Here is a 57671-nt window from a genome sequence, read left to right as displayed (position 1 = left end):
AGATCCGGTCAAAGAAGGAGCAGGTCGAGCGTGCAGAACAGCAGTCCACTAGTCGTCGTCGGAGTGTGCGTACCGGAGCGGCAGTCGTACGCCGCCCGTCTCGCACGCGAGACCGGTGGCCATCTGATTCCCCTGGTGGAGCGGACGCCGCCGCAAGGGCGACAGCCGATCCCGCTCTCGCCGGAACATCCCGCAGCGGCCCGGATGCCGTCGAGCATCGTGGCGGACGTCGCGAGCGAGCTGGATCTGCCGCACGTCAGCCTGGCCAACGATCCGCGTTCCTCTGTCATCTGCGTCGTCGACACCTTGCATCTGGCGCACGACCTCCGCGACGGCGAGCCGCTTATGAAAGCCGTCGGCGACGGCGACGACCGGGGCGACTTCGGTTCCCGAGCGCGCCGCGCGGTGTCTTATCTCGAGGCGGCGACGCTGATCTGCTTTGTGAATTGGGAGTCGACCCCCACCGCCGAGCTTTCGCTCCTCATGGCACTCGCCTCGCACCTCAATCCCGCGGCACGCGTCCGGCTCTCTCGAGGGCCCGCGGAGGACATCCGCGCGCTGTGCGCATCTTCGCCGCAGTCGCCGCCGTTGCTCGAGCGGGCGGGATGGGTGCACTCCCTCAACGATGAGCACGACCCCCATATGACCGACTCCCGGGTGACGACGCTGCGCTACGAGCAACCGCGCCCGTTCCATCCCGGCCGGCTCACCACGACGCTGAACGACATTGATTCCGGGCGGCTCGGCACCGCGCTCCGGTCAGCCGGGTTCTGCCGCCTCGCCACGCGCGCCGGCATCCTCGCGCGCTGGGATCAGGTCGGCTCGGCGATCTGGATCGATCCCCTCTCAGCTGACCTCGAGGCCGCGACCACCGCGCAGGATCTCGCGTTCACCGGACTCGACCTCGACCGACACGGGATCCGCGCAGCCTTCGACGCCGCAGCCGTGACCGACGAAGAGCTCACGGCGGGCCCCGCAGCCTGGCGGCGATTCGCGGATCCCCTCCCCGCCTGGCCCGTGAACGTCGAGGAGCTGCCGTGAGCGAGCACGGTCTCCATCCGCGAACCTGGGATGACCAGGCCGCCGGTCTGGAGCGGTCGGGACAGGTGTCGTCGCCGTGGGTCGCCGACGCGGTCGCCTGGGTGACGTCGAAGCTTCAACGACCCCCGGAGCTCGTCATCGATGCCGGATGCGGGGCCGGTTTCGCTGCGCGCGCGTTCGCGCACGCCGCGCCGTCCACTCAAGTCCTTGCAGTCGATCAGAACGAGAAGATCCTGGAGACGGCGCGCCGCCTGACAGCTCGCGCACGGCTGGACGACCGTGTGCGCACGGTGCAAGCCGATCTCGAAGAGGGTCTGTCCGCCCTCGGCCCGGCCGACATCGTCTGGGCGAGCGCCGTGATTCATCACCTGCCGGATCCCGTGCGGGGACTGGCCCGGGTCGGCGAAGCCTTGGCCGACGACGGCGTTTTTGCCGTAGCCGAGGGCGGCCTGCCCATGCGCGTGCTTCCGGGCGGATATGGCGTCGGGCGCCCGAGTTTCCTGTCGCGTCTCGAGGCGACCCTCAGCGATTACTTCGTCCGCGAATGGTCGCTCGGCGACGCCGCGATCGGCGGTGGGAAGGACTGGAGGTGGATGCTTGCCGAGGCCGGGCTCACACCGCTCGCGAGCAAGACCTTCCTCCTCGACTGGCCAGCGCCCGTGGAGGACCGCGTCCGCGACCACATCCGCGAGCATTACCTTGACATCCGTTCCATGATCGGCGGGCTGTTGGACGACGACGATCGCAGCGCCCTGGACGTGCTGCTGGACGGCGACGACGCTCGGAGCCTCGCCCGCAGGGATGACCTCTTCCTACTCTCTGCCCATACCGTGCATCTGGCGACGCTCGCGCGGTGACAGGTCAGGAGGGGCCGATGCGCCCATCCACGAGAGGAACGTTGTGCTCGGCATCGCCGATCACGGCGGGATCGTGCGAGACGCAGACCACGGCGACGCCGCGCGCGGCCTCTTCGCGCAATACCGTTCTGATTCGGAGGCTGCTGGCGGAGTCGAGGCCGGTCGTCGGCTCGTCGAGTAGCAGCAGGTCAGCGCCTCGCGCCAGCCCCTGGGCGAGCAAGGCTCGCTGCTGTTGGCCGCCGGAGAGGGAGGCGAACGGGTGCCTGGCCAGCGCTCGGATGTCGAGTCGGTCCATCGACTGCTCGACGACCGCGCGGGCCGCGGCATCCATCCGGCGCCACATCCCGAGGTGGCCCCACGCCCCAACGCTCACGACGTCTTTCACCGACACCGGAAGACCCGGAGGGATCGCGGCACGCTGCGGGACGAAGGCGATGCTACCTCTGACCGTACGCTCGCCGCCGTGCTCTCGCGTGCCCGCCAGCACCTCGAGCAGCGTCGACTTGCCCGCGCCGTTCGGCCCGGTGATGACGGCCATCGTCCCTGAAGCGAACTCGACTCGGACACCGGAGAGCGCCGCCCGCCCATCGAAAGCGACGTCGATGCCTGTCAGTTGCGCGATCATGCCGCACTTCGTTCGGGAGGAGGTCATGAGCCCAGCTTATGAGTTTGATAATCGTTCTCAAAAACGTCTAGGCTCGCAAACCGTGAGCATCCATTCGACCGGCGTCCTCGGCCCGTTCGCCCTCGACTTCCTGCAGCGCGGGATGCTCGGCGGCGCACTGGTGGCCATCCTGTGCGCCATCGTCGGTACGTGGGTCGTGATCCGCGGGATGGCGTTCCTCGGGGAGGCGCTGGCTCATGGCATGCTTCCGGGCGTCGCGCTGGCGACCGTTCTCTCGCTGCCGGTCCTTGTCGGCGGCGCCACCAGCGCTGTCGCCATGAGCGTGGGTATCGGTGCGCTGCAACGACGCGCGCGCCTGTCGTACGACACCAGCATCGGCCTCTTGTTCGTGTCGATGCTGGCGCTGGGCGTCATCATCATCTCCCACTCGGGCAGCTTCGCCACCGACGCGACCGCCATCCTGTTCGGCGACATCCTGGCGATCAGTCAGAGCGACCTCGTGCTGCTCGCCGTCGCCGCCGCCACCGGATTGATCGTCGCCGTGCTCTTCCACCGCTCGTTCGTCGCCCTCTCCCTCGACGCCCGCATCGCCGCCGTTCTCGGTCTGCGCCCGCGGATCGCGCAGCCCGTGCTCGTCGGACTCGTCACCCTCGCCGTCGTGGCCTCCTATCAGGCGGTCGGATCGATGCTCGTCGTCGGCCTGCTGCTCGCACCGGCGGTCGCCGCCGGGCACTGGACCACCCGCATCCCCACGCGGATGGCACTCGCCGCCGTCTTCGGCGTGGTCGCGGTGTTCCTCGGCCTCCTCGCCTCCTGGTACGCCGCGACGGCCGCCGGAGCTTCGGTGGCGGCATCCGCCATCCTGCTCACCTGCCTCTCATGGGCAGCGCGCCAGGCCGTCCACTCTCTCGGGACGCGGACGCGACCCGTCTGAACCCGTCGTCGCGACGAAGCGACCTCCCGCACGACACACGACAAGGAAGGATCCCGTGCGCTCTCGCATCGCCCTCTTCGCCCTCACCGGCACACTCGCCGTCTCCCTGGCCGCCTGCGGCACCGCGTCCACCGAACCGACGGCGCCGAGCGGCCCGGCCGACGACGGACACGGCGCGGTCGCCGGCGCGGAAGAAGTCGCCGAACCGCAGCTCGGACTCACCTCGATCGACGCGCAGGGGCTCGTCACCCACCTAGACCTGCTCGACGAGAGCGTCACCGACATCGGCGAGATCCCGGCACCTACGGCCATGACGACCGACGGACGCTATCTCTTCGCCCAAACCGACGACGGCATCGAGATCGTCGACAGCGGCGTGTGGACCTGGGATCACGTCGACCACTTCCACTACTACCGGGCGGCGCCCACGTTGCTCGGCTCCGTCGCGGGAGAAGGCGACGCCGCGATCGCGACGACCAATCTGTCGACCACCGGCGGCACCGGCCTGTCGTTCGCCGGTTCCGGCGATGCCGTGCTGCTCGACACCCAGGCCCTGTCGAAGGGCGAGATCACCGAGTTGTTCCGCATCGAACGCCAACCCCACGCCGGGCTCGTGGTCCCGGTCGGCTCCTTCGCCCTCGTCACCGAGGGATCCGACGGTGTCGGCTCCTCGGTCGTCGGCTACACGGCCGACGGTGAGGCGGTGGGCCTCGAGGAGCCCTGCGCCGCTCCGGCCGGCACCATCACGACCCGGGTCGGCGCCGTGATCGGCTGCGAGGACGGCGCGCTCCTCGCGCGCGTCGACGACGACGAGAAACTGCACGTCGAACGGATCCCCTACCCGGCCGGAACGACCGCACCCGCCGCGACCTCGTTCGACAACCGCGAGGGGCGCCCCACGGTCGCCGGCCTCGCAGGCCCTGCCGGCTCCGAGGGGATCTGGCTCTTGGACACGCGCGAGCGTGCCTGGACCCTTCATCCCTCGCCCGCTCCCCTCGAGCACGTGACCGCGGTCGACGATGAGGACGGCCACCTGCTCGCGCTCGCTCAGGACGGCCGCGTGCTCGTGCTCGACGAGACCGGGGCGTTGCTGGCGGAGACCGCGCCGCTCGTGGCCGAGACCCTGGCCGCGGGTGGGTCGCCCACCCTCATCGCCGATCAGCACCGTGCGTACCTCAGCGCACCGACCGAGCAGCGGCTCTACGAGATCGACTATGCGGATGCCGCGCGCATCGCTCGTACCTTCGACACCACCACCGAACCGGCGTTCGTCGCCGAGACAGGACGCTGACATGCGCGCCGCACGCCTCCTCGGCATCCTCGCCCTCACCGGACTCACGGCGGCCGGTCTCACCGCCTGCTCCACCCCGGAGGACTCGCGCCCGACGGTCGTGGTCTCGACGAACATCCTCGGTGACGTCGTGGACGAACTCGTCGGCGAACAGGCGCAGGTGGTGACGCTGATGAAGCCCAACGCCGACCCGCATTCCTTCGAGATCTCAGCGCAGGAAGCCTCGACACTGCGCGGGGCGGACCTCATCGTCTCGAACGGCCTCGGCCTCGAGGAGGGGCTGCAGCAGCACCTCGACGCTGCAGCCGCCGACGACGTGCCGATGTTTGTGGCCGGCGACGCCATCGACGTGCTCGACTACAGCGAGGGCGATGCGGAGGGGATGCCGGACTCCCACTTCTGGACGGACCCGGAGCGGATGATCGACGTCGTCGACGCGATCGCGCCGGTGCTCGCCGACATCGACGGTATCGACGCCGACGCACTGGATGCGACCGTCGACGCGTATCGCGACGAGCTGCAGGCACTGGATGCCGAGATGAGCGAGGCATTCGCCGGGATCCCGGAGGACCGCCGCGCACTGGTCACCAATCACCACGTCTTCGGTTACCTCGCTCAGCGCTTCGGCTTCGACATCATCGGCGCGGTGATCCCGGGCGGGACGACCCTGGCCGCGCCCTCGGCATCCGATCTCGCCGACCTGGTCGACGCGATCGAGGAGACCGGCGTGCCCGCGATCTTCGCGGAGTCGTCGTCGCCTGACCGCCTCGTCCAGGCCCTCGCAAGTGAGGCGAAGGTGCAGGTCGAGGTCATCGAGCTGTACACCGAATCGCTCACCGGCCCCGACGAGGGCGCCCCCGACTACCTGACCATGATGCACGTCAACACCGAACGCATCACCACCGGTCTCACGCCGTGAGACCCCACCACAGAGAAAGAGGCATGCACATGCGAACCTCCCCCCTGCGTCGCGCGTTGATCGGCGTCGTCGCGATCGGCGCGGTCGTCACCCTGGCGTCCTGCGCTGCCGGCGGCGACTCGACCGCCCCGGCGTCCAGCCCCGACAGCAGCACGTCCGACACGGCGGGCGCCCGCGTCGCGATCTCCTATGAGGGCGGCATCCTCGTCCTCGACGGCGAGACGCTCGACACTGTCGCCGACTTCGACTCCGAGCCGTTCACCCGCCTCAACCCCGCCGGCGACGACCGCCACGTGATGGTCACGATGAGCGAGGGCTTCCAGGTGCTCGACACGGCCGCCGGAACCTCTGACGAGCCCGAGCTCACCGACACGATCTTCGAGGCCGACACCCCGGGTCACGTCGTGCGGCACGCCGACAAGACCGTCCTCTACGCCGACGGCACCAGCGACACCACGATCTTCGACACCGCCGACCTGGCGAATGCGGACGGTCTGCCCAAGGTCGAGACCATCCCCGGCGTCGAGGCGCACCACGGCGTCTCGGTCGTACTCGAGGACGGCACCTTCCTCACCACGCTCGGCAACGCCGACGGCCGCAACAGCATTGTGGCGAAGGATGCCGAAGGCACCGAGATCGCATCGTCGGACCAGTGCCCCGGCGTGCACGGTGAAGGCACCGCGAAGGACGAGGTCGTCGTCTTCGGCTGCGAGAACGGCGCGCTGGTCTACCACGACGGCGAGATCACCAAGCTCGACGCTCCCGACCAGCCCTACGGCCGCATGGGCAACGCCTACGTCAGCGAGACCAGCCCCATCATCGTCGGCGACTACAAGAACGACGTCGACGCGGAGGGCTACCTGCTCAGCGCCGTCACGCTCATCGACACCGAGACCCAGACGCTCGAGGTCGTCGACCTCCCCGAGAGCGTCGAGTACACCTTCCGTGACGTCGTGCGCGGCCCGGACGACCTCGCCTACATCCTCAGCACCGACGGCTCGATCCACGTGCTCGACCCCGAGACCGGTCAGATCACCGACAGCTTCCCCGTCGTCGAGGCATGGGAGGGCCCGGCCGAGTGGCAGGACGCCCACCCCGCCATCGTCGTCGCCGGGAACATCGCCTACGTCACCGAGCCCGCAGCGAACAGCGTGCACGCGGTCGACCTGACGACCGGAAAGGTGCTCGCGAGCACCGAGCTCAACGTGACGCCGAACGAGATCGCCCCCGCAGCAGGCTGATCGCAACGCGTCGGAACCAAGTAAACGGGCGAGGCGATTTGAACTGCCTCGCCCGTTTTGGGAGATGAGCCCCCGCCAAAAACGATCGTTTCCGGCAGGCCAGGCGCGCACCTCTCTGACATCGTGGTTGCGGGCTGCGCCATTCGGAACTGTGGCCTCTGGGGCGCGGTTCACCCTAGGCTTCGAGGTACCAGGGAGCCAGGGGGACAAACTTATGTCGCAATTCGATCTCAGCAAGGTTGCCGTCGACGCGTACCTGTACGCGTACCCGCTCGTGACGATGGAGTTCACGCGGCGCCAGATGACGAACGTCCCGGATGCGAATACTGCGTTGTTGCGGGCACCGGCGAACCAGTTCGCGCACGCCCGGGAGTACCCCGCAGCAGAATCCAAGGACGTCGTGCGTTTCAACTTCGATACGCTCTACTCGTTCGCGTGGCTCGATCTCCGAGACGGCCCTGTGATTCTCCACACGCCCGATGCGCCTGACCGGTACTACCTCACGCCCATGCTCGACATGTGGACGGACATCTTCGCCGTTCCTGGCAGCCGAAACACCCTCGGTGAAGCCCGCGACTTCCTCATCGCGCCGCCCGCGTGGAGCGGCGAAGTCCCCAGCGGACTCGACCTGATAGTCGCACCGACGCCGCACGTCTGGGTCATGGGTCGCACACAGAGCAACGGCCCCGACGATTTCGCGGAAGTCCACCGCATCCAGGACCAGTACCGCATCACCCGTATGGACGCGTACGGCCAAGAATCAGGCACGCCTTCTGCGGCACCCGTCGACCCGAGCGTGGATGATGTGACACCGCCACTGGACCAGGTGAACGCGCTCAGCAGCGTCGATTTCTTCACACTCTTTGCCGAGTTGCTGAAAGAGAACCCGCCGCACGCTAACGATTACCCGATCCTGCACCGGATGCGCGCCATCGGAATCGTGCCAGGCGAGGACTTCAACCCTGCGGTGCTGAACGATGCTGCTACTGCCGCCGTCTCGGCAGCCCGAGACACGGCCCTGCACGATCTCGTGAAAGCAATGACCGAAGCCAGCATCGGCATCGTGCGAAACGGGTGGAACTGGGAGCAGTCGTTCGGAACGTACGGCACCTCGTATCGCGTGCGCGCTCTTGTCGCAATGGCCGGGCTCGGAGCAAACCTCCCCGAGGACGCGATCTACCCCAACGCCTTCGTCGACGCCGACGGTCAACCGTTCACCGGGGAGCACAACTACGTGCTCCACTTCGACGCCGGCCAACAGCCGGGCGTGGATGCCTTCTGGTCCCTCACGATGTACGACGGCGAAGGCTTCCAGGTCCCGAACCGACTCAACCGCTTCGTGATTCGCGACCGAGACCCATTGATCGTCAACCCTGACGGTTCACTCGACATCTACATTCAGCACGCATCTCCAGGGACCGAGCGCGAAGCGAACTGGCTACCCGCACCACAGGGAGCGTTCGCCCCGATGCTTCGGCTCTACTCGCCCACCACCGAAACCCTTGCCGGAGACTTCACCCCGCCGAAGATCATCAAGAGATAGGCCAACCGAACTACCGTACGGCGCCCGGCCAACGCCGGTTCACGAGCCGACCGAAAACCCCCGCCGTATCGGGATTCCGGTGAACGTTAACGGACCCCGTTCCGGGACGCCAGACCGGATCACGCCGGAAACGATCGTTTCTGCGGGGTGTCTTCGCCACCCGCTGATAGGTCAGGATTCAACTCACCGTCGTCCGTTGGACTGGTCGCGGCGGTGTAGATCGGGGAGGGCGGAGGCGACGGTGCTGCTCCGCCATCCGGGAGCGTTGCCGTCCCCCGGGGGTGTCAGTAGCTGAGGCTGGGTTGCAGGATTCCGCCGACGAGTAGCGTGAAGATCAGTCCTCCGAACGCTGCGGTGAGCACGATCGACCAGGCCACGGCAATCCATCGGCGTGGGAATGGACGGAACGACATCACCAGCCGCCACACGGCAGGGAAAATGCCGAGAGCCGCGATGACGAGCAGAACCTGACCTGCACGGATGACGGGAGAATCTGGTGCCGGGCCATCCGTCAGCAGGGCACTCGCCACCGCAGACCAAGGCAGCACCGACACCGCCAGACCCAGGACCGCCACCCACGTAAACCAGCCCGCACGACGCCACGCACGTGAGCGACCGTCGTGCTGCTTGCGGAGCCGGCGGACGAGAGCGGCGACAGGATGCGCGATCAGGTGTGAGAGCAGGATCAGCAGGGAGAGCGCGGCGACGATCGGGAGCGCTGCCCGCTCCCCCGGCATTGGCTGCAGCGTAAACGCCGGGTCGAATCCGATCGCAACGACCTCACCATCCTGGTGATCGACTGCGATGATCCGTTCACCGTCGTTCGCGACGTATGGAGGGGCAGCAGACAGCGGCGGGTCGGGCAGTTTGTGGAGCCCGTCACCCGATCGGGGGACACCTGGGGGACACCTGGCCGCCAAGAAGTGGCAATCACGCCCTATCTACCTGGGACCTCCAGAAAGAAGAAATCCCCGCCTGAGCGGGGATTTTCAATGCGGAGACGAGGGGATTTGAACCCCTGGTCCCCGTGAGGGGACTCCACCTTAGCAGGGTGGTGCACTCGGCCGGACTATGCGACGTCTCCGTGGATCCGACCCGAAGATCGGATGCACTCAGCCATCATAACGGGTTCGGCGAGCAGTCTCGAACCGGGGTGCGGTTCCCGTTCCCGCCGACGCGCACCCGCCCTGAGACGGGATGCGCCCCGGCGCTGGGATACTGGCCGCACATCGTGGACGACGCGTCCACGACACCGGAGTGGAGTCGACATGCCCCTGACAGAAGCGGTGGACGAGCAACGCGCCACAGGCCGGCTCGGCCGCCGGTGGGATGACCGCGCTCTCGGGTACGGGATCGTCCTCGTCCTGCTCATCGTGTCGTACGGCCTGTGCGCGATACAGCCCAGCACCGACCCGAGCCCCTGGGCCTTCCTCCCCATGCTCGCGACGGTCGCCATGGTCTTCCATGTGACCAGGGCCCGACCGATGGTGCAGCGGGTCTCCTGGATCGTGCTCTCCGTCGCCGGGGTCGCTGCCGTCGTCGCCGATCTGTTCGGACTCGAGGGCCCGTTGCTCGCCATCCCGCTCTAGGCCGCGTCGATGATCGCGCTCCTCGTCGCCCCCTGGGTGGTCATCGCCCACCAGGTGACCCGTCGCGGCCTGAATCTGGAGGCACTGCTGGCCGCGATCACCGCCTACATCCTCGTCGGCATGTTCTTCGCCTTCGTGTACAACCTGATGTCGCAGATCTCGGCGGATCCGCTGTTCGGCGAGGAGAGCCTCGACTCGCTCGGCAATCAGCTGTTCTTCTCCTTCACGGCGCTCACGACGACCGGTTACGGAAATCTCGTGCCGGTCGGCACCGGCGGCCAGGCGGTGGCGATCGCCGAGGGCATCACGGGTCAGCTCTTCCTCATCACGGCGGTCGCGCGGATCATGCGCGGCGCGAGCGCGAAGCGCGCCACGACCAGCGACGCCTGAGGGGCGTCGACCCGCTCCGGGCACCCTCGCCCGAAAGGGGTGATGGGCGACTCTCGTGACCCGTCGCCCGCTGGCACGATGAGCGGTGCGACGCCGCCCGCACCCGACCCCGGGGATCCGCCCCGGTCATCCGGATCCCGCGCCGTCATCGAGCGGGTGCGAGGTGCGACATGGCCAGTGACCGAAACGCCGACGAGCGCGACGACTTCGCCGCGCCGGATGAGGTGGCGCCGGAGTTCGCCCTCAGACGCAACCGTGGCCGCGACGCACGCACTCGCGCCCCCCGCTCGCGGCAGGGGTCGTGGCGTCCGGGGGCGGATCGCCCCGACCCGGTTGCGCTCCTGGAGGGACAGGCCACGACCCGCGACCTCGACATCGTGCCCCTGCGATATGAGCGGATGTCCGCCTCGCCGTTCGCCTTCTTCCGCGGCTCCGCGCTGCTCATGGCATCGGATCTCGCCGCCTCCGCACACACCGGCATCACCGTGCAGCTGTGCGGCGACGCGCATCTGTCGAACTTCGGCCTGTTCGGCACCCCCGAGCGCCGGCTGATCTTCGACATGAACGACTTCGACGAGACGTTCCCCGGGCCGTTCGAGTGGGACCTGAAGCGACTGGCGACGAGTTTCGCGGTGGCCGGACGCCATCGCGGATTCGCGGACGACGAGATCGCGGCCTGCGTCCGCGCCTCGGTCGTCGGGTACCGCAAGGCCATGCGGCGGGCGGCCGACTCCCCCGTCCTCGACGCCTGGTACGACCGGTTCGACGCCGACAGTGCACGGCGACGCATCCGGGCGGAGCGAGACCGACGACGAGCGGACGACGAGACGGTTGCGCGACTCGATGCGGCCGTGAAGAAGGCCCGCAAGCGCCACCGGATGCGCTCATTCGCGAAGCTGGTGCACGTCGTGGACGGGCAGCTGAGGATCATCGCGAACCCGCCGCTGGTGACCCCGGTCGAAGATCTCCTCCCCGAAGCCGTCGCGCAGCTCGACGAGGTCGGCATCATGCACGAACTCCTCGCCGCGTACCAGGACACGCTCCCGGGCGACCGGCACCCGATCTCCGAGTACCGCTACCGGCACATGGCCAGGACGGTCGGCGGGATCGGCAGCGTCGGCACGCGCGCCTGGGTCATCCTGCTCAGCGGGAGGAACGACAGGGATCCGCTGCTCCTGCAGGCGAAGACCGCGCAGCCGTCGGTGCTCGAACGTTTCCTCGGCCCGGGCGCGCACGACACCGAGGGCGAGCGGGTCGTGCGCGGTCAGCGGCTCATGCAGGCGGTCAGCGACCTCTTCCTCGGCTGGCAGCGGGTGACCGGCGCCGACGGTATCACGCGGGATTTCTACGTGCGCCAACTGCACGACTGGAAGGGCGATGTCGATCCGGAGACGATGACTCCGGGCGGGGCTGCGCTCTACGCGCGCATCTGCGGCGAGACCCTCGCACGCGGGCACGCCCGAAGCGGGGATCGTCTCGAGGTGGCCGGCTACCTCGGCCGGGGCCGGGCGTTCGAAGAGGCGATCTGCGCCTTCGCCGACACCTACGCCGATCAGAACGATGAGGACTACGCGGCCTTCCTCGCAGCCCGCGCCTCCGGACGCCTGCCGACGGTGACCTCCTGGGAGCCGGGCCGGTGAGCGCGTCGGCACGGGCAGCGAAAGCCCGGACCGATGATCGACGCCCCGATCTGCTGTTCAGCGGGGCATCGGGGTATGCGGTCGTCGCTGCGCTGGTCGTGGTCTCGTATGCGCTGTGCGCCGCTCAGCGTGGCACGAATCCGAGCCCGTGGGCGTTTCTGGTCACGCTCATGACGGTCGCCGTCGTCTTCCGGGTCACGGCCGCGCCGCGCACGGTCCAGCATGTGGCGTGGATCATCCTGTCAGCCGCAGGGGTGGCCACCATCGTCACGACACTTCTCGGTGCGAGCGGGCATGTGCTCGACATCGTGTTCTCCGCGGCGACGATGTTCGCACTGCTCGTGTCCCCCATCGCGATCATCGGGCACCAGGTGAAGCGACGCGGGCTCAACGTCGAGGCCTTGCTGGCGGCGATCACCGCCTACGTCCTCGTGGGCCTCTTCTTCACGTTCGTCTTCAATCTGCTCTCGCTCGCCTCCTCCTCCCCCGTGTTCGGCGACGCTGGCGAGGACTCGCTCGCCAACCAACTCTTCTTCTCGTTCACCACCCTCACGACCACCGGCTACGGCAACCTCGTTCCGGCGAACGCGACATCGCAGGCTGTCGCGGTCGCGGAGGCGATCACCGGTCAGCTGTTCCTCATCACCGCCGTCGCGCGCATCATGCGCGGCGCCGGCGCGAACATCACCACCCCCGTCGCGTCCGCTGCGCGCTCGAAGGAGACGTCATGAAGAAGTGGGGCGTCATCGCGGTCCTCGGGTCCGCGCAGTTCGTGATGGTGCTCGACGGCACCGTGATGAACGTGTCGATCTCGACCGTCGTGTCCGATCTCGACACCACCGTCGCGGCGATGCAGGGTGCCATCACCTTCTACACCCTGACGATGGCCGCGTTCATGCTGCTGGGCGCGAAACTCGGCGATGTGTGGGGCCGCCGCAGGGCATTCGTGATCGGGTCGTGCGTGTATGCGCTGGGCTCGCTGATCACCGCGCTGAGTCCGAACGTGCAGTTCCTCTTCCTCGGCTGGTCGATCATCGAGGGGCTGGGCGCCGTGCTGGTGATCCCGGCTATCGCAGCACTCGTCGCGGACAACTACCGCGGTCGGGAGCGGATCACGGCCTTCGCGATCATCGGCGCCGTGTCCGGCGCGGCCGTCGCGGCAGGGCCTCTGATCGGCGGCTTCGTGACGACGTACCTCGACTGGCGCTACGTCTTCGTGGCCGAGGTCTTCATCATGATCGGCGTCGTGCTGTGCGCACGGATCGTCACCGACCCGACGCCGAGACAGACCGTGCCGATCGACATCCTCAGCGTCGCGCTCTCCTCGATCGGACTCGTGGCCGTCGTGTTCGGAATGCTGCAGAGCAAGATCTGGGGGTGGGTCCTGCCCCTCAATCCTCCTGAGATCGGCGGCGTCTCCATCGCCCCGCTCGGTATCTCCCCCGCCGCCTGGCTCATCGTGTTCGGGGTCGTACTGCTCGCGCTGTTCCTCTCCCGGCAGCGGCGCCTCGAACGCGCCGAGCGGGCGCCTCTCGTGCACGTGGGGATGTTCTCGATCACCTCCCTCCGCAGCGGACTGTCGGTGCTCGGTGCGCAGTACACCGTGACGGCCGGTCTCTTCTTCATGGTGCCGGTGTACCTGCAGATGACGCTCGGTCTCGATGCCCTGGAGACCGGCATCCGGATCTTCCCGCTCTCGATCGCCCTCGTGCTGTTCTCCATCGTCGGCACTCGGCTCTCGCGCCTGCTGTCGCCGCGGACGATCGTGCGGATCGGCCAGCTCGCGCTCGTCGTCAGCGCACTCATCCTGCTCGGCTCGGCCACCAGCGATCTGCGCAGCGGATTCTTCGCCACCGGGATGTTCCTCGCCGGCGCTGCGCTCGGGCTGCTCGCCTCCCAGCTCGGCAACGTGAACATGTCGAGTGTGACCGAGAAGGAGACGAGCGAGGTCGGCGGCCTCCAGGGCGTGTTCCAGAACCTCGGCTCGTCGCTCGGCACCGCACTCATCGGCTCGATCCTCATCGGGGCGCTGTCGACGTCGTTCGCGTCGGGGGTCGCGGCGAGCGATCTGCCCGACGCCACCCGGACCACCGTCGCGTCCGCCACGGAGCACGGCGTCACGATCGTGCCCGCCGCCGACGTCGCCTCCATCGCCGAGGACGCCGGTCTGAGCGACGCGGACGCCGACACCCTGGCGACCGTCTACCGCGATTCGCAGCTGTCGTCGCTGCGCATCGCCTTCTTCGGCCTGATCCTGATCAGCCTCCTGTCCCTCCTGTTCTCGAGGGGCATACCGAACGCGAAGGCCGTGCGGGATCGGAGCAGCGAGACGACGACCTGAGGCCGGAACCGCACAGACGGAGTCGATCGGCAAGGATGAGGACCATGACCACCGTCTCCGCGCCGCGCATCGAACACCACCGGGATCCGCTCGGCATCGGGGAACCCCGACCACGTCTGAGTTGGACGCTCAGCGATGCTCCCACCGATTGGCAGCAGCAGTCCTACGCGGTGACCGTTGCCCGCGGCGACGGAGAGGAGACCTTCGAGGTCGCCTCCTCCGAGCAGGTGCTGGTGCCGTGGCCGAGCCACGCGCTGGAGTCCCGCGAACGCGTCGCCGTGCGCGTCTCGGTGCAGGGCGACGACGGCGGCTGGTCCGATCCGAGCCCGGAGACCTGGCTGGAGACAGGCCTGCTGCACCCCGAAGACTGGTCCGCGAGGCCGGTCGGACTCGAGCTCGACGAGGATCCGGAGAGCGACGCCCGCCGAGCGACTCTCGTGCGTCGGGGATTCCGCATCGACGGCCAGGTCGCCCGCGCGCGTCTCTACGCCGCCGCCCACGGCCTGTACGACGCGGAGATCAACGGCATCCGCGTCGGTACTGACACCCTGTCGCCCGGCTGGACCGTCTACCGCGAGCGACTTCGGTATTACACCTACGACGTGACGGGCCTGCTGCGCGACGGCGAGAACGCGATCGGTGCCTGGCTGGGCGACGGCTGGTACCGGGGTCGACTCGGCTGGCGCGGCGGTCACCGCAACGTCTTCGGCCGGGATCTGTCCTTCCTCGCCCAGTTGGAGATCACCTACGCCGACGGGCGGCGCGTGACACTCGCGACGGATGACACCTGGACGGCCGCCCCCTCCCCCATCCTCCGTTCCGGGATCTACGACGGCGAGGACCACGACGCGAGGCAGGAGCTGCCGGGCTGGTCGACCCCCACGTTCGACGAGGGCGACTGGGCGCCGGTCGCCGTGCGCGAGCGCGATCCGCGCACCCTCGTGGCGCCGACCGGACCGCCCGTCCGAGTGACCGAAGACGTCGCTCCCGTCGCCGTGCTCACCTCACCGCGCGGTGCGCGCATCCTCGACTTCGGTCAGAACCTCGTCGGACGGGTGCGCATCCGCGTCGCGGGACCGCGGGGCGCGACGGTCACCCTGCGCACGGCCGAGGTGCTGCAGGAGGGCGAGATCTTCACACGTCCGCTGCGCAGCGCCCGCTCCACCGACCACTACACCCTCGCCGGGCGCCCCGACGGCGAGGAGTGGGAGCCGCGCTTCACGTTCCACGGATTCCGCTACGTCGAGGTCGACGGCTGGCCGGGCGACCTCGATGCGGATGCCGCAGCCGGCGCGCTCACCGCGCGCGTGCTGCACACCGACCTCGAACGCACGGGCTGGTTCGCCTGCTCCGACCCGCTGGTCGAGCAGCTGCACCGCAACGTGGTCTGGGGCATGCGGGGCAACTTCGTCGACATCCCGACCGACTGTCCGCAGCGCGACGAGCGCGTGGGCTGGACGGGCGACATCCAGGTGTTCGGCCCGACCGCGTCGACGCTGTTCGACGTCTCGGGGATGCTCTCGGGATGGCTCCGTGACGTCGAGGCCGACCAGCTGCCCGACGGCACGGTGCCCTGGTTCGTCCCCGTCATCCCGACCCACAAGGTGTGGGATCCGATCCGGCCCGGTGCCGCGTGGGGCGACGTCGCCACGCTGCTGCCCTGGACGATCTATCAGCGCTTCGGCGACACCGGCGTGCTGGCCGCGCAGTTCGAGAGCGCCCGGCGCTGGGTCGACAAGGTGGAATCCGTCGCGGGCCCCGACCGCCTGTGGAACGAGGGCTTCCAGCTGGGCGACTGGCTCGATCCCGCGGCCCCGCCGCAAGACCCCGGCGATGCGCGCACCGACCGCTACCTGGTGGCGACCGCCTACTTCGCCCGGTCCGCGCGGGCCGTCGCCGACATGGCCCGAGTGCTCGACCAGTCGGCGGATGCCGTCCATTACGCCGCCCTCGCCGACGAGGTCGCGGCGGCATTCCGCGCCGCGTACGTGGAGCCCGACGGCACGATGACCTCGGACGCCCAGACCGCCTACGCCCTCGCCATCGTGTTCGATCTGCTCCCCGACCCTGCGCAGCGTGCGAAAGCGGGTGCTCGTCTCGCCGAACTCGTCCACGCCGACGGCAACCGCATCGCGACGGGATTCGTCGGCACTCCCCTCGTCTGCGACGCGCTCACCCTCACCGGGCACACCGACACGGCATACGACCTGCTGCAGGAGACGGAGTGCCCGTCCTGGCTGTACCAGGTCGTGCAGGGAGCGACCACGATCTGGGAACGGTGGGATGCCCTGCTCCCGGACGGTTCGGTCAACCCCGGAACCATGACCTCGTTCAACCACTACGCGCTCGGAGCCGTCGCCGACTGGCTCCACCGGAGCGTCGCCGGACTCGCCCCGGCCGAACCCGGCTACCGCCGCATCCGGTTCGCGCCTCGGCCGGGAGGCGGGCTGACGCAGGCGTCGGCAACGCAGCGCACGCCGTACGGCGAGGCCTCCATCTCGTGGCGGATCGCGCACGACAGACTGCACGTCGACGCGACCGTCCCGGTCGGCACCACCGCCGAACTCGACCTTCCGGGTCGGGACATCGAGCAACTGGGGCACGGCGCACATACGCGATCCGTGGCCCTGACGAGGTGACCGCCGATCGCGTGCAGAGAATCAGCCGGCGGTCGACTGCCGCACGATCAGCTCTGGGCGGAACCGCACCCGGCGCTCATACTCGCCGTCGGGATCACTGATCGACCTCAGCAGCAGCTCGACCGCCGTGCGTCCGATCAGCTGAGCGGGCTGGCGCACCGAGGTCAGCGGCACCACCGTGGCCGTCGCGAAGTCGATGTCGTCGTAGCCGACCAGCGCGATGTCCTCCGGCACCCGGATCGTGCGCAAGAGGGTCAGTGCCTGCAGCATCCCCACCGCGAGCAGGTCGTTCGCAGCGAAGACGGCATCCGGACGCTCTCGCTCGGCACGCGCGGCGATCTCCTCGCCGGCCGCACGACCGTGCAACACGGTGAGCGCGGGCATCCGGATCACTTCGAGCGTCGCTCCCGCAACCTCGGCGACCGCTCGGCGGGCACCTTCGAGGCGCTGAGCGACCTGGGTGATCCCCTCGGGGCCACCCACGAAGGCGAGACGACGCCGTCCGATCCGCAGCAGATGCCGGGCGGCGAGGAATCCGCCCTCGACGTCGTCGACTGACACCGAGCAGAACGCCGACCCCGGCACCTCACGGTCGACCAGGACCACCGGGATGCCCGATGCCTGCACTCGCAGCAGCTTGTCGTCGTCTTCGGATGCGGGGGTGATCAGCACACCGTTCACCCGCTGCTCGCGAAAGAGGTCGAGGTAGCTGTCCTCACGCGAGGGGTTCTCGTCGCTGTTGCCGAGCAGGACGGCGAGCGAGTCTTCGTCTGCGCGCGCCTCGGCACCACGGGCGACGTCGGCGAAGAACGGGTTGCCCGCGTCCGGGACGATCAGTCCGATGCTGCGGCTGCGACCGGCGCGAAGCTGGCGTGCCGCATCGTTGCGCACGAAGCCGAGCTCGGCGATCACGGTCTGCACCCGTTCGACCGTCGTCGCCGCGACTTTGTCCGGCTGGTTCAGGACGTTCGACACCGTGCCGACAGACACACCTGCCGCCGCTGCGACGTCACGCACACTCACTGCCACTACTGCTCCTCGCCGCTCCGGATGCTGTCCGCAGTGTACGGCAATCGGTCGTCGGGCCTCCGGCTTGACGGGCAGCCGGAGGCCTGCGTAGCATGATTGTTGAAACGATTCAGATGATCCCGTCACCACGGCAGAGGAGCCCCATGACGCGCGTCGCCTTCCAGCTGCAGATCCGTGCCGAGCTGCTCGACGAGTACCTCGCACGGCATTCCCCGGCGTGGCCGGAGATGCTGGCCGAGATCGCCGCTGCCGGGCGCCGCAACTACACGCTGTTCCTCGGCGACCACGGCACGCTCTTCGGCTACTACGAGACCGACGACGATGTCGCCGCTCAGGCGTACCTCGCCGCCTCACCGGTCGCCGCGCGCTGGGAAGCCGAGATGGGCCGTTTCTTCCACGGCCTCGACGGTCGCCCCGACCAGGCGGCCACCCCGCTCACCGAGGTGTTCCACCTCGAAGACCAGCTCGCCGCCAACGGCGAGATCCCCACCCCCGCTACCGACAACGAAAGCAGCGCATCGTGAGCATCCTCTCCCCCGACCACCTCGCAACCCTAGAGAAGCAGGGCATCGAGCTGCCCAGCTGGGCGTTCGGCAACTCCGGCACCCGGTTCAAGGTCTTCGGCACCCCCGGCACCCCACGCGACCCCTACGAGAAGATCGCCGATGCCGCGCAGGTCAACAAGTACACCGCCCTCGCGCCCTCCGTCGCCCTGCACATCCCGTGGGACCTGGTCGACTCGTACGGCGACCTGCGCAAGCACGCCGAAGACCTGGGCGTCACGCTCGGCACCATCAACTCCAACACGTTCCAGGACGACGACTACAAGTTCGGCGCCCTCACGCACGAGGACGCGGCCATCCGCCAGAAGGCCATCGACCACCACCTCGCCTGCATCGACGTGATGGACGCCACCGGCAGCCGCGACCTCAAGATCTGGCTGGCCGAGGGTTCGAACTACCCGGGCCAGGCCGACCTCCGCGGCCGGCAGGACCGCCTGCAGGAGTCGCTGCAGAAGATCTACGCGCGCCTCGGCGACGACCAGCGCCTCGTGCTCGAGTACAAGTTCTTCGAGCCGGCGTTCTACCACACCGACGTTCCCGACTGGGGTACCTCCTACGCCCAGGTCAGCGCCCTCGGCGACAAGGCCATGGTCTGCCTCGACACCGGTCACCACGCCCCCGGCACGAACATCGAGTTCATCGTGATGCAGCTGCTGCGCCTCGGCAAGCTCGGCTCGTTCGACTTCAACTCGCGCTTCTACGCCGACGACGACCTGATCGTGGGCGCCGCCGACCCGTTCCAGCTGTTCCGCATCCTGTTCGAGGTCATCCGCGGCGGGGGTCTGAACAACCCCGACGTGGCGTTCATGCTCGACCAGTGCCACAACGTCGAAGACAAGATCCCCGGCCAGATCCGCTCGGTGCTCAACGTGCAGGAGATGACCGCCCGCGCGCTGCTGGTCGACCGCGATGCTCTCACCGCCGCGCAGAAGTCGGGCGACGTGCTCGCCGCGAACGCCGTCTTCATGGATGCGTTCTACACCGACGTGCGCCCGGCCCTCGCCGAGTGGCGGGAGTCGCGCGGCCTGGCCGCCGACCCGATGGCCGCCTATGCCGCCTCCGGCTACCAGCAGAAGATCGCCGCCGACCGCGTGGGCGGCGTGCAGGCCGGTTGGGGCGCCTGAGCACAACCCGTCGACAGCGGGGGGCCCAGGGCGTACCTTCAAGACATGCCGGCCCCTCGCAGGTCAACGCTCCCGCGGTCGCTCTCCCTCGGGAGCGCGACCGTGGCGCTCGGCGTGCTCGTCGCTTCCGGCGCCCCGGCCGCTGCCGCGCCGGGGACACCGGGAGTCATGGCGGCGCCGACCGTGATCCTGTACGAGGGCTTCGAGGGCCCCGTTCCTCCGGCCACGCCGGAGTTCGTGCAGACGATCGCCGACTACGACGACGGGGTCGCGCCACCCGTGCCGGGGTATGTCGGCAGCAGCGGCGAGCGCTACCGGGCCGACCCGGCGTGGAACGGCCAGTTCTGCAACGGACTCATCGTCGCCGGCGATGACGTCTCGACCGTTCCCACCGCCTCCCAGGCAGCGGACTGCCTGCAAACGGGGTGGAACCAGTCACGCGGTCTTGCGGAGACGCTGGGGTCTTGGGCCTCCGATCCGGACTACCCGTATCCCGCAGTGCCCCGCCCCGAGCCCGGAGCGAACCACGCCGTGACCTCCTACACCCAGGGGCAGTCGCCCGCCGGCGTGATGGCTGCGACCCTGGTCGCGGTGACCATCGGTCACTACTACACGGCGACGGTCGACGTGGCCCAAGCGAGCTGCTGGGCCACGAACCCCGTGGATCTGGCGTTGCGGTTGGACGATGGCGTGTCCGCTCCGGTCGCCGCCTTCCCCGGCCCCATCGCCGCGTGCGATCTGCCCGTCCATCAGATCGACGGGAACAACGTGGGCACCTTCCGAGGATCCACGTCGCTGCTGGCACAGTCCACGAGCATCGAGGTGGCGTTGCTCAACAACCTGGGCGGCGGCGGCGGCGATGACAACGCGTTCGACAACCTCGCACTCATCGACACGACTCCGCAGCTGGATGCGGTGATCGCGGCTCCGCCGAGCGGCGACTCCTACGCTTCCGACCAGCCGGCCCAGCTCGTGCTCACCATCACCAACACGCACCTGGCGGGATCGCCGACGGTACCCAGCGGCGCGAAGCCGGAATGGAGTTTCGACCTCGCTCTGCCCGCCGGTCTCGTTCCCGCCGAGAGCCCGGCGGTCGAAACGGACTGTCCGAACGGCGAGCTCGATGTGACGTCGGCGAGCATCGTCGGTCGCGGGAGCCTCGGACCGACGGATGTCTCATGCTCGCTCGCCCTGGACCTCGTCTCGTCCGGCGGCGAGTACGTCCTCGATCCTGCCGCGTACGAGCTCACCGGCCTCCTCGCGCCCGCAGCGACATCCGCCCGTTTCACCTTCGTACCCGGCACGCCCGAACCGTCCCCGTCGAGCGGCCCGGTCCTGGCGGACAGCGGGGCCGACCCCCTTCCGGCGCTGCTGGCGGGCGTGCTCACGGCCCTGCTCGGAGCCGTCCTCATCCGGCTCTCCGCCACGGCGAGTCGACGTCGCGCCCGGTAGCGCCCGCCCCTCGCGCACCGGATAGATTCCTCCCATGGCTCTTTCCGGCAATCTCGAAGCGCAGCGCCGCCGAGACGAACTCGTGGAACTCGCGAATGCCCCCCAGGGCGTCATGATCGAGGCCGCCGCCGAGCTGTTCTCCGTGTCGTCCATGACGATCCGACGAGACCTGCTCGAGCTGGAGGCCGAGGGGCGCGTGCGGCGCGTGCGCGGCGGGGCGACCGCGGCTCCGCGAGCTCGCCCGTTCGATGCGCGGCGTGCCATCCGAGCGAGCGCGAAGCGGACGATCGCCGAGAAGGCGCTCCGGCTCGTGCCCGACCGGGGCACCATCGCGCTCGACGCATCCTCGACAGTCAACATGCTCGCCTCGGTCATCGGCCCCAGAGCCGGGCTCACGGCGTACACGAATTCCTTCGAGTCGTTCCAGGTGCTGCACCCCCTCGAGGGTGTGACGGCGGTGATCTCCGGCGGGACCGCCGAGCCGACCACGGGCAGCCTTGTCGGGCCGATCGCCCGCCGCAGCATGCGGTCGGTCTACTTCGACATCTTCTTCTCCTCGGCGGATGCACTCGACAGTGCGGACGGCACCTCCGAGGTGTCGGTGGAGGAGGCCGAGCTGAAGCAGGCGATGGCCGCGAACGCCGGCACGACCGTGGTGTGCGTCGACTCCAGCAAACTCGAGCGCCGGTCCGTGGCCCGGGCGCTGGAACGCGAGGAGATCTCGGTGCTCATCACGGAACTCGACCCGGCGGACGAGCGACTGAACGTCTTCCGGCAGACCGCCGACGTCCTCTGACCACTATCCGTAAACGTAGTTTCATGTTATCTTTCACAAGAAGTAACAGAATGAGTGCACACGGTCGTGTGCTTCGACCCTGTCTTGGAGAGTCATGACGAACCCCACCGCCGCCGCCCTGATCGCCCGGTCGAACCGCCTCGGCGCCGACCCGAAGAACACGAACTTCGCCGGCGGGAACACCTCCGCCAAGGGCACCGAGACCGACCCCGTGACGGGGCAGCCGGTCGAGCTGATGTGGGTCAAGGGCTCCGGCGGCGACCTGGGCACCCTGACCGAGGGCGGCCTCGCCGTGCTGCGCCTCGACCGCATGCGGGCGCTCGTCGACGTGTACCCCGGTAACGACCGCGAAGACGAGATGGTCGCTGCCTTCGACTACTGCCTGCACGGCAAGGGCGGAGCCGCCCCCTCGATCGACACCGCCATGCACGGCCTCGTGGATGCCGCGCACGTCGACCACCTGCACCCCGACTCCGGCATCGCGATCGCGACCGCCGCCGACGGCGAGGCGCTGACCGCGAAGATCTTCGGCGACAAGGTCGTGTGGGTGCCCTGGCGTCGCCCCGGCTTCCAGCTCGGACTCGACATCGCCGAGATCAAGGCTCAGAACCCGCAGGCGATCGGCACGATCCTCGGCGGCCACGGCATCACTGCCTGGGGCGACACCTCGGAAGAAGCCGAGGCGAACTCGCTGTGGATCATCGACACCGCCGCCCAGTACATCGCCGATAACGGCAAGGCTCAGCCGTTCGGCGGCGTCCGCGCCGGATTCGAGGCTCTGGCCGCGACCGAGCGCCGCGAGCGTGCGGCCGCCCTCGCCGGCACCGTCCGCGGCATCGCGTCGACCGACAAACCGATGGTCGGACACTTCACCGACGCCGACGTGGTCCTCGAATTCCTGGCATCCGAGAAGGCACCCGCACTCGCCGCTCTCGGCACCAGCTGCCCCGATCACTTCCTGCGCACCAAGGTCAAGCCGCTGATCCTCGACCTGCCGGCCACGGCATCCGCCGAGGAGCAGATCGCGCGGCTGCACGAGCTGCACGAGCAGTACCGCGCCGACTACCAGGCCTACTACGACGCGCACGCCACCGCCGAGTCGCCCGCCATCCGCGGCGCCGACCCGCTCATCGTGCTGGTCCCCGGCGTCGGCATGTTCTCCTACGGCGCGAACAAGCAGACCGCCCGGGTCGCCGGCGAGTTCTACGTGAACGCGATCAACGTGATGCGCGGCGCCGAGGCGCTGTCGACCTACGCGCCCATCTCGGACGCCGAGAAGTTCAACATCGAGTACTGGGCGCTGGAAGAGGCCAAGCTGCAGCGGATGCCGAAGCCGAAGACGCACCAGGGCCGCATCGCGTTCGTCACCGGCGCCGCATCCGGAATCGGCAAGGCCATCGCCACCCGCCTCGCCGCCGAGGGCGCCTGCGTCGTGATCGCCGACCTCGACCTCGAGAAGGCCCAGGCCGCCGCCGCGGAGCTCGGGAACACGGATGTCGCGATCGGTGTCGCCGCGAACGTCGCGGATGCCGATGCCGTGCAGGCCGCGCTGAACGAGGCGGTGCTCGCGTTCGGCGGCGTCGACCTCGTCGTGAACAACGCCGGACTGTCGCTCTCGAAGCCGCTCCTGGAGACGACCGAGAAGGACTGGGACCTGCAGCACGACGTCATGGCCAAGGGCTCGTTCTTCGTGTCGAAGGCCGCCGCTCGCGTGCTCATCGACCAGAAGCTCGGCGGCGACATCATCTACATCTCCTCGAAGAACTCGGTCTTCGCCGGCCCGAACAACATCGCCTACTCCGCGACCAAGGCCGACCAGGCCCACCAGGTGCGGCTGCTCGCGGTCGAGCTCGGCGAGTTCGGCATCCGGGTGAACGGCATCAACCCCGACGGCGTCGTGCGCGGCTCCGGCATCTTCGCCTCGGGCTGGGGCGCCAACCGTGCCGCGACCTACGGCGTCGCCGAAGAGGACCTCGGCCAGTTCTACGCCAACCGCACGATCCTCAAGCGCGAGGTCGTCCCCGAGAACGTCGCCGACGCGGTCTACGTGCTCACGGGACCCGAACTCAGCCGCACCACGGGCCTGCACATCCCCGTCGACTCCGGCGTCGCCGCGGCGTTCCTGCGATGACTCTCGCCCGCCCCTCTCTCCGAGGTCGAACCACCCCTCTGCGTGCGAGCGGCCCCTCTATTCACTGCGAATTTGGGGGTGGCTCGCACGTAACGGGGCCGCTCGGCGCGAGGAGCAGTGCGGGGATGACGCGATGACGACCAGAGCAGTCGCCGCGGTCGACCTCGGCGCCACCAGCGGGCGCGTGATGATCGGGCGGATCGGAGACGGGCGGCTCGACCTCGAGCTCGTGTCTCGGTTCCCGAACGGACCGGTCGAGCGCGAAGACGGACTGCACTGGGACTTCGACGCCCTGTACGAGCACGTCGTGGCTGGGCTCGCCGAGGCCGTCCGCCGCGAACCGCGCATCGAGAGCATCGGCATCGACTCGTGGGCCGTCGACTACGGCCTGCTGAAAGACGGCGAGCTGCTCGCAGAGCCTTTCCACTACCGCGACGAGCGCTCGGCTCGCGGCGTCGAAGAGGTGCACGACATCGTCCCGTTCGCCGAGCTGTATCAGCGCAACGGACTGCAGTTCCTGCCGTTCAACACGCTGTATCAGTACCGCGTCGACGAGCGCCTCGCCGAGGCCGACACCGCGCTGCTCATCCCCGACCTCATCGCGTTCCTGCTCACGGGCGTCGCAGTGGCCGAGCGTACCAACGCCTCGACCACCGGCCTGCTGAGCGTCACGGACGGCGAATGGGACACGGCGCTGGCGGACCGCCTCGGCATCGCCACCCTTATCCTCCCGCGGCTCGTCGACCCCGGCACGACGATCGGCGTTCTCCGCCCGGAACCCGCCGCCCGCATCGGCGCCGACCTGCCGGTGATCGCGGTCGGCTCGCACGACACCGCCTCGGCTGTCGTGGCCGCTCCCCTCTCCAGTCCTGCCTCCGCCTACATCTCGTGCGGCACGTGGGGCCTGGTCGGCGTGGAACTCACGCAGCCGGTGCTGACGGATGCCGCGCGCACCGCGAACTTCACCCACGAACTCGGCGTCGACGACCGTTACCGGTTCCTGCACAACGTCACGGGGCTCTGGCTGCTCAGCGAGACCGTGCGGTCATGGGAGGCCGAAGACGGCGCGAGCATCGATCTGCCGGAGCTGCTCGCTGCGGCATCCGAGGTCTGCGGTGACGTGCCCGTCTTCGATGCCGACGACCCGTCGTTGAGCGCGCCCGGTGACATGCCGGGACGGATCGCGGCGCTCCTCGGCGACCGCACCCCGAACTCGCGACCGGCGTTCGCACGATCCATCGTCGAGTCTATCGCCGCGGCGTTCGCTCGCGCGGTCCGGACGGCCGCCGATCTGTCGGGCCGCGAGCTCGACAGCATCCATCTCGTGGGCGGCGGATCTCTCAACCGGCTGCTGTGCCAGGCCACTGCCGACCGCACGGGCCTGCCGGTGCTCGCGGGTCCGGTCGAGGCGACGGCTCTGGGCAACGTACTCGTCCAGGCTCGCGCCCTCGGCGCCGCGCCCGCATCGCTCGAGGAACTGCGCGCCGTGGTCGCGGCGACGCACACGCCGGCTCGCTTCGACCCCCGCTGACCCGCACTGACCCGTACCGGTCCGCGCTCGCGCTCCCCGGGGTCCCCGCCCGCGGTCCAGGGTCCACGCCTCGGGCGGAGTTCTCGCCGTCGGGCGGACGATCGCGGGACACGCATCCGCCCATCGCCGAGTAGTCCGCCCCACCCCGAGGCGTGCGCCGCGAGACCCCGACCCGCACACGAAGAGGGCGCCGGAGCCGAAGCCCCGACGCCCTCTCGCGACGCCACTCAGAAGTCGAAGTCGCCGATGTTGTCCGCGTCGAACACGAACGGGTCTCCCAGCAGGACCACGCCGTCGGCGCCGACCTCGTACTCGCCGAGGTCACCCGCCTCGAAGGTGTCGCCTTCCTCGCCGGTGATGTCGCCCTCGACCAGTGCCTTGGCCGCGAAGGCCGACAGGTAGCCGAGGTCGGCCGGGTTCCACAGCGCGAAGGAGGTGACGGTGCCGTCCTCCACGTACTCGCGCATCTGGTTCGGCGTGCCGAGTCCGGTCAGTGCGACCTTGCCCTTGTAGTCCGATGTGGAGAGGTAGCGCGCCGCGGCCGCGATGCCGACCGTGGTCGGCGAGACGATGCCCTTCAGCTGCGGGTGGCTCTGCAGCAGAGCCGCGGTCTTGTCGAACGAGGTCTGGTCGTCGTCGTCGCCGTAGACGGTCTCGACGATCGTGATGTCGGGGTAGTCGCTCGCGACGTACTCCTTCATCAGTTCGATCCAGGCGTTCTGGTTGGTGGCGTTGGCCGATGCCGACAGGACGGCGATCTCACCCGCGCCGCCGATCTGCTCGGCGATCTGGTCGATCTGCACTTTGGCGATGCCCTCGGAGTCGGCCTGGTTGATGAACAGGTCGCGGCACTCGGGGTTGGTGTCGGAGTCGAAGGTGACGACCTTCACGCCGGCGTCCCGTGCCTCGTTGAGTGCGTCGCAGATGGCCTTCGGGTCGTTCGCCGAGACGACGAGCGCGCCGACCGCCTGCTGCGTGGCGGTGTTGATGTAGCTCACCTGGGCGTCGGGGGTGGCCTCGGCCGGGCCGACCTCGGCGAACGTGCCGCCGAACTCCTCGACCGCCTTCTTGCCGCCCTCGCTGGAGGTGTCGAAGTACGGGTTGCCGAGGTTCTTGGGCAGGAACGTGATCGACAGGTTGTCGGATCCGCCGCCCTCTCCGGAGCCTGCGTCGCCCGACCCGCTGCCGGTGTCGGCGCAGCCGGTCAGCACGAGCGCTGCGGCGACGGCCACGGCGGCGAACGCCGAGACCCTCTTGCGTGCAAACGTCATTGTTCTTCCTTTCGTGATGATCACCGCGGGCGGATGCCGACGGCGAGAGGCTGCCTCATGGTGCGGGAGAGGCTGCGACGCGGGGCGGTGGTCCGGCCTTCGCACGGACGCGCTGCGCCCAGGCGAGGACGCTGGCTGCGACGACCGAGAAGATCAGCAGGCCACCGGTGATGATGTTGATGACGTCGGAGGTGACGCCGGCGAGACGGAGCCCGCTGCCGAGCACCCCGATCAGGAGCACCGCCGCGACGACGCCGTGCAGGTGACCTCGGCCGCCGAACACCGACACCCCGCCGAGGACCACGGCGGCGATCACCTGGAGTTCGAGCCCGGTGGCATTGTCTCCGCGGGCACTGCCGAAACGGAGCGTGTAGAAGATGCCGGCGAACGCCGCGACCACACCCGAGAGCATGAAGAGGATGAACTTCGTCCGCTCGACGTGCACCCCGGAGAATCGGGCCGCGTCCTTCGAGAGTCCGATCGCGTAGATGCCCCGGCCGAACGGAGTGAAGTGCAGCATCACGACGAAGATCGCGAGCAGGATCAGGAACGGGATCACGATGTAGGGGATAGTGGTGCCGGCGATCTTGGCCTTCGCCAGCGCCGTCCACATCTCCGGGAAGTCGGTCACCGCGGTGGTCCCGAGCAGGCCGACGGCCAGCCCGCGGAACAGCGCCAGGGTGCCGATGGTGACGGCGAGCGATGGCAGCCCGACGACCGTGACGAGGAAGCCGTTGAACGCTCCGCCGATGACGCCGACCGCGAGCGCGGCCAGCGCGGCGACCTCGAACGGCGCACCCGATTCGGTGAGCACACCCGTGACGACGCTGGCGAGGCCCACCATCGAGCCGACCGAGAGGTCGATCTCCCCCGTGATCATCACCAGGGTCATCGGCAGCGCGATCAGCAGGATCGGCGCCACGTCCAGCAGCAGGTAGTTGACCGTGATGGGCTGGGCGAACCCGCGGATCGACACGGCGGACACGAGCACGACCAGTACGAGCAGGCCGATGATCGCGAACTCGCGGTTGATGAGGATGCGCCGCCACAGCGGCTGGTCGTAGTCCCGGATCACGCGGACCCCCGAGGTGGTGGTGGTCGTGGTCATGATTCGTCCCTTGCCTCGATGAGCTGCCGTCTCTGTCGTACGGCGAGCAGCCGGTCGAGCACGATCGCTCCGATGATGAGCACACCCACCACGGCGCGCTGCCAGAAGTCGGGGATGCCGAGGATGGGCAGGGCCCGGTTGATGGTCATCAGCAGCATCGCGCCGATCGCCGCACCCCAGACGGAGCCGACGCCGCCCGTGATCGCGATGCCTCCGATGACGGCCGCGCCGACGGCATCCAACTCCCAGCCCGATCCCACCTGCGAGCTCACGGATCCGTACCGCGTCACGTAGAAGACACCGGCGAGACCGGCGAGAGCTCCGGAGAGGACGAAGGCGCTGAGCACCCGGCGGGTGGTCTTCAGGCCGTAGAGCTCGGCGGCTCCGGGGTCGGAGCCGATGGCGTAGTACTCGCGGCCGCCTCTCGTGTTGCGCATGTACCAGGCGGCGAGCGCGAGGACGATGATGGCGACGATGGAGAGCACCGGGATCGTGAAGATCTGCTGGGTTCCCAGGCGCAGGAAGTCCTTCGGCAGATCGGAGGGGTGCACCTGGTCGCTGCCGGTCCACAGCACGTTGATGCCGCGGTAGGCATACAGCGTGCCGAGCGTGATCACCATCGCCGGCACCTTGGCGAAGGCCACCAGCGCACCGTTGACGAGGCCCAGAAGGGCGCCGAAGATCACGGCGGCGATGACCACGATCGGGATCGGGATGCCGGGGACGTCGATGAAGAGCCGTCCCGTCAGGAAGGCGGTGAGCCCCATGACCGAGCCGACCGAGAGGTCGACGTTGCGGGTGATGATGACGATCGCCTGTCCGACCGCGACGAGCACGAGGATCGACGGAGTCAGCAGCAGGTCGCGCCAGCCGTCGGCGCTGAACAGGAAGTTCGGGTTCTTCACGGTGGCCGCGATGACCACCAGCACGAGGGCGGCGAAGATTCCGAGTTCGCGCGCGCGACCGATGCCGCCGGGCTTCTTCGCGAAGGTGGGGGCGGGTGTCGCCAGTGCCGTGGTGCTCATGCGTGCTGCTCCGATGCGTGCGTGGCGGCGAACATGACGTTCTCGCTGGTGGCGTCGTCACGGTCGAGTTCGGCGGTGATCCGGCCCTCGCGCATGACGAGCACCCGGTCGGCCATCCCGAGCACCTCGGGGAGCTCGGACGAGATCATCAGGATCCCCATCCCCTCACCCGCCAACTGCGAGAGCAGCCGGTGCACCTCGGACTTGGTGCCGACGTCGATCCCTCGGGTCGGCTCGTCGATGATGAGCACTCGCGGATCGGTGGCCAGCCACTTGGCCAGAACGACCTTCTGCTGGTTGCCACCGGAGAGCGTCGATGACACCGTGTCGAGGGCGTGCGTCTTGACCTCGAGGCGAGACGCCCAGACCTTCGCCGCTCGGTTCTCCATGCCGGTGGTGATCAGGCCCCACTTGGCGAGATTGCGGCGGATGGCGAGGGTGATGTTGCCGCCGACGCTCGCATCGATCACGAGGCCCTGTTTGCGACGATCCTCCGGGACGAGGGCGAGGCCGTTGCGCATCGCGGCGGTCGGACTGCGGCGCGGGACGGCCGCACCGAGCATCCGCACCTCTCCCTCGCGGTAGCCGTCCACGCCGAAGACGGCGCGGGCGACCTCGCTGCGGCCGGCACCGACGAGTCCGGCGAGGGCGACGATCTCGCCCGCGCGGACCGTGAAGGAGATGTCGTGGAAGACACCGGGGCTGGTGAGCCCGCGCACCTCGAGGAGCGCATCGCCGATCTCGGCCTCCTGCTTCGGGAAGAGCTCGGTGACGTCGCGGCCGACCATCTGCCGAACGAGGTCGTCGACCGTGGTCTCGGCGATGGGCGTCGTGTCGATGTAGGCGCCGTCGCGCATCACGGTGACGGTGTCGCACAGGTCGAACACCTCGTCGAAACGGTGCGAGATGAACAGGATCGCGCGGCCCTCGTCGCGCAGGCTCCGCGCGACCGCGAACAGCCGGTCGACCTCGACCCCGCTGAGCGCCGCGGTCGGCTCGTCCATGATCAGCACGCTGGCGTCGAGGGAGATGGCCTTCGCGATCTCGATGATCTGCTGGTCGGCGATCGAGAGGCCCTCGGTGATGCGATCGGGATCGAGCGCGACGCCGAGGCGGCGGAAGATCTGGTCGACCTCGGTGCGCATGGCCTTGCGGTCGATACGGCCGAGAGCCCCTGTGGGCTGGCGGCCCATGAAGATGTTCTCGGTGACCGAGAGGTCGGGGAAGAGCGTCGGCTCCTGGTAGATCACCGCGATGCCCGCGGCCTTCGACTGGGCGGTGCTCGTGAAGTCGACGTCTTCGCCGTGCAGACGGAAGTCGCCCGAGTCACGGCGGTAGAGCCCGGCCATGATCTTCACGAGCGTCGACTTGCCGGCGCCGTTCTCGCCGATGAGGGCGTGGATGGACCGCGACTGCAGCGTGAGGCTTCCGGAGCGGAGCGCGATCACGGGTCCGAAGGACTTCACGACACGGTGCAGCTCGAGCGCTGTGGGGGGAGCACTGCGGACGGGTGCTTCGTCGACCACTGGCTTTCCTCTCCGTTGAGGGGGATGATGTTCGGAATGAATCTACCTGAATCGATTCAGGTGGGTTTCAGGCTAGTGTATGTGATGCGGGCCGCAGGTCAACCCCTGATGCCCGAACCGTGATCCACCCGACGACGAGAGGACGGACGTGCCGGTCAGCATCCGCGATGTCGCCCTCCGCGCCGGGGTGTCCGTCGGCACCGTCTCGAATGTCCTCAACCGCCCGGAAGAGGTCTCCAGCGATTCGGTGGCACGGGTGAGCCGGGCCATCGAGGAACTCGGGTACGTGCGCAACGACGCCGCCCGAAAGCTGCGCGCGGGCATCAGCACGACCGTCGGCTTCGTGGTCCTCGACGGGCAGAACCCGTTCTACAGCGACGTGGTGCGCGGAGCCGAAGACGAGGCGTCCAGCCACGGCATCGCGATCCTCTACGGCAACACCGACGACGACCCGTCTCGCGAGAAGGTGTACCTCGACCTCTTCCGCGAACAGCAGGTGCGCGGTCTCCTGATCGCCCCGTACGGCGACGTCATGACGCAGCTGCGCCGCTTCCGCGCCAGCGGCATCGCGACGGTGCTCGTCGACAGGTTCAGCGCCGACAGCGGATTCTCATCGGTCTCCGTCGACAGCGTCGCGGGAGGGCGGCTGGCGGTCGAGCACCTGATCGAGGCGGGACGACGACGCATCGCCTTCGTCGGCGGCCCCTTCGACATGCGCCAGGTCACCGACCGGCTCGCCGGGGCTCGCGCCGCCGCTGAGAACGCCTCGGTGCACGTCGACCTCGAAGTCGTGCCCACCTCCGCCATGACGGTGGAGGAGGGGGCGTCCGCGGGCGCGAAGCTGCTCACCCGCCCGCGCCGCGAATGGCCGGACGCCCTGTTCGCCGCGAACGACCTGCTGGCGCTCGGCCTGCTGCAGTCACTCGTCGCCGGCGGTCGGGTGCTCGTCCCCGACGAGATCGCGCTCATCGGGTTCGACGACATCCCCTTCGCTGCGGCCGCCGCGGTGCCGCTCTCGTCGATCCGCCAGCCCAGCCGAATGATCGGCCGGACCGCGCTGCGCATCGTGCTCGAAGAGGCGTCCGACCCGGAGAGCATCCCCCGGCAGACCGTGTTCCCGCCCGAACTGATCGTGCGGCGCTCGACCACCGGCTGAGCCGAGACCCCGCTTTCGTGTCGAGACCCCGCCCTGTCTGCGCAGAAAAGGCGGGGTCTCGACGCGAGTCGGGGGTCTCGCGAGGACGTTACCCCTTCACCGCTCCCCCGAGGCCGGCCGAGCGCAGGAACACCGACTGGAAGAGCAGGAACATCGCGATGGGGATGAGCGTGGCGATCGCGAGGGCCGCGAGGAACACATCGAGCTCGGTCTGCGACTGCACCGCGGGAAGCCGCACCGACAGCGGCTGCACCGACGGATCCGGCAGCACGAGCATGGGCCAGAGGTAGTCCTTCCAGGCGGCGATGATCGCGAACACCGACACCACGCCGAGGATCGGCTTCGACATCGGCAGCACGATCGACCAGAACAGCCGGAAGGGCCCGGCGCCATCGGTACGCGCGGCCTCGAACACCTCGCGGGGAAGACTGTCGAAGAACCGCTTGACCAGCAGGATGTTGAAGGCGTTCGCCCCCATCGGCAGCCACACCGCGAGGTAGTTGTTGAGCAGGCTCACGTCTCCCAGCAGCGGCGGGTGCACGATCGTCAGGTACAGCGGCACCAGCAGCACGATCCCCGGGATGAACAGGGTCGCCAGCACCAGGGCGTTCAGGATCGGCGCGTACTTCGGCTGCAGCACCGAGAGCGCGTAGCCCGCTGTCGTCGCGATGAACAGCTGCACGAACCAGGCGCCGAGCGCGATGATCACCGTGTTGAAGAAGTACTGGTCGATGTGGATGTCGTTCCACGCGGTCGACAGGTTCTCCCAGTCCACGCCGCTCGGCCACAGCGCGAACGGCTGCTGCAGGGTGTCCTGCGTCGGCGTGATCGCCGACTTCGCCAGCCACAGGATCGGGCCGAGACCGGCGACGACCAGACCGACCGCGAGGAACACGTGCGTGAGGGACATCCCGACGCGGATGCCGGGGCGACGGCGCTCCGAGTCGGAGATGACCGTGCGATCACCGACGCTGTCGGCGGCCTTCTCCGCCGCCTTCTCTGCGGCACGGGTCGAGAGGCGGGTGGTGAGGCTCACGTCGTGCTCCAACGGTCGGTCAGTTTGAAGTACAGCCAGGAGAGCAGGGCGAGCACGACCGCGAGCAGCACCGAGACGGCCGTCGCCTCGCCGTAGTCGCCGCCCAGACTGTTGCGGAAGGCCTTGTCGTAGATGTACAGCAGCACGGTCTTGGTCGCTCCGGCAGGCCCACCCCCGGTGAACAGGAACGGTTCCAGGAAGACCTGCGCGGTGGCGATCACCTGCAGGATCAGCATGATGAAGAGGATGCCGCGCAGCTGCGGCAGCGTGACGTGCCAGACCTTCTTCCAGATGCCGGCGCCGTCGACCTCGGCCGCGTCGTAGAGCTCGGGCGGCACGCCGAGGAGAGCGGCCAGATAGATGATGATCGACCCGCCGGCTCCGGCCCACGTGGCTTCGAGCACGAGCGACGGCATGGCCTGCACCGCGTCCTGGATCCACGGCTGCGGCGGGATGCCGACGAATCCGAGCACGGTGTTGAACACGCCGGACGGGTCGGCGCTGTAGAAGAACTTCCACAGCAGCACCGCTACGACGGGCGGGATCACGACCGGGAGGTAGGCGAGGGCCGAATAGATGCCCTTGCCGCGGCGCACCTCGCTCATCAGCACGGCCATCAGCAGCGGCAGCGGGAACCCGAAGAGCAGCGCGAGCACAGCGAACCACAGCGTGTTGATCACGGCGCGGCCGAGCTCGGGGTCGCCGATCACCGCGAGGTAGTTGTCGAACCCGACCCATTCGGAGACGATCAGGTTCGTCTTCTGCAGGCTCATGATCACCGACTGCACGATCGGCGACCACGAGAAGAAGACGAACACGAAGAGCATGGGGAGCACGAACAGGAGGTTCGCGAGCCCGCCGCCGCGGAACCACGTGAGCGGTGAGCGGCGGCGGGAACGGCGCACAGCGGGCGGCGGAGAGTCCTCCACCGCCGCCCGCTGCTCGGGGAGCGTCATCGTCATGAAGCGTTACTCGTCGAGCTTCGCCTGCGCATCGGTCTGCACCTGGGCGAGCAGCGCGTCGATGTCGGCGTTCTGATCGGTGAGAACCTTCTGCACGACGGTGTCGAGGAGCGCGTAGACCTCCTGGGTCTTCACCTTCGGCTCACCGACCGGCGTCTGGTCCCAGATGCGGTCGCTGAACGGCGCCATCTGGTCGACGGGCACGTTGATGTAGTCGGCGATCCACTCCTGCGACTCGTCGTACAGCTCGCGGCTGAGCACCGGAAGCAGCGGGGTGCCGACGGCCTGACCGGACTCGTTCAGGGTCTTCGCGTCGAGCACCGCCGCGTCCTCGTCCATGAGCTTCTGCATGTAGTACCAGTCGATCCAGGTGACGCCGGCGGCCTTCGTCGCCTCGTCCACCGTGGGGCTGATCACGGCGATGTCACCGCCGCCGAGCGTGCCGGGGTCGTCGCCCTCCATCGGGACGACCGTCATCCCGTAGATCGTCGAGTCCATGCCGAAGTCGCGCACGAGCGCGGTGTAGATGTCGGAACCCGAGGTGTACATGCCGATGTTGCCGGCCGCGAACTCCTGGTTGATGGTTCCCCAGTCGAGGTCGACCTTGGATCCGAAGGCGTTGTCCTCCCACTTGACGTCGTGCAGGAACTGCAGCGCGGCCTTGGTGGCGTCGTTGTCGATCGTGGACTCGGCCGTGCCGTCGCCGTTGTCGGTCTGCGTGCGGCCTCCGCGCGCCACCGTCTGGGACGTCAGCTGCCACCCGCCGGTGTTGTTGATCGCCATCTGCGCGTATCCGGCCTTGCCCGTGGCATCCGTGATGGCCTTGGCCGCTTCGCGGATCTCGTCCCACGTCTCCGGCGGGTTCTCGGGGTCGAGCCCTGCCTGCGTGAACAGGTCGCGGTTGTAGTGCAGCGCCGCAGCGTACGCCTGGCGCGGGAAGCCGTAGATCTTGCCGTCGTCGCCCGTGACGCCGTCGAGGATGATCGGGTTGAACTTGTCGGTGTAGCCGAGTTCGTCGACCGCATCGGTCACGTCCATCAGCTGGCCGTTCTCGAGCAGCGTCTTGGAGTCGGTGAACGGCACGGTGAAGACGTCTGGCAGGCTTCCGCCGGCGAGCTGCACGGCGAAGGTCGGCCCCTCCCACTCGTACTCGACGCCCACGATGTCGATGTCGGGGTGTTCCTTCTCGAACTGCTTCTCCTGTTCGGCGAATGCCTCATACGCGGCCGCGTCCGCTCCCGGGGGGAACGTCGCGACGCGCAGCTCGGTCTTGCCGTCGGCACTGTCGTCGCCTCCGCTCGACGTGCAGCCGGCGAGAGCGCCGACCGCCGTGAGCACGGCGACGCCGGCGACGAGGGCCTTCATCGGTGACTTCATTGTCTGTGTCCTTCCATGTGGTGCTGATCGGGTGGTGCAGGGCTAGTCGGTCGCTCTCGACGAGCGCCCTGGGGCGATGCGGAGCGCCAGCCAGGCGGTGGAATCCGGGGGCAGCGCACCGTCGAGCGGGGCGCTGGAGAGGAGCACCTCGTGGTGGGCAGGAAGCGGCACGGGCACGGCGCCGAGGTTCGTGATGCTCAGGGTGCCGTCGCCGCGGCGGAAGGCGAGCACGTCTGCGCCGAGCTCCAGCCACTCCAGGTCGCTGCCGGCGAAGTCGGCGGTCCGCTTGCGCAGGGCGATCGCCGCGCGGTAGAGGTTCAGGGTCGAGGAGGGGTCGGCGTCCTGCGCTTCGACGGTGAGCTTCGCCCAGTCCGAAGGCTGCGGGAGCCACGGGGTGCCGCCGAAACCGTAGGGGGTCGCTGCTCCCGTCCAGGGCAGGGGAACCCGGCATCCGTCGCGCCCCGGATCGACGCCCCCGGAGCGGAAGTGCATGGGATCCTCGATCGCGTCGAGCGGCAGCTCCACCTCGGGGAGTCCGAGCTCGTCGCCCTGGTAGATGTAGAGACTGCCGGGGAGGGCGGCGACGAGCAACGACGCCGCGCGGGCACGACGCGCGCCTCGAACGGCATCCGTCGCAGTGCCGAACCGCTTGCGCTCGAACGCGAACGACGAATCGGCCTGCCCGTAACGGGTGACCGGCCGGGTGACATCGTGGTTCGAGAGCACCCAGGTCGCCGGGGCGCCGACGGGGGCATGCTCGGCCAGAGTGCGCGTGATGGAGTCGCGCATCGCCTGGGCGCTCCACGGCTGCGTCATGAACCCGAAGTTGAAGGCGGTGTGCATCTCGCCAGGGCGCAGGTAGCGGGCGAAGCGCTCCGCGTCGTCGAGCCAGACTTCGCCGACCAGCACGCGCTCGCCGTCGTACTCGTCGGCGACGGCACGCCATTCGCGGTAGATGTCGTGCAGCTCGTCGCGGTCGATGTGCGGATGCCCTGACGTCGGCGCCGTTCCTGCGGGGAGGTCGGGCAGCGCCGGGTCCTTGACCGGGAGGGCGGCCGAGTCGATGCGCACCCCGGCCACTCCGCGGTCGAACCAGAAGCGCAAGACGTCCTCGTGCTCGCGGCGCACGTCCGGGTGGTTCCAGTTGAGGTCGGGCTGCTGGGGGGTGAACAGGTGCAGGTACCACTCCCCCGGCGTGCCGTCCGCGTTCCGCGTGCGCGTCCATGTCTCGCCCTGGAAGCTCGACACCCAGTTCGTCGGCATCTCCTCGCCGTCCGCGCCCCGCCCGGGGTGGAACCAGAAGCGCTCGCGCTCCGGGCTCCCCGGCCCCGCCGCCAGTGCCTGCCGGAACCACTCGTGCCGGTCGGAGATGTGGTTCGGCACGATGTCGACGATCGTGCGGATGCCGTGTTCGAGCGCCTCGGCGATCAGCTGCTCCGCCTCGTCGAGCGTGCCGAAGCGCGGGTCGATCCGTCGGTAGTCCTGCACGTCGTACCCGCCATCGGCGAGCGGGCTCTCATACCAGGGCGTGAACCAGAGAGCGTCGACGCCGAGGCTTTTCAAGTAGGGCAACTGCGCGCGCACGCCGGCGAGATCGCCGATCCCGTCGCCGTTGCCGTCCGCGAAGCTGCGCACGTACACCTGGTAGATCACCGCCGTGCGCCACCATCCCTCGCCCGCAGGCATGGTCAGCGTGCGGGCGGGTGCGGCCGTGCGCAGAACGTCGGTGTCCACGGATCTCCTCGTCGTCGGTGGCGATGAGTCAAATGTAGCTTTTCTAATCGTTTGATGCAAGAACTAAACATATTGTTGGAATTTTGCAGTGACTTGCGGGCGCGCAAAAGCCCTCACCCACCGGGATCCGGTCAGGCCAGCGGCCCCGTCGAGGCGCGCAGCACCAGCTCGGGTTCGAACAGCAGCTCGTCGCTCGGCTGGGAGGTGCCGGCGATCTGCGCGAGCAGCAGTGCGATGATGGCCCGACCCATCGACTCGATCGGCTGCCGCACCGTTGTCAGCGGCGGCTCGGTGCAGCTCATCAGGGCCGAGTCGTCGAACCCGACGATGCTCACATCCCCCGGCACCGACAGCCCCGCGCGACGTGCGGCACGCACGGCGCCGAGTGCCATCGGATCACTCGCACACACGATGGCCGTGGCCCCGGCGGCGAAGAGTCGCGCCGCACCGGCCTGCCCCGACTCGAGCGAGTACATGCCCCGCACGACGAGGTCGTCCGACAGCGGCGCTCCGAGCTTCTCGAGCAGGCGGCGCGCGGCGTCGAGCTTGCGCTGCGATGGCACGTGGTCCGCCGGCCCCAGCAGCAGGCCGATGCGGCGGTGCCCCAGCTGGTGCATGTGCAGGACCGCCTGCTCGGCCGCAGCGGCATCGTCGGTCGAGACGGTCGCGAACTGCAGCTCGGGGACGCGGGCGTTGACGAGCACGGTCGGCAGGTTCACCTGGCGCAGCCGCTCGTAGTGCTCGTGCGCGGCGTCCGCCTGCGTGTAGTTTCCGCCGAGGAAGATCACGCCAGACACCTGCTGCGCGAGGAGCAGGTCGACGTAGTCCGACTCGGTCACCCCGCCGGCGTTCTGCGTGCACAGCAGCGGGGTGTATCCGTTCTGAGTGAGCGCGCCGCCGACGATCTCGGCGAACGCGGGGAAGATCGGGTTCTGCAGCTCGGGCAGCACCAGGCCGACCAGGCGGGCGCGTTCGCCGCGCAGCTTCGTCGGGCGCTCATAGCCGAGCACGTCGAGCGCGGTGAGCACCGCCTGACGGGTGGCATCGGAGACGCCGGGCTTGTCGTTCAGCACCCGGCTGACCGTGGCCTCGCTCACACCGACCTTGCGCGCCACCTCGGCGAGTCGCTTCGACATGGGGTCAGTGTACGCAAGTTCTTGCACGACTGCGCAAACGGGTTGCGTCGTCGCAGTCTGGTGTCAGCGGACGTTGCCGTTGGAGCAGGTCTCCTGCGCGGCCGAGTTGCCCTTGATCGAGTCGGGCAGCGCAACGACGTTCTCCGGGGTCGCGGAGGGATCGGGGGTCGCCTCCTCGGTCGGCGCGGTCGGCTCCGTCGGTTCCTGCACGACGACACCGTCGTTGCTGTTGTTCTCGTGCGTGATCTGCAGCTGCGCGTTCGCCTCGATCGCGTTCCAGAGAGCCGCGGCCGCCTCCTCGTTGGGGACGACCTTGTTCGGGTCGGCGTAGTCGGCACCGGTCGGGTACTGCACGAAGACGATGTCCTCGAACGGGACGGACTTCACGGCGAGCGCGATCTGGACGAGCGTCATCGGGTTGTTCGCCAGCGACGTGCTGGCCTCGAGGTTGCTCAGGGCCGTGTTCGCCAGCTTGAGCATGACCGGCACGTTGCCCAGCACCTCGCCGCTGATCATCTTGCGCGCGAGGCTCGACATGTACTGCTGCTGGTTGCCGATGCGGCCGAGGTCACTGCCGTCGCCGACACCGTGACGGGTGCGGAGGAACTGCAACGCCTGAAGACCTTCGACCGTGTGCGTGCCCGCGGCCATGTCCAGGCCGGTGTAGCGGTCCTTGATCGGGTTCGCCAGGCACACGTCGACACCTCCGATGGCGTTGGTGATCTCGATCACGCCGCCGAAGGTCACGGATGCCGCGAACTGGACCTCCTGGCCGGTGAGCTCGGAGATCGTCTTGACGACGCAGTTCAGGCCGCCGTCCGTGTACGCCGTGTTGAGTGGCTGCTTGCTCATCGCCGAGTGGACGTTGCCCTCGTCGTCGGTGCACTCCGGGATCGGGAGCATCAGGTCGCGCGGGAAGCTGACGACGGTGATCCGGCGGGGCTCCTGAGAGACGTGCACCAGCAGGTTGACGTCGTTGAGCGTGCCCTCGGCGTCGCCCCCGGTGCACCGGTCACCGAAGAGGTCCTTGTACTTCTCCTCGCAGGTGTCCACTCCCGTGAGGACGAGGTTGAAGCCGCTCTCATACTCGCCGATGTCCGGCGGGACGACCTCCTGGCCCTCCAGATCGACGGCGTTCGCCGCGACGGTGCTCGAGAAGTCGTACGCGATGTAGACACCGACGCCGAATCCGCTGACGAGCACCACGGCCAGGCCGATCGCGATGAACTTCAGCAGCTGGCTGAGCGAGCTGGGCGTCTCCAGTTGACCGTGCCGTGCGATGGTGCGGCGGCGTCGCGTGTTGTCGCTCACTCGTACCCTTTCGGATTCAGCACCGGTGCGGGGTCACCGTGCTCGCTGTGCGGAGGGTGTGGGATTCGAACCCACGAGACATCTCTGCCCACTGGTTTTCAAGACCAGCTCCATCGGCCGCTCGGACAACCCTCCTCGACGGACGCATCTGTCGACAAGGCGTGAGTCTAGCCGAGTTCTATTCTCCCGCGCTGACCTGGGCGGGTGCTGGAAGCGTGTCGAGCGCCTGCGCCAGCCCGCCGTCCTCGACGTCGGCGGTGACCTCGCTCGCGGCGTCCTTCACCTCGTCGGGGGCCTGCCCCATCGCCACGGCGCGCCCCTCGAGTGCGCGCGCCCAGCCGAACATGCCGATGTCGTTGCGCCCGTCGCCGGCGACGAGGATGCGCCCGCCGTCGAGCCCGAGCTCGGTGCGCACCTGCTCCAACGCGGTGCCCTTGTCGACGCCCTGCGGGGCGATGTCCAACCACGCGGTCCAGCCGATCGCGTAGGAGACCTCGTTGAGGCCGGCGTCCGCCACGAGGCGGTGGAAGTCGTCTTCGTCATGGCCGGGCGAGACGACCACGATGCGGGAGACCGGCAGCGCGCCGAGTTCGTCGAAGTCGACCTGTCGTCCGCCGTCGAGCGTCCAGTCGTCGAGCTGCTCGGTGAACAGCCGCTGCCCCGAGGCGAGTTCGACCATGTACCGGGCGTCCGGAAGACGGTCGCGCAGCAGTCCGAGCACCGGAGTCGGGTCGAAGGTCTCGACGTTCCAGCGCTCCCAGTCGTCGCCGTCGCGGCGCATCGTCACGGCGCCGTTGGAGCACACGACGTAGTCGGCGGTGAGGCCGAGCTCCTCGACGTAGCGTCGCGTGGCCATCCAGCTGCGCCCGGTCGCGATCGTCACCACGTGTCCGGCATCGCACGCGCGCGCGACGGCCTCGGGGACACCCGGACTCATCGTCTCGTCCTGCAGCAGGATGGTGCCGTCGACGTCGAGCCCGACCAGCCAGGGGCCCGTCACCGGGCTGCCCGCCCGTCGCCGAGGGGCTGGATCACTTCGAGCCCGCCGAGGTACGGGCGCAGCACCTCGGGCACGCGCACCGATCCGTCGGCCTGCTGGTGGGTCTCGAGCAGGGCGACGATCCAGCGCGTGGTGGCGAGCGTTCCGTTCAGAGTGGCGACGTGCTGCGTCTTCGCGGCGCCCTGAGCGGCAGCATCCGCCGCATCGACGGCGGGACGGTGCCGCACGTCGAGGCGGCGCGCCTGGAAGGTCGTGCAGTTCGACGTGGAGGTGAGCTCACGGAACGCCCCCTGCGTCGGCACCCACGCCTCGATGTCGTACTTGCGTGCCGCGCTCGAGCCGAGATCACCCGCGGCGACGTCGATCACGCGGTAGGCGAGCCCGAGGGAAGTGAGCATCTCCTCCTGCAGCGCGACGAGGCGCAGGTGCTCCGCCTCGGCCTCTTCTGCGGTCGTGTAGACGAACATCTCGAGCTTGTTGAACTGGTGCACCCGGATGATGCCGCGGGTGTCCTTTCCGTGCGAACCCGCTTCGCGGCGGTAGCAGGTCGACCAGCCCGCGTAGCGGAGGGCGCCGTCGGCGAGGTCGACGATCTCGTCCTTGTGGTACCCGGCGAGCGCGACCTCGCTGGTTCCGACGAGATACAGGTCGTCGTCCTTGTCGAGGTGGTAGACCTCGTCGGCGTGCTCGCCGAGGAACCCGGTGCCCTGCATGATCTCGGGGCGCACGAGGGTCGGCGTGATCAGCGGTACGAAACCGTTCTGCAGGGCCTTGTCGAGCGCGAGGTTCATGAGGGCGATCTCGAGGCGCGCCCCGATGCCGCGCAGGAAGTAGAAGCGCGCGCCGGAGACCTTCGCCCCGCGCTCCATGTCGATGGCGCCGAGGAGCTCGCCGAGCTCCAGGTGGTCACGCGGCTCGAAGTCGAATGCGGGCACCTCGCCCACCCGACGCAGCTCGACGAAGTCGGCCTCGCCGCCGGCGGGGACGCCGTCGATCACGACGTTCTCGATCCGGGCGAGAGCCGCGGATGCCGCCTCCGCTGCCTCGTTCGCCGCGTGCTGCGCCTGCTTCACGCGCTCGGCGAGGTCTTTCGCCTGTGCGACGAGGGCGGCTTTCTCCTCCTTGGGAGCCTTCGCGACCAGCTTGCCGAACGCGTTCTGTTCGGCGCGCAGCTCCTCGAACGCAGACAGCGCGGCCCGGCGCGATCGATCGGCCTCGAGTGCGACGTCGACGGTGCTCTGGTCGTTTCCACGGGCAGCCTGTGAACGGCGGACGATCTCCGGGTTTTCGCGGAGGAGTGCGAGGTCGATCATCTCCCAAGTCTACGGTGCGGTGCCGCCGCGCCGAGCGGCCCCCTCCGCCTCACCCCATCAGGGTGAGCGACCCGGCCGCGTCCCGGTTTAGAGTAGCGCCATGACCACCAGCGCCCCCGTTCTCCGACAGGCGGCGCTCATCTACAACCCGATCAAGGTCGACGGCAAGCATCTGCGCGAGACCGTTCGCGATCTGTCGCGCGAGGCCGGATGGGACCACCCGGCCTTCTATCCGACGACGATCGAGGACGCCGGGCAGGGCGCGACCGCGCAGGCACTCGCGCGCAACGTCGATGTCGTGCTGGTCGCCGGCGGCGACGGGACCGTGCGCGCCGTCTCGGAGGCGATCGCGAACTCCGGAGTGGCATTGGCGATCCTGCCGAGCGGCACCGGCAACCTGCTCGCGCGCAATCTCGGCCTGCCGCTCGCCGATCCGGCCGAGATGATCCGTGCGGCCCTCGGCGATTTCCGCCACCCGATCGACATCGGTCGCGCGCGGCTGACCCGTGAGAACGGCGATGAGGAGGAGCACGCGTTCGTCGTGCTGGCGGGCATGGGTCTGGACGCCGACATGATCGCGAACACGCGCTCCGACCTGAAGAAGTCGGTGGGGTGGATCGCCTACGTCGACGGTGCAGCCCGCTCCCTCCCCCGCGCGAAGCCCTTCCGTGCCGTGTACCAGATCGATGAGGGGCGACTGCATTCGCACCGCGCCTACAGTCTGCTCTTCGCCAACTGCGGCACGCTTCCCGCCGGCATCGCCCTCATCCCGGACGCGTCGATCACGGATGCCGCGCTCGACATCGCCGTCATCCAGCCCACCGGGGTGCTCGGCTGGTTCGCCGTGTGGCGCAAGATCTGGTGGGACAACTCCGTGCTGCGGCGCTTCCGTGCGGGTCGCCGTGTGCTCGAGCGTCGCGGCAAGAACGCGTCGGTGCACTACTTCCACGGGACCGCGGCCGAGGCCGCCGCTCCCGCACCGATCCCGATCGAGCTCGACGGCGACGAGTTCGGCGCTGCCGTGCGCATCACGTGCTGGGCAGACCCCGGTGCGTTGCTGCTCGCACTGCCGCCCGGCCACCCGGTTCACATGCTGTGAGGCGGGTGGCGCCCGTCAGCTCTTGCGTCGCTTGATCACCATCATCACGCTGATCACGGCCAAGAAGATGAGCGTGGCCCAGAAGATCACCACGGTTACCCGCAGGGGTCAGCGAACCTCGACCGTGCCGTCGAGCCCGCCGCCGACCAGCGTCAGCGTGAAGGTGCCGTCGTCGTCGACCGTGTCCTCGCCGAACGCGAGCAGGGTCGCACGGGGGGCCATATCCATCGTGCAGACCTGGTCCTCGTCGGTCAGGAAGGTCGCCGTCCCGGCGTTGCCGGCGCCCTCGAGCGACTCGATCTGCGGAACGCAGCTCGACGAGCCCCAGGTGAGCAGCACGAGACCGCCGTCGTCGAACCACCCGGCGGAGGGCTGGAACTCGGTCGTGGATCCCGGCGTTCCCGCGGCCGCGGGGTCACCGTCGAGGTCGACGTCGTCGGAGAGATCGCCGTAGGTCACGTTCAGGGTGATGTCCGACTTGGGGTCGACGCCCTCCGGCAGCGCGCCGATGCTCGCGCGCGGAGCGAGATCCTTCGTGCACGGCTTCGGCGATTCGCCCTCGGGGTCGACGAGCGTCACGGTGACGGTCTGCCCCTCGGCCGTGACCTGGTCGACCTGCGGCACGCACGTCGAGGAGCCCACGGTGATGACGGCGAACATGCGGCCGTCGTCGAGCAGCGTGCCCTCGAAGTCGTTCTGGTCGTCCACGTCTCCCGCACCGGGAGCTGGCGAACTCGACGGGGCGTCGGAACCGGGGCCGACGGTGCATCCCGCGACGAGGAGCGCCGCAGCGACGAGACCGACGACGGAGGCGAGCGGACGGAGCACAGAGGTCATGCTCACAGGGTAGCCCGCGGGCAGATCGCCCCGGTAGCCCGGACGCGCCGTGCCGACTACTGCAGGGCCGAGGTCAGGCGGGCGAGATTGTCGAGCACGGTCGAGCGCAACGGCTGCTGCATCCACTCCTCGAGCGTCAGTTCACGGCTGAGCGAGCGATACTTGTCCTCGACCTCGCGCATCTCCTTCACGAACTCCTCGCCGCGCACCAGCATCGAGACCTCGAGGTTCAGACCGAAGGAGCGCATGTCCATGTTGCTGGAGCCGATGACCGCGACTTCGTCGTCGATCGTGAGGGTCTTGGTGTGCAGGATGTACGGTTTGCGGTACATCCAGATGCGGACGCCGGCTTTCAGCAGCACCTCGTAGTAGCTGCGCTGGGCGTGGTACACCATCGCTTGGTCGCCCTCTTCCGAGACGAAGAGCTCGACGTGGACACCGCGATCGACAGCCGCGGTCACGGCGAGCAGCAGCGCCTCGTCGGGGACGAAGTAGGGGCTGACGATCATGATCTTCTTCTTTGCGGCATACAGCAGCCCGAGGAAGAGGCGCAGGTTGTTCTCGACCTCGAACCCCGGGCCCGACGGCACGACCTGGCAGTCGAGGTCGCCGGAGCCGATGTTCGCGTGGGCGATGTCGATCCCCTCGAGCACCGTGTCGGTCTCGCTGTACCAGTCGGCGACGAAGATCGCATTCACGCTCAGCACGACAGGGCCGTCGAGGCGGACCATGAGGTCGACCCAGTGCAGCCCGCGCTTGATGTTCTTCGGCAAGTTATAGGTCGAGTCGGTGATGTTCTGCGATCCGAGGAACGCGATGTTGCCGTCGACGACCAGGAGCTTGCGGTGATTGCGCAGATCCGGGCGCTGCATCTTGCCCTTGAGCGGCTGCACCGGCAGCATCAGGTGCCAGTCCGCACCCATCGCGTTGAGTCGGGCGATGGTCTGCTTGTAGCGCGGTTTGCCTCGGTTCGCCCAGTGGTCCAGAAGCACCCGCACCTCGACTCCTCGAGCCGAGACCTCTTCGAGGGCGCGGAAGAAGTTGTCCGTCGACGTGTCGGACTGGAGGATGTAGAACTCGACGTGCACGTAGTCCTGGGCGGTGCGGATGGCCTCGGCCATCTCGTCGAGGGACTCCTGGTAGTCGGATATCAGGTGCGCGCCGTTGTCACCCGAGAGCGGAAGCGCCCCGAGCCTCTGATTCATCTGGACGATCGGACCGAACCAGGCGGGAGCGTTCGGGCGCAGCGTCCCGAAGTGCAGGTGCTCGCTCGTCTCGGCGATGTACTCGTTGATCTGGTCCTGTTTGCGTCGACGCGCGCGCGGCAGTCGCGGGTTTCCGATCAACAGGAACAGGAAGACTCCGACGAACGGGATGAAGAACACGGCGAGGAGCCAGGCCATCGCGGCGGTCGGGCGCCGATTGCGCGGGATGACGATGATCGCCGTGACGCGGATGACGATGTCGAGCACCAGCAGGAAGGCGGCGAACCACCAGCCCCAGGTCTCTGCCGTCATCGTGCACCCTCCCCACCGCGGTGACGATCACCTCGGCAGCGCGCCCATGCCGGTGCGCTGGCTTCACAGTAGCGGATGGGTGGGACTCAGACGCGCGGCGGAAGACCCCGGGCCGCGCGCTCCTCCGCCTCGATCTGGGCGTGGACCTTGCGCTCCGTGCGGTCGAAGCGGAGGATCCCGCGGAGCACGAAGACGAACACGACGCTCACTCCGATGGTCGGCAGAAGCGACCAGGCCGCGGCGAGCCAGAAGTTGTCCATCACCCCATGGTACGCGAGCCACTCCTCGTGCACATCGCCGCGCGTTCAGGTTCTGCATCCACAACGCCGCTTTTCCGACCCCGCGGGCTCGTGGCTCCGAGACACTCTCGGGATGACAACACTGCTTCGCGCCACCGATTCCGCCGCATTCCTCGGCATCGTCCCCATTCTCGCGGGTTTCACTCCTCGTCGGAGCATCGTGCTGCTGCCTTTCCACGGCACGCGCACCGACGGGGCCATGCGACTCGATCTGCCCCCTGACGGTGCCGATATCGAGGCATATGCCGACGCTGCGGTCAGCCTCCTCGCTCGCGTCCGGGGAACGGATGCCGTCGCCGTGGTCGTGTACACCGACGAGGAGCCAGAGGCCACCCGCGACGGTCTCGTCCTCCCACATGCCGTGGCCGTCGACGAACTGCTCGGCTGCGCGGAAGACGCCGGGCTCCGCATCGTCGACGCGCTCTGCGTGACACCGTCGGGGTGGTCGAGCTACGTGGAGCGTGACCCGGACCTCCACCCGCTCGCAGAGATCTGCTGCCCATCCGAGGGTCCGGATGCACCCGGCATCTCGGAGGATCAGGCTGCGGGGGCCCGCCTTCCGGATGTGGATCTCGCCGAGAAGGAAAGGGTGGGAAGAGCGGCACTCGAGCTCGCGGCGCTGCTCGACGAAGACGGAGAGGCGAAGGGGCGGGTGACCGGGCGGGAGAATCCGCAGCTGATCGCTGCGCTCGTGCTGCTCGAAGACGTGCCCGCGTTCTTCGAATCGGTGCTCTCGGCACCCGATGCCCTCCCGCCGTATGCGACTGCGACGCTGCTGTGGTGCATGGAGCGACCGTTGCTCCGAGATGTCGCGATCGCGCAGTGGGCGAGTGACCTCGCGGGAGGCGTCCGCGCGCTCGACGCGCAGACCGCGTTCGCGAAGTCGGGCGAGATGGTCCCCGATGAGCTCGGGCGACTGTTCCTGGGCCAGGGTCCGGCTCCGGACTTCGATCGGCTCCACCTCGCGCTCGCCGTCGTCCGCGAGGCGGCCGCACGGGCACCGCGCGCTGCCCGACCGGCACCACTCACCGCGGCGGCGTGGCTGTCGTGGGCTCTCGGCCGAGCCAGCCACGCCGCTCGCTATCTGGAGCTCGTGCGCGAGATCGACCCTCGATACTCTCTCGCCGCCCTGCTGGAGACCATGATCGCCGGCGCGATGCTTCCGGAGTGGGCGTTCCGCAGAAGCTCGGCGGCATGACCGTCGAGCATCGAGACCTACTTGACCAGCGGGAAGAGGATGGTCTCGCGGATGCCGAGGCCGGTGATCGCCATCAGCAGACGATCGATCCCCATGCCCATCCCACCGGACGGCGGCATACCGTGCTCGAGCGCCCGCAGGAACTCGTCGTCGACCGGCATCGCCTCCACGTCGCCGCGCGCTGCGAGCTTCGCCTGCGCCTCGAACCGCTCGCGCTGGATCACGGGATCGACGAGCTCGGAGTACCCGGTCGCCAGCTCGAAGCCCCGGATGTACAGGTCCCACTTCTCCACGACGCCGGAGATCGAGCGGTGCTCGCGCACGAGGGGGGACGTGTCGACCGGGAAGTCCATCACGAAGGTCGGGCGAACAAGATCACCCTTCACGAAGTGCTCCCACAGCTCCTCGACGAGCTTGCCGTGGGTGGCCTGCGGCGGCAGGTCGACGTCGTTCGCCTCGGCGAACGCGATGAGGTCCTCGACCGAATCCTGCGGCGTGATCGTGCGACCGGCGGCCGCCGAGAGCGACTCGTACATCGAGATGCGGTCCCACTCACCGCCGAGGTCGTACTCGGTGCCGTCGGCCCAGGTCACCGTCGTCGAACCGGCGACGGCGATCGCCGCCTTCTGCACGAGTTCCTGCGTGAGCGCGGCCATCTGGTTGTAGTCGCCGTACGCCTGGTAGGCCTCGAGCATCGCGAACTCGGGGCTGTGCGTGGAGTCGGCTCCCTCGTTGCGGAAGTTCCGGTTGATCTCGTACACGCGCTCGATGCCGCCGACGACCGCGCGCTTCAGGTAGAGCTCGGGCGCGATGCGCAGGTAGAGCTCGGTGTCGAACGCATTCGAGTGGGTGACGAAGGGGCGAGCAGAGGCGCCGCCGTGCTGCACCTGCAGCATCGGGGTCTCGACCTCGAGGTAGTCGTGGCTCGTGAACGTCGCACGCAGGCTGGCGTTCACCGCGGCACGGGCACGCACGGTGGTTCGCGCCTGCTCGCGGACGATGAGGTCGAGGTAGCGGCTGCGCACGCGCCCTTCCTCACTGAGCTCGGAGTACGCGTTGGGAAGCGGGAGGATCGCCTTGGAGGCGATCGCCCAGCCGTCGGCCATGACCGACAGCTCCCCGCGGCGGCTGGAGATGACTTCACCGTGGACGAAGACGTGGTCGCCGAGGTCGACGTACTCCTTCCAGTCCGCGAGCGACTCCTCGCCGACGTTCGCGAGCGAGATCATCGCCTGGATGCGCGAGCCGTCGCCGGCCTGAAGGGTGGCGAAGCACAGCTTCCCCGTGTTGCGGCTGAACACGACACGACCCGCGATACCGACGACGACACCCGTCTCGGCGCCGGCCTCGAGCTCGCCGTACTCCGCGCGCAGCGCCGGGATCGTGTGCGTGACCGGCACGCCGACCGGGAACGCTCCGCCGCCCGCATCCGTCCGCTTCTCGATCAGACGCTCGCGCTTTGCGAGGCGCACGGCCTTCTGCTCGTGGACGTCCTCTTCGGGAGAAGGGTCGGTCGAGGCCGATTCGGGCGCGGCAGACGCGTCAGTCATGTGGGGGCTCCTTGGAAGTCCTTCCCAGTTTACCGAGGCGGCGCGCGCCCCCAGGGCACGCGCTGGGTAGCCTCGAAGAATGGCCCATCCACGGATCCTCCGCGCGTTCGCCGCCCTCTCGCTCGCGTTTGCCGCGGTCACCACTCCCGCCACGGCCGCCGCCGACACCGGATCGGGACTCGGACCGCACGTGCGCGCGGTGGCCGAGTCAGACGACGTGAACGACTTCTCCTACGCCTCGTGGGATGCCGTGTACGAAGTCGGGCTCGATGACGAGGGCCGCGCGCGGATGCACGTGACCGAGACCTTGGTCGCCCGCTTCCCGGAAGCAGACCAGAATCACGGCATCGTCCGCGGACTCACGACCGCTTACGAGGGGGCGAGCACCGAGACGCGAGTGCTTTCCGTGACCGATGAGGATGGCCGGGAGGTGCCCTATGAGACCGACGAGGAAGACGGGCTGCTGTACGTTCTCACCGGCGACGACGACAACTATGTGCACGGGCTCACCACCTACGTGATCGAGTACGAGATGCGCGATGTGATCCTCGCGACGAAGCCGGCCGCGGGTTCCTCGACCCCGGCGGTGGACGAGTTCTACTGGAATGTGCTCCCCCTCGACAGCACGCAGCCGATCGAGCGGTTCCGCACCGACATCGCGTTCGATGAAGAGCTGGGCGCAGCGCTCACCGGATCGACGCGCTGCTACACCGGGCCATCGAGATCCCGGACGGAGTGCGAGCTGCGGGGACCCCAGACCGACGGCCGCGTGACGGTCTTCGGCGTCGAGTCCGGAGAGCGCCCTGCCGGCGACGGCGTGACGGTCGCCATCGGGTTCGGGGCGGGCACGGTCACGCAGCCCTTCGCGCGCACACCCGACCCGGTCGGCGACATCGCCCCGTTCGTCGCAGCCGCGGGAGCTGCGGGGCTGTCGGTCGGCAGCTGGTTCGCGGTCTCGGCATTCACTCGGAGACGCCGGGTGGCCACCGGAATCGTCGTGGCTCAGTATGACGTGCCGGATTCCCTGCCCCCACTCATCGCGGCGACGGCCATCACCGGGGCGAAGGACGTGATCCCCGCAGAGATCGTGCACCTCGCCGTGCGCGGAACCCTGCGCATCGAAGAAGGCCTGGAGGCCGAAGAGCCACGCTTGCGCCGCCTGCCGGAGGTGACGGGACCGGACGAGCTCGATGCGGAGGCGCTGGAAGCGCTGTTCCTCGATGCCGATGCCGACGGCGTGGTCGATCTGCCCGCCGCCGATGAGGCATTCGCGGCCCGCATGACCGCCCTGCAGCAGAGTGGGACGGCGGCTGCCGCATCCCGAGGCTTCACCGAGAGGGTGCGCAGTCGCGGCGCCGTGATCCTGCAGTGGTGCGCGATCGGTGTCGCCCTGATCGGACTGGGCCTCGGAATCTGGGCGGCCACCAGCGGCCGCCTCTCCGCGATCCCCGCGCTCGTCGTGATGTCGATCGTGGCCTTCCTCGTGTTCCTGTCGAGCGTGTACGCCTTCTCGAAGCACACCGTCCTCACGGCCGAGGGCGCTCGCGTCTCCGAGTACCTGCAGGGCGTGAAAGAGTTCATCCGCGTCGCAGACGCCGACCGTCTGCAGATGCTGCAGTCGTACAGCGGCGCCGAGCGCCGGCCGGAGGGCACGGCGGACGTCATCCACGTCTACGAACGGCTCCTCCCCTACGCGATCCTCTTCGGCTTGGAAGACGAGTGGGGCGACGTGCTCGAGCGTGCGTACGCGCAGGCTCAGCGAGGCGCTTCCTGGATCGGCGACCCGGCCTCGTTCGCCCTTCGCATGCAGCTGGCTTCGTTCATGGCCTCGTCGCAGTCCGCGGCGACGTACTCCGCACCGTCGACGGGCTCCTCGTCGAGCGCCGGAGGATCGTTCGGCGGCGGATTCTCCGGGGGCGGAGGAGGCGGAGGCTTCTCAGGCGGACGATGAGCCGCCGGCACTCTCAGAGCATGGGAGGGGAGTCGGATGCTTCGCGCAGCGCCCGCTCGACCGTCGACTGCACCAGCGCCGACAGGTAGCCGCCCGGGTTCTCCACGCCGAGCTCGCGCAACCGGGCAGTCGACTGACCGATGATCGACCGCGAGAACTCGGTGGCCGTCGCGATCGCGTCGGCATAGGCCGCTCGATCCGCCTCGGCGATCACCACCGGCTCGCACCCGATCTCCACGGCGAGCGCCTGGGCGATCGGCAGCACCGCGGCGGGAGCTGTGACCGCGGCGAAACCCGCCTGCAGCTGACGCAGGTCGATCGAGGTTCCGGTGAAGGTGATGGCGGGATGCACGGCGAGCGGGATCGCGCCTCGCTCTGCGGCCGGCCGCAGCACCTCGATCCCGTACGCGGGATCGGTGTGCAGCACGAGCTGTCCGATCTGCCAGCCCCCGACCTCGGCGATGCCGGCCACCAGCGACGGCAGTTGCTCGGTGGGCACCGCGATGACCACGAGTTCGGCTCGACGCACGACCTCCAGCGCGTCGAGCACGGGCACATCCGGCAGCACGGCAGAGGCGCGCTCGTCATCGGAGCCGCTCGTGATCCCGATCACGGCGTGCCCCGCTCCGCCGAGCGCCGCACCGATCACCGGACCGACACGTCCCGCGCCGATGATGCCGACGCCGAGGCGTCCGTCCCGCGCCACGGTCACTCCTCCGGCTGATCCGACGGTGCGGGCGGAGGCGTCCTCCGACGCCGGAGCTGCGGCTCTGCGGGAGGAGCTGGTGGCTGCGTCGCCGCCGGCGCGGGCGCAGGTGCAGACGGGGCGGCGGCAGGTGCCGGCGGTGCGGCAGCCGGTGCGGGAGGCGCGACCGGCGGTACGGCAGCCGGTGCGGGAGGCGCGACCGGCGGTGCCGGCGGCGGTGCCACGGGCGGTGCGGGAGGCGCCGGCGGCGCCGCGGGTGCGGGCTGCGTGAAAGCCTGTGTCGGCGGGGCGAACGGAGCCGGTCTCGCACCGGGAGCCGGCGGTGCGAGGTTCGGCACGAACGGCGGCGGGTTGGTCACGGAGGGCGTGCCTGCGTACACGGGCGGCCCCACGGGCTGGACGTCCGGCGCGGCGGCCGCCCGCTCACTCCACCTGTGGGTGGTGTCGCGCGACGCGGCCTCGGCGGCTGCGCGGCTGACGTCGTCGAGCAGCGCCAGGGCATCGGCGCGCTCAAGACCCGAGAGGTACCCCGTGATGGGCCCCGGAACAGTGTGCACCTGCGCGCCGGAGACCCGCTGCATCCGGTCGATCGGCCCCTGGCTGAGCGAGACGCCCTGCAGGCGCGCGAGCGGGAACACGGCGAGCTTGCGCCAGACGATCCCCCGACGCAGCACGAGGCCGAACTCCTCCACCAGGTATCCGTGGCGCTTCCATGAGAACGGACGCCGCCACCACGCACGCCGCGGCATCGAGCGGTACGCGTCGCCTTCGACCGGTCCGACGACGCCGTGCTCCCAGAGCGAGGGGATGCTCTCGGCGGGCACGTCGGGCAGCACCAGCGCGAGCACGCGCTCGACGTCGGCGCGCTTGCCGACCGGCAGCACCACGTTGAACTGCTGTCCGCTGCCGGAGGACTGCTGAGCCGCGCTCTTGCCGCTCATCCGGTTGATCTTGATCGTCCACCAGCCGAACGGGCGCCACAGCAGCGACTGCGTCACCTCGACGGCGAAGATGCGCCCCGGCGGGAGCGTCTCGGTCACGGTCGTGAGCAGTCCGTAGGTGATGCGCACACCGTCGGGGGTGGGGGCGATCGAATACCGCAACGACTTCGAGATCTGCGCCCAGGTGATACCGATGACCGCGATCACCAGCGGCACGCCCATGCCGAAGCCGAGGCCCAGCAGCACGACGCCGCCGTCGGTGTCGCCGTCGATCAGCAGGCCGATCAGCGCGCTGCCGAATGCGATCGCGAAGATCGCACCGAAGAACACGACCCACAGCAGGCCCGAGATCAACTGCGATCCGACGAGGCGTCCGGTCGGGATCTTGACGACGCTCTCGGGAACGACGTCGGCGAGGTCCACGCCAGCGAGGAGGTCGTTGACTCCGGCGTTCACGGATCCGACGAGCTGCGCGCGAGCGGATGCCGGCACCGCCGTTCCGGGTGCCTGCGGAGAACCGGGGTTCATCGCGGCGTTGCGGGCCGCCCTGGCGCCCGAGGCCAGACGCAGGATGTCTGCGCGCACGGACTCGGCGCGCGACGTCGCAAGGTACTCGAGTTCGACGTTCGCATCGTTTCCGGCGCCCACGACCTCCAGCTTCGCGAGTCCGATGATGCGCGCCGGGAAGGGTCGGGTGAGGTTGACGCCCTGCACGCGATCGAGCGGAGCGCGGCGGTGCGAGCGGAAGATGATCCCCTTGCGCACCTCGACGTGGTCGCCTGTGATCCGGAACTGGTGGAACCGCCAGACGAACCAGAAGATCAGCACGAGCACGATGACGAGTCCCAGCACGCTGAGCAGCGCGACGAGGATCAGGTTGTTGGAGAGCACCCAGTCGACGGGATCGCCGCCGGAGTAATCGCCGACGTGCGCCTCCTCCGGCGCGAAGAGCGCGATGGCCCACGTGATGAGACGATCGCGCATGTTCGTGATCACGATGCCGGCCAGGATGATCAGCACCAGTCCACCCTTGAAGAGCGGGGTGAGGGGGTGCATGCGGTGCCACTCGCCGTTGGCGAGAGTCGTCGACGGGTCGCCGCCCGCCTGCGTGGTCGGGGACGGCGGGAGCTGCGGCTCGCTCACAGGCCGGTCCGGCGGGTCTCGGCGACGTGGATGAGGGTGTCGCGCAACGCCTCCGCCGCCTCCTGCGTGAGGCCGGGGATCTGCACACCCGTGGTCGCCGCGGCCGTCACCATCTTGAGCTGTGCGATGCCGAAGCCGCGGTCGAGCGGGCCCTGGGTGATGTCCACCAGCTGCATGCGGCCGTAGGGCACAGCGATCATGCGCTGCCAGAGGATGCCCTTGCGGAAGACGATGTCGTCGGCGCGCAGCATGTAGCCGATCGCCTTCGCCTGCCGGGGAAGGATGATGAGCGCGATCACCGTGATGAGGAGGATGATGCCGGCGGGGATCCACACCCACTGCTGGTCCAGCACCAGGCTGAGCACGAGCGCCGCGGCGGCGACGATCGCGATGAAGATCACGTTCTGCACGATCTGCGAGACCACGTAGCGCGGCGAGATCTGGTGCCACGCGCCGTCGAGCTCGAGCCGGGCCTCGTTCCGGGCCGTCCGCAGCTCGGAGTACGTGCCCTGGTCGAGGGCGGCGAGGTCAGTGCCCTCCGCCGGGTTCAGGGGCGCGGTCTCTGGGTTCTGAGTCATCAGGATCCTTCGGCAGGGTGCAGAACTGTTCGGCGACGAGCGCGGCGATCGTGAGGACGATCGCGCTGCCGATGAGGGCCAGCATGGCCACAGTCGACCCTACCTGTGGATCGACCGGGCGCGAGAGGAGGAATGCCAGCAGTCCCGCCCCGAAGCCCGCCATGATGGCGCCGAGCAGGCTGGACGCGCGGGCGAGCGTCGCCGCTCTCAGTGCGCGGAACGGGTCGATGCGGATACCCGAGCGCACACTGCGCCGCACCGGCCAGGCGACGCCCAGTGAGGCGGCCGCGATCAGCACGAGCAGTACCGGGAGAAGCAGCGACGGCGTGAACGTGATGCGCCCCGCCGCGGTGAGCAGATGATCGAGCAGGAAGCCGCCGCCGGCCGCGAGCAGGGCGAGAAGGAGCAGGAGCCCCGCAGAGGTGCGCCTCATCTTTCGCCCCGGCTGCGCAGCTCAGCCGCGAGGTCGGCCACCCGCCCTCGTCCGAGAAGCTCCGCATCCGGGTCGACGTCGAGCCACGGGTCGAGCACGAACAGCCGCTCGGCGGCGCGCGGGTGCGGCAGCTGCAGACGCGGTTCGTCCGAGACGACGTCTCCGTAAGCGATGAGGTCGAGGTCGAGCGTGCGATCGCCCCACCGCTCGCGGCGCTCCCGACCGTTCTCGTCTTCGATGGCATGCAGCATGCCGAGGAGGATTTCCGGGGCGAGACGCGTGGTGACCAGCGCGACCGCGTTCACGTACGCGGGCGCCTCAGGGTCCGGCCCATCGAGGCGGAGTGCGACGGTCTCGAACAGTTCGGAGAGTCGCACATCGCTCACGAGCGGCAGGCGTGCGATGCGCTGCGCCGCCGCGCGGATCGTCTCGTGCCGATCGCCGAGGTTCGCGCCGAGGGCGACGACGGCGACGGTCTCCGGGCGGGCCGGGCGGGCGCCGGGTACCTCGGGCGCCTTCGCGAGGTCGCGGCTCATATCGTGATGTCCTCGAGCGCCTGCGGCGGGCGGCTGCGATTCACGGTGACCGCCACATCGGCGAAGTTCAGCGGGATCGGTGCGTGCGGCTTGTGCACGGTCACCGTCACGTTCTGCACCCGCTCGTCCTCGAGAGCCACCGAGGCGATGCGCTCCGCGAGCGTCTCGATCAGGTTCACCGGCGCGCCCGCGACGACGGCCGCCACCTTCTCGGCGAGCTCGCCGTAGTGCACGGTGTCGGTCACGTCGTCGGAGGCCGCCGCCTGATCCAGCGACAGGCGCAGGCGAAGGTCGATCGTGAAGTCCTGGCCCTCTTCCCGCTCGTGCGTGTAGACGCCGTGGCGGCCGAAGACGGTCAGACCGGAGAGGACGATCTCATCGAGGAAATCCATGCCTCTAGCGTACGGGGGACCCACCCCATCGGCTGGGTGGGAGTTCAGCCGGCCCAGGCGTGCGCGATCGCGAGCGCGTCGCGGGTGCCTGCGACGTCGTGCACGCGCACGGCCCACACTCCGGCGCGGGCCGCCAGGGCGCTGGTGACGGCCGTCGCGAGATCGCGGCGTGACTCGGAGACCTCGTCGTCCGCGCCGGCTTCCCGACGAAGTGCCTCCGCCAGGAAGCGCTTGCGCGAGGTGCCGATGAGCACGCGAGGCCCCAGGGCGACGATCTCGTCGAGTCCCCGCAGCACGTCCCAGTTCTGCGCGCCGGCTTTCGCGAATCCGATACCCGGGTCGAGGATCAGCCGAGACGGCGCGATCCCGGATGCTGCGGCCTCGCCCATGCGCTCCTGCAGCTCTCCCGCCACCTCGCGCGCGACGCGACGGTACTCGGCCTTTGCGTACATGTCGGCGGAGAATCCGCGCCAGTGCCCGATCGCGTAGTCGGCGCCGGACTCCGCGACGGCCGCCCGCATCTCGGGATCCGCGAGCCCTCCGGAGACGTCGTTCACGATCCGCGCGCCGGCCCGCACGGCTGCGGCGGCGGTCGCCGCGTTGAGCGTGTCGATGCTGACGGGCACGCCCGCCGACGCCAGCTGCTCGATCACCGGGATCACGCGCTGCTGTTCGATGTCGGCACCCACGCGTGCGGCGCCGGGCCTGGTCGACTCGCCGCCGACGTCGAGCACCGCTGCGCCTTCGGCCCGCAACCGCAGGCCGTGGGCGACCGCCCGATCGACGTCGAGGTAACGGCCACCGTCGCTGAAGGAGTCGGGCGTGACGTTGACGATGCCCCAGATGCTGGTCATCAGCGCGCTGCTCCGGACCCCGCCGACGCGCCGATCAGCGTGATCAGCTCCGTCCTGGCGACGGCATCCGTGTACTCCCCGCGCGCCGCGATCGTGAGCGTCGACGCTTCGCTCTGGCGTCCGCCGCGCATCGTGACACAGCCGTGGGAGGCGTCGAGCACGACGAGCACTCCCCGGGTGTCGAGGTGCTCCGCGATCGTGTCGGCGATCTGCTCGCCGAGGCGCTCCTGCACCTGCGGACGGGCGGCGAGGATCTCGACCACACGCACGAGCGCGCCGAGACCGACGACCTGCTCACCCGGGAGGTACGCGATGTGGGCGTGCCCGGCGAACGGCAGCAGGTGGTGCTCGCAGACGGAACGGAAGCGGATGTCGCGCAGCAGCACGGCCCCGGAGGGCAGCGTGTCGGGCGCGGGTCCGCGCGAGACGCTGATGGTGCGTGCGAGGGGCTCGGCGGCATCCTCGCCGACCCCCGCGAAGAACTCGGAGTACAGCTCGGCCATGCGCGACGGCGTCTGCTTCAGCCCCGGTCGATCAGGATCTTCGCCGATGGCCTCGAGCAGCTCGCGGGTGAGTCGCTCGACACGGTGCCTGTCGACGGTCACGTCACGCCGTCGCGGGTCGCGGGTTCCCGGCTCCCGCCGAACCCTGCTGCGCACGCGGCGTGGTGGCGGGGGCTTCGACGGATGCCGCGAGCGAGACGTCCTTCTTGGGCACCTCGATCGGGGGTCGCTCCGATACCGGACGGTCTTCACTGGACAGCCACAGCGGACGCTCCGGAAGCTTCTTCACCTCGGTGAAGATCTCGGCGATCTGGTTGTGATCGAGGGTCTCCTCCTCGAGGAGCGCCAGCGCGAGCTTGTCGAGGATGTCGCGGTTCGCGCTGATGACCTCGTAGGCCTCGTTGTGCGCCTGCTCGATGAGCGCGCGCACTTCGGCATCCACCCGCTCGGCGACCCGCTCGGAGTACTCGCGGCCACGACCCATGTCGCGACCGGCGAAGGGCTCACCGCCCTCACTGCCGAGCTTGACCGGCCCGACCTGCGTGGTCATGCCGTACTCGAGCACCATCTTGCGGGCGATCGAGGTCGCCTTCTCGATGTCGTTCGAGGCACCGGTGGTCGGGTCGTGGAAGATGATCTCCTCCGCGACGCGTCCGCCCATGGCGTAGGTCAGCTGGTCCTGCAGCTCGTTGCGGGTGACCGAGTACTTGTCGTCCAGCGGCAGCACCATCGTGTAGCCGAGGGCCTTGCCGCGGGGCAGGATCGTGATCTTGGTGACCGGGTCGGTGTAGTTCATCGCCGCCGCTGCGAGTGCGTGTCCGCCCTCGTGGTACGCCGTGATCAGCTTCTCCTTGTCGCGCATCACGCGGGTGCGACGCTGCGGTCCGGCGATCACGCGATCGATGGCCTCGTCGAGGGCACGGTTGTCGACCAGCTGCGCGTTCGAGCGGGCGGTGAGGAGAGCTGCCTCGTTGAGCACGTTGGCCAGGTCGGCGCCGGTGAAGCCGGGGGTCTTGCGGGCGACGACCTCGAGGTCGACGTTCTTCGAGAGCGGCTTGCCCTTGCTGTGCACTTCGAGGATCTTCTGACGGCCCTTGAGGTCGGGGGCGTCGACGCCGATCTGGCGGTCGAAGCGGCCGGGGCGCAGCAGTGCCGGGTCGAGGATGTCGGGGCGGTTCGTCGCGGCGATCACGATGACGTTCGCGTTCGGGTCGAAGCCGTCCATCTCGACCAGCATCTGGTTGAGGGTCTGCTCGCGCTCGTCGTTTCCGCCGCCCATGCCGGCGCCGCGGTGGCGGCCGACGGCGTCGATCTCGTCGATGAAGATGATGGCCGGGGCGTTCTCCTTGGCCTGACCGAAGAGGTCGCGCACACGAGAGGCGCCGACACCGACGAACATCTCGACGAAGTCCGATCCGGAGATCGAGTAGAACGGGGCTCCTGCCTCACCGGCGACGGCGCGGGCGAGGAGCGTCTTGCCGGTTCCGGGAGGGCCGTACAGCA

At 69.0% G+C, this 57671-nt stretch carries 51 protein-coding genes and 2 tRNA genes (1 of these 53 only partly in view); 23 read left to right on the top strand and 30 right to left on the bottom strand.

Annotated features, from left to right (window positions below):
• Window positions 1–30 precede the first annotated feature (30 nt).
• Both AC6CHX_RS11010 and AC6CHX_RS11005 read left to right on the top strand, forming a co-directional pair.
• Window positions 31–1041: a GTP-binding protein gene (locus AC6CHX_RS11010; protein ID WP_498272850.1), complete on the top strand. Its 1011-nt coding sequence runs from the start codon at window positions 31–33 to the stop codon at window positions 1039–1041.
• Window positions 1038–1898 carry a class I SAM-dependent methyltransferase gene (locus AC6CHX_RS11005; protein WP_498272849.1) on the top strand — a complete coding sequence of 287 codons (861 nt, stop codon included), beginning with the start codon at window positions 1038–1040 and terminating at the stop codon, window positions 1896–1898. The genes AC6CHX_RS11010 and AC6CHX_RS11005 overlap by 4 nt, the downstream gene beginning before the upstream one ends.
• 4 nt (window positions 1899–1902) lie before the next feature.
• Here the strand turns inward: AC6CHX_RS11005 and aztA are convergent, their stop codons facing one another.
• Entirely contained in the window at window positions 1903–2550 is a 648-nt protein-coding gene (gene aztA / locus AC6CHX_RS11000; protein WP_498272848.1) for a zinc ABC transporter ATP-binding protein AztA, read from the bottom strand.
• Between the two features lie 55 nt (window positions 2551–2605).
• On the opposite strand from aztA, the gene aztB reads away from it, so the two are divergent.
• The 5 genes from aztB to AC6CHX_RS10975 all read left to right on the top strand — a co-directional run bounded on the left by aztB (window position 2606) and on the right by AC6CHX_RS10975 (window position 8451).
• Window positions 2606–3457, top strand: a complete 852-nt coding sequence (gene aztB, locus AC6CHX_RS10995) for a zinc ABC transporter permease AztB (RefSeq protein ID WP_498272847.1) — start codon at window positions 2606–2608, stop codon at window positions 3455–3457.
• A 55-nt stretch (window positions 3458–3512) separates the two neighbouring features.
• On the top strand, window positions 3513–4748 hold the full coding sequence (locus tag AC6CHX_RS10990) for an ABC transporter (RefSeq protein ID WP_498272846.1): 1236 nt from the start codon (window positions 3513–3515) through the stop codon (window positions 4746–4748).
• A 1-nt stretch (window position 4749) separates the two neighbouring features.
• Complete coding sequence (aztC, locus tag AC6CHX_RS10985) at window positions 4750–5667, top strand: zinc ABC transporter substrate-binding protein AztC (protein ID WP_498272845.1); 918 nt, start codon at window positions 4750–4752, stop codon at window positions 5665–5667.
• 29 nt (window positions 5668–5696) lie between these two features.
• Window positions 5697–6908, top strand: coding sequence for a zinc metallochaperone AztD (gene aztD / locus AC6CHX_RS10980; RefSeq protein WP_498272844.1), 1212 nt, complete (start codon window positions 5697–5699; stop codon window positions 6906–6908).
• A gap of 214 nt (window positions 6909–7122) precedes the next feature.
• A complete protein-coding gene (locus AC6CHX_RS10975; RefSeq protein WP_498272843.1) occupies window positions 7123–8451 on the top strand; it encodes a DUF1254 domain-containing protein in 1329 nt (442 codons plus the stop codon).
• 284 nt (window positions 8452–8735) lie between these two features.
• Here AC6CHX_RS10975 and AC6CHX_RS10970 read toward each other — a convergent pair whose 3' ends face one another.
• Entirely contained in the window at window positions 8736–9188 is a 453-nt protein-coding gene (locus AC6CHX_RS10970; RefSeq protein ID WP_498272842.1) for a hypothetical protein, read from the bottom strand.
• Window positions 9189–9446: 258 nt separating this feature from the next.
• Window positions 9447–9535, bottom strand: a tRNA-Ser gene (locus AC6CHX_RS10965).
• A gap of 184 nt (window positions 9536–9719) precedes the next feature.
• Here AC6CHX_RS10965 and AC6CHX_RS10960 point away from each other — a divergent pair.
• The 6 genes from AC6CHX_RS10960 to AC6CHX_RS10935 all read left to right on the top strand — a co-directional run bounded on the left by AC6CHX_RS10960 (window position 9720) and on the right by AC6CHX_RS10935 (window position 17050).
• Window positions 9720–10040, top strand: a complete 321-nt coding sequence (locus tag AC6CHX_RS10960) for a hypothetical protein (RefSeq protein ID WP_498272841.1) — start codon at window positions 9720–9722, stop codon at window positions 10038–10040.
• A 9-nt stretch (window positions 10041–10049) separates the two neighbouring features.
• On the top strand, window positions 10050–10430 hold the full coding sequence (locus AC6CHX_RS10955; RefSeq protein WP_498272840.1) for a potassium channel family protein: 381 nt from the start codon (window positions 10050–10052) through the stop codon (window positions 10428–10430).
• Between the two features lie 170 nt (window positions 10431–10600).
• On the top strand, window positions 10601–12070 hold the full coding sequence (locus tag AC6CHX_RS10950; RefSeq protein WP_498272839.1) for a DUF2252 domain-containing protein: 1470 nt from the start codon (window positions 10601–10603) through the stop codon (window positions 12068–12070).
• Entirely contained in the window at window positions 12067–12801 is a 735-nt protein-coding gene (locus AC6CHX_RS10945; RefSeq protein WP_498272838.1) for an ion channel, read from the top strand. The genes AC6CHX_RS10950 and AC6CHX_RS10945 overlap by 4 nt, the downstream gene beginning before the upstream one ends.
• The gene (locus AC6CHX_RS10940; protein ID WP_498272837.1) at window positions 12798–14411 is read left to right on the top strand and encodes an MFS transporter; all 1614 of its coding nucleotides are present in this window, start codon (window positions 12798–12800) and stop codon (window positions 14409–14411) included. Before AC6CHX_RS10945 ends, AC6CHX_RS10940 begins: the two co-directional genes overlap by 4 nt.
• A 44-nt stretch (window positions 14412–14455) precedes the next feature.
• On the top strand, window positions 14456–17050 hold the full coding sequence (locus AC6CHX_RS10935) for a family 78 glycoside hydrolase catalytic domain (protein ID WP_498272836.1): 2595 nt from the start codon (window positions 14456–14458) through the stop codon (window positions 17048–17050).
• Between the two features lie 21 nt (window positions 17051–17071).
• On the opposite strand, the gene AC6CHX_RS10930 is transcribed toward AC6CHX_RS10935, so the two are convergent.
• On the bottom strand, window positions 17072–18079 hold the full coding sequence (locus AC6CHX_RS10930) for a LacI family DNA-binding transcriptional regulator (protein WP_498272835.1): 1008 nt from the start codon (window positions 18077–18079) through the stop codon (window positions 17072–17074).
• Window positions 18080–18222: 143 nt separating this feature from the next.
• Here AC6CHX_RS10930 and AC6CHX_RS10925 point away from each other — a divergent pair, with 143 nt between their 5' ends.
• The 6 genes from AC6CHX_RS10925 to AC6CHX_RS10900 all read left to right on the top strand — a co-directional run bounded on the left by AC6CHX_RS10925 (window position 18223) and on the right by AC6CHX_RS10900 (window position 25676).
• Entirely contained in the window at window positions 18223–18603 is a 381-nt protein-coding gene (locus tag AC6CHX_RS10925; RefSeq protein WP_498272834.1) for an L-rhamnose mutarotase, read from the top strand.
• Complete coding sequence (gene rhaI / locus AC6CHX_RS10920; protein ID WP_498272833.1) at window positions 18600–19766, top strand: L-rhamnose isomerase; 1167 nt, start codon at window positions 18600–18602, stop codon at window positions 19764–19766. Before AC6CHX_RS10925 ends, rhaI begins: the two co-directional genes overlap by 4 nt.
• 45 nt (window positions 19767–19811) lie before the next feature.
• Window positions 19812–21218 (top strand): hypothetical protein, encoded by a 1407-nt coding sequence (locus tag AC6CHX_RS10915; RefSeq protein ID WP_498272832.1) that lies wholly within the window; start codon window positions 19812–19814, stop codon window positions 21216–21218.
• 34 nt (window positions 21219–21252) lie between these two features.
• Complete coding sequence (locus tag AC6CHX_RS10910) at window positions 21253–22014, top strand: DeoR/GlpR family DNA-binding transcription regulator (protein ID WP_498272831.1); 762 nt, start codon at window positions 21253–21255, stop codon at window positions 22012–22014.
• 94 nt (window positions 22015–22108) lie between these two features.
• On the top strand, window positions 22109–24145 hold the full coding sequence (locus AC6CHX_RS10905) for a bifunctional aldolase/short-chain dehydrogenase (RefSeq protein WP_498272830.1): 2037 nt from the start codon (window positions 22109–22111) through the stop codon (window positions 24143–24145).
• Window positions 24146–24278: 133 nt separating this feature from the next.
• The gene (locus AC6CHX_RS10900) at window positions 24279–25676 is read left to right on the top strand and encodes a rhamnulokinase (RefSeq protein WP_498272829.1); all 1398 of its coding nucleotides are present in this window, start codon (window positions 24279–24281) and stop codon (window positions 25674–25676) included.
• 227 nt (window positions 25677–25903) lie between these two features.
• Here AC6CHX_RS10900 and rhaS read toward each other — a convergent pair whose 3' ends face one another.
• The 4 genes from rhaS to AC6CHX_RS10880 are packed head-to-tail and all read right to left on the bottom strand — an operon-like array spanning window position 25904 to window position 30606.
• Window positions 25904–26947 carry a rhamnose ABC transporter substrate-binding protein gene (rhaS, locus tag AC6CHX_RS10895; protein ID WP_498272828.1) on the bottom strand — a complete coding sequence of 348 codons (1044 nt, stop codon included), beginning with the start codon at window positions 26945–26947 and terminating at the stop codon, window positions 25904–25906.
• A gap of 55 nt (window positions 26948–27002) precedes the next feature.
• Window positions 27003–28055 (bottom strand): ABC transporter permease, encoded by a 1053-nt coding sequence (locus AC6CHX_RS10890; protein WP_136040954.1) that lies wholly within the window; start codon window positions 28053–28055, stop codon window positions 27003–27005.
• The gene (locus tag AC6CHX_RS10885) at window positions 28052–29080 is read right to left on the bottom strand and encodes an ABC transporter permease (protein WP_498272827.1); all 1029 of its coding nucleotides are present in this window, start codon (window positions 29078–29080) and stop codon (window positions 28052–28054) included. The genes AC6CHX_RS10890 and AC6CHX_RS10885 overlap by 4 nt, the downstream gene beginning before the upstream one ends.
• Entirely contained in the window at window positions 29077–30606 is a 1530-nt protein-coding gene (locus tag AC6CHX_RS10880) for a sugar ABC transporter ATP-binding protein (RefSeq protein ID WP_498272826.1), read from the bottom strand. The genes AC6CHX_RS10885 and AC6CHX_RS10880 overlap by 4 nt, the downstream gene beginning before the upstream one ends.
• Before the next feature lie 148 nt (window positions 30607–30754).
• On the opposite strand from AC6CHX_RS10880, the gene AC6CHX_RS10875 reads away from it, so the two are divergent.
• A complete protein-coding gene (locus AC6CHX_RS10875) occupies window positions 30755–31762 on the top strand; it encodes a LacI family DNA-binding transcriptional regulator (protein WP_136040951.1) in 1008 nt (335 codons plus the stop codon).
• An 88-nt stretch (window positions 31763–31850) separates the two neighbouring features.
• On the opposite strand, the gene AC6CHX_RS10870 is transcribed toward AC6CHX_RS10875, so the two are convergent.
• From AC6CHX_RS10870 to serS, 9 genes are all read right to left on the bottom strand, one after another.
• Complete coding sequence (locus AC6CHX_RS10870; protein WP_498272825.1) at window positions 31851–32798, bottom strand: carbohydrate ABC transporter permease; 948 nt, start codon at window positions 32796–32798, stop codon at window positions 31851–31853.
• Complete coding sequence (locus tag AC6CHX_RS10865; protein ID WP_498272824.1) at window positions 32795–33760, bottom strand: carbohydrate ABC transporter permease; 966 nt, start codon at window positions 33758–33760, stop codon at window positions 32795–32797. The genes AC6CHX_RS10870 and AC6CHX_RS10865 overlap by 4 nt, the downstream gene beginning before the upstream one ends.
• A gap of 6 nt (window positions 33761–33766) precedes the next feature.
• Window positions 33767–35137: an ABC transporter substrate-binding protein gene (locus AC6CHX_RS10860; RefSeq protein WP_498272823.1), complete on the bottom strand. Its 1371-nt coding sequence runs from the start codon at window positions 35135–35137 to the stop codon at window positions 33767–33769.
• A 42-nt stretch (window positions 35138–35179) separates the two neighbouring features.
• Window positions 35180–36823, bottom strand: coding sequence for a glycoside hydrolase family 13 protein (locus AC6CHX_RS10855; RefSeq protein ID WP_498273205.1), 1644 nt, complete (start codon window positions 36821–36823; stop codon window positions 35180–35182).
• 179 nt (window positions 36824–37002) lie between these two features.
• On the bottom strand, window positions 37003–38007 hold the full coding sequence (locus AC6CHX_RS10850) for a LacI family DNA-binding transcriptional regulator (RefSeq protein ID WP_498272822.1): 1005 nt from the start codon (window positions 38005–38007) through the stop codon (window positions 37003–37005).
• 63 nt (window positions 38008–38070) lie between these two features.
• On the bottom strand, window positions 38071–39318 hold the full coding sequence (locus AC6CHX_RS10845) for an LCP family protein (protein ID WP_498272821.1): 1248 nt from the start codon (window positions 39316–39318) through the stop codon (window positions 38071–38073).
• 50 nt (window positions 39319–39368) lie between these two features.
• Window positions 39369–39453 (bottom strand) — tRNA-Ser (locus tag AC6CHX_RS10840).
• Window positions 39454–39496: 43 nt separating this feature from the next.
• Window positions 39497–40318 carry an HAD family hydrolase gene (locus AC6CHX_RS10835; RefSeq protein ID WP_498272820.1) on the bottom strand — a complete coding sequence of 274 codons (822 nt, stop codon included), beginning with the start codon at window positions 40316–40318 and terminating at the stop codon, window positions 39497–39499.
• Window positions 40315–41631: a serine--tRNA ligase gene (gene serS / locus AC6CHX_RS10830; RefSeq protein WP_498272819.1), complete on the bottom strand. Its 1317-nt coding sequence runs from the start codon at window positions 41629–41631 to the stop codon at window positions 40315–40317. The genes AC6CHX_RS10835 and serS overlap by 4 nt, the downstream gene beginning before the upstream one ends.
• A 100-nt stretch (window positions 41632–41731) precedes the next feature.
• On the opposite strand from serS, the gene AC6CHX_RS10825 reads away from it, so the two are divergent.
• Window positions 41732–42730 carry a diacylglycerol/lipid kinase family protein gene (locus AC6CHX_RS10825; RefSeq protein WP_498272818.1) on the top strand — a complete coding sequence of 333 codons (999 nt, stop codon included), beginning with the start codon at window positions 41732–41734 and terminating at the stop codon, window positions 42728–42730.
• A 108-nt stretch (window positions 42731–42838) separates the two neighbouring features.
• Here the strand turns inward: AC6CHX_RS10825 and AC6CHX_RS10820 are convergent, their stop codons facing one another.
• The 3 genes from AC6CHX_RS10820 to AC6CHX_RS10810 all read right to left on the bottom strand — a co-directional run bounded on the left by AC6CHX_RS10820 (window position 42839) and on the right by AC6CHX_RS10810 (window position 45344).
• A complete protein-coding gene (locus AC6CHX_RS10820; protein ID WP_498272817.1) occupies window positions 42839–43567 on the bottom strand; it encodes a hypothetical protein in 729 nt (242 codons plus the stop codon).
• 56 nt (window positions 43568–43623) lie between these two features.
• On the bottom strand, window positions 43624–45084 hold the full coding sequence (cls, locus tag AC6CHX_RS10815; RefSeq protein ID WP_136040941.1) for a cardiolipin synthase: 1461 nt from the start codon (window positions 45082–45084) through the stop codon (window positions 43624–43626).
• A gap of 86 nt (window positions 45085–45170) precedes the next feature.
• Window positions 45171–45344: a hypothetical protein gene (locus tag AC6CHX_RS10810; RefSeq protein WP_167381640.1), complete on the bottom strand. Its 174-nt coding sequence runs from the start codon at window positions 45342–45344 to the stop codon at window positions 45171–45173.
• A gap of 112 nt (window positions 45345–45456) precedes the next feature.
• Here AC6CHX_RS10810 and AC6CHX_RS10805 point away from each other — a divergent pair, with 112 nt between their 5' ends.
• The gene (locus AC6CHX_RS10805; RefSeq protein WP_498272816.1) at window positions 45457–46581 is read left to right on the top strand and encodes a DUF4192 family protein; all 1125 of its coding nucleotides are present in this window, start codon (window positions 45457–45459) and stop codon (window positions 46579–46581) included.
• A gap of 17 nt (window positions 46582–46598) precedes the next feature.
• Here AC6CHX_RS10805 and lysS read toward each other — a convergent pair whose 3' ends face one another.
• The gene (gene lysS, locus AC6CHX_RS10800) at window positions 46599–48131 is read right to left on the bottom strand and encodes a lysine--tRNA ligase (protein ID WP_498272815.1); all 1533 of its coding nucleotides are present in this window, start codon (window positions 48129–48131) and stop codon (window positions 46599–46601) included.
• 79 nt (window positions 48132–48210) lie between these two features.
• On the opposite strand from lysS, the gene AC6CHX_RS10795 reads away from it, so the two are divergent.
• On the top strand, window positions 48211–50082 hold the full coding sequence (locus AC6CHX_RS10795; protein ID WP_498272814.1) for a DUF2207 domain-containing protein: 1872 nt from the start codon (window positions 48211–48213) through the stop codon (window positions 50080–50082).
• A 13-nt stretch (window positions 50083–50095) separates the two neighbouring features.
• Here AC6CHX_RS10795 and AC6CHX_RS10790 read toward each other — a convergent pair whose 3' ends face one another.
• The 9 genes in view from AC6CHX_RS10790 to ftsH are tightly spaced (at most 44 nt apart) and all read right to left on the bottom strand, a layout consistent with a single transcriptional unit that may run on beyond the window.
• A complete protein-coding gene (locus AC6CHX_RS10790; RefSeq protein ID WP_498272813.1) occupies window positions 50096–50788 on the bottom strand; it encodes a DUF2520 domain-containing protein in 693 nt (230 codons plus the stop codon).
• A 2-nt stretch (window positions 50789–50790) separates the two neighbouring features.
• On the bottom strand, window positions 50791–52872 hold the full coding sequence (locus AC6CHX_RS10785; RefSeq protein WP_498272812.1) for a PH domain-containing protein: 2082 nt from the start codon (window positions 52870–52872) through the stop codon (window positions 50791–50793).
• Window positions 52869–53450, bottom strand: a complete 582-nt coding sequence (locus AC6CHX_RS10780) for a PH domain-containing protein (protein ID WP_498272811.1) — start codon at window positions 53448–53450, stop codon at window positions 52869–52871. The genes AC6CHX_RS10785 and AC6CHX_RS10780 overlap by 4 nt, the downstream gene beginning before the upstream one ends.
• Window positions 53401–53883 (bottom strand): DUF3180 domain-containing protein, encoded by a 483-nt coding sequence (locus tag AC6CHX_RS10775; protein ID WP_498272810.1) that lies wholly within the window; start codon window positions 53881–53883, stop codon window positions 53401–53403. Before AC6CHX_RS10775 ends, AC6CHX_RS10780 begins: the two co-directional genes overlap by 50 nt.
• Window positions 53880–54419: a 2-amino-4-hydroxy-6-hydroxymethyldihydropteridine diphosphokinase gene (gene folK, locus AC6CHX_RS10770; RefSeq protein WP_498272809.1), complete on the bottom strand. Its 540-nt coding sequence runs from the start codon at window positions 54417–54419 to the stop codon at window positions 53880–53882. Before folK ends, AC6CHX_RS10775 begins: the two co-directional genes overlap by 4 nt.
• A complete protein-coding gene (gene folB / locus AC6CHX_RS10765; RefSeq protein WP_136040961.1) occupies window positions 54416–54811 on the bottom strand; it encodes a dihydroneopterin aldolase in 396 nt (131 codons plus the stop codon). Before folB ends, folK begins: the two co-directional genes overlap by 4 nt.
• A gap of 44 nt (window positions 54812–54855) precedes the next feature.
• The gene (gene folP, locus AC6CHX_RS10760; RefSeq protein ID WP_498272808.1) at window positions 54856–55665 is read right to left on the bottom strand and encodes a dihydropteroate synthase; all 810 of its coding nucleotides are present in this window, start codon (window positions 55663–55665) and stop codon (window positions 54856–54858) included.
• Window positions 55665–56270, bottom strand: a complete 606-nt coding sequence (gene folE / locus AC6CHX_RS10755) for a GTP cyclohydrolase I (protein ID WP_498272807.1) — start codon at window positions 56268–56270, stop codon at window positions 55665–55667. The genes folP and folE overlap by 1 nt, the downstream gene beginning before the upstream one ends.
• 1 nt (window position 56271) lies before the next feature.
• Window positions 56272–57671 carry the 3' portion of an ATP-dependent zinc metalloprotease FtsH gene (gene ftsH, locus AC6CHX_RS10750; RefSeq protein WP_376103126.1) on the bottom strand. It continues 601 nt past the right edge of the window, so only the last 1400 of its 2001 coding nucleotides appear in the window; its start codon lies beyond the right edge, outside the window; its stop codon occupies window positions 56272–56274.

The organism is Microbacterium sp. GQ128 (genome assembly GCF_059758615.1).
This window is presented reverse-complemented; position numbering and strand designations above follow the sequence as displayed.

Excerpts from the sequence above, each read along its gene's own strand:
- aztA (WP_498272848.1), bottom strand. The coding sequence starts at position 2,550 with ATGACCTCCTCCCGAACGAAGTGCGGCATGATCGCGCAACTGACAGGC.
- aztC (WP_498272845.1), top strand. The coding sequence starts at position 4,750 with ATGCGCGCCGCACGCCTCCTCGGCATCCTCGCCCTCACCGGACTCACG.
- aztD (WP_498272844.1), top strand. The coding sequence starts at position 5,697 with ATGCGAACCTCCCCCCTGCGTCGCGCGTTGATCGGCGTCGTCGCGATC.
- AC6CHX_RS10975 (WP_498272843.1), top strand. The coding sequence starts at position 7,123 with ATGTCGCAATTCGATCTCAGCAAGGTTGCCGTCGACGCGTACCTGTAC.
- AC6CHX_RS10970 (WP_498272842.1), bottom strand. The coding sequence starts at position 9,188 with ATGCCGGGGGAGCGGGCAGCGCTCCCGATCGTCGCCGCGCTCTCCCTG.
- AC6CHX_RS10960 (WP_498272841.1), top strand. The coding sequence starts at position 9,720 with ATGCCCCTGACAGAAGCGGTGGACGAGCAACGCGCCACAGGCCGGCTC.
- AC6CHX_RS10955 (WP_498272840.1), top strand. The coding sequence starts at position 10,050 with ATGATCGCGCTCCTCGTCGCCCCCTGGGTGGTCATCGCCCACCAGGTG.
- AC6CHX_RS10950 (WP_498272839.1), top strand. The coding sequence starts at position 10,601 with ATGGCCAGTGACCGAAACGCCGACGAGCGCGACGACTTCGCCGCGCCG.
- AC6CHX_RS10940 (WP_498272837.1), top strand. The coding sequence starts at position 12,798 with ATGAAGAAGTGGGGCGTCATCGCGGTCCTCGGGTCCGCGCAGTTCGTG.
- AC6CHX_RS10935 (WP_498272836.1), top strand. The coding sequence starts at position 14,456 with ATGACCACCGTCTCCGCGCCGCGCATCGAACACCACCGGGATCCGCTC.
- AC6CHX_RS10925 (WP_498272834.1), top strand. The coding sequence starts at position 18,223 with ATGACGCGCGTCGCCTTCCAGCTGCAGATCCGTGCCGAGCTGCTCGAC.
- AC6CHX_RS10915 (WP_498272832.1), top strand. The coding sequence starts at position 19,812 with ATGCCGGCCCCTCGCAGGTCAACGCTCCCGCGGTCGCTCTCCCTCGGG.
- AC6CHX_RS10910 (WP_498272831.1), top strand. The coding sequence starts at position 21,253 with ATGGCTCTTTCCGGCAATCTCGAAGCGCAGCGCCGCCGAGACGAACTC.
- AC6CHX_RS10905 (WP_498272830.1), top strand. The coding sequence starts at position 22,109 with ATGACGAACCCCACCGCCGCCGCCCTGATCGCCCGGTCGAACCGCCTC.
- AC6CHX_RS10900 (WP_498272829.1), top strand. The coding sequence starts at position 24,279 with ATGACGACCAGAGCAGTCGCCGCGGTCGACCTCGGCGCCACCAGCGGG.
- rhaS (WP_498272828.1), bottom strand. The coding sequence starts at position 26,947 with ATGACGTTTGCACGCAAGAGGGTCTCGGCGTTCGCCGCCGTGGCCGTC.
- AC6CHX_RS10890 (WP_136040954.1), bottom strand. The coding sequence starts at position 28,055 with ATGACCACGACCACCACCACCTCGGGGGTCCGCGTGATCCGGGACTAC.
- AC6CHX_RS10885 (WP_498272827.1), bottom strand. The coding sequence starts at position 29,080 with ATGAGCACCACGGCACTGGCGACACCCGCCCCCACCTTCGCGAAGAAG.
- AC6CHX_RS10865 (WP_498272824.1), bottom strand. The coding sequence starts at position 33,760 with ATGACGATGACGCTCCCCGAGCAGCGGGCGGCGGTGGAGGACTCTCCG.
- AC6CHX_RS10860 (WP_498272823.1), bottom strand. The coding sequence starts at position 35,137 with ATGAAGTCACCGATGAAGGCCCTCGTCGCCGGCGTCGCCGTGCTCACG.
- AC6CHX_RS10855 (WP_498273205.1), bottom strand. The coding sequence starts at position 36,823 with ATGCCTGCGGGCGAGGGATGGTGGCGCACGGCGGTGATCTACCAGGTG.
- AC6CHX_RS10850 (WP_498272822.1), bottom strand. The coding sequence starts at position 38,007 with ATGTCGAAGCGACTCGCCGAGGTGGCGCGCAAGGTCGGTGTGAGCGAG.
- serS (WP_498272819.1), bottom strand. The coding sequence starts at position 41,631 with ATGATCGACCTCGCACTCCTCCGCGAAAACCCGGAGATCGTCCGCCGT.
- AC6CHX_RS10825 (WP_498272818.1), top strand. The coding sequence starts at position 41,732 with ATGACCACCAGCGCCCCCGTTCTCCGACAGGCGGCGCTCATCTACAAC.
- AC6CHX_RS10820 (WP_498272817.1), bottom strand. The coding sequence starts at position 43,567 with ATGACCTCTGTGCTCCGTCCGCTCGCCTCCGTCGTCGGTCTCGTCGCT.
- cls (WP_136040941.1), bottom strand. The coding sequence starts at position 45,084 with ATGACGGCAGAGACCTGGGGCTGGTGGTTCGCCGCCTTCCTGCTGGTG.
- AC6CHX_RS10810 (WP_167381640.1), bottom strand. The coding sequence starts at position 45,344 with ATGGACAACTTCTGGCTCGCCGCGGCCTGGTCGCTTCTGCCGACCATC.
- AC6CHX_RS10805 (WP_498272816.1), top strand. The coding sequence starts at position 45,457 with ATGACAACACTGCTTCGCGCCACCGATTCCGCCGCATTCCTCGGCATC.
- lysS (WP_498272815.1), bottom strand. The coding sequence starts at position 48,131 with ATGACTGACGCGTCTGCCGCGCCCGAATCGGCCTCGACCGACCCTTCT.
- AC6CHX_RS10795 (WP_498272814.1), top strand. The coding sequence starts at position 48,211 with ATGGCCCATCCACGGATCCTCCGCGCGTTCGCCGCCCTCTCGCTCGCG.
- AC6CHX_RS10780 (WP_498272811.1), bottom strand. The coding sequence starts at position 53,450 with ATGACTCAGAACCCAGAGACCGCGCCCCTGAACCCGGCGGAGGGCACT.
- AC6CHX_RS10775 (WP_498272810.1), bottom strand. The coding sequence starts at position 53,883 with ATGAGGCGCACCTCTGCGGGGCTCCTGCTCCTTCTCGCCCTGCTCGCG.
- folK (WP_498272809.1), bottom strand. The coding sequence starts at position 54,419 with ATGAGCCGCGACCTCGCGAAGGCGCCCGAGGTACCCGGCGCCCGCCCG.
- folB (WP_136040961.1), bottom strand. The coding sequence starts at position 54,811 with ATGGATTTCCTCGATGAGATCGTCCTCTCCGGTCTGACCGTCTTCGGC.
- folP (WP_498272808.1), bottom strand. The coding sequence starts at position 55,665 with ATGACCAGCATCTGGGGCATCGTCAACGTCACGCCCGACTCCTTCAGC.